We start from the raw sequence: 56,944 nt of genomic DNA on the forward strand, positions 1-56,944 counted from the left end.
AAAGGTGTGTTTTCCCAGGTCGATGGCGGCAATAGCTACTTTGTTCATGGCAACGGTCTCCGGTGAGCCCCCTGTGAAAGCTTAGTGGGCGATCACAGGGGGCGGCGGGGGTAGCCATTTCATTATTTGAATCTCTACAAGTCTGATTCCTTCACCACCCGCACCTTCGCCGCGTCCAGCGCATACGCTGCGTCAGCCAGGTCGTTGTTGACCTTCTCGACCTTCAGCGTGCCGGTCACCCACAGCGGGGTATAGATGTCATTCAGCTTCAAACCTTTCGGATAACGCACCAACACCAATTGATTAGGTGGTGGTGGCGGCACGTGGATGCAGGCGCCCGGATACGGCACAAGGAAGAACAGCGTGCTGCGGCCCTGGGCGTCGGATTCCAGCGGCACCGGATAACCACCGATGCGGATGTTCTTGTCGTTCATCGACGGCACGGTTTTGGTCGAATACATCACCGCCGGCAAGCCCTTGCTCTGCTTCATGCCACCCTTTTGGGTAAAGGTGCCATTGGCTTCGGGAGAGTTGTGGTCGATTTCGGGCATGGCCTCGAGGGCTTTCTGGTCCGACTTGGGCATCAGTTCGAGCCAGTCGGTTTCCGGCAGTTCGCCGGCATGGGCGAGGCCTGAGCCCAATAAAAGGAAAGTCAGTAAAAGACGGCGCATGGAGGTGCTCGGCAAAGGAGAGGACGGTGCAACGCCGAGCATTCTAGCCCTCTCTGCGTGCGGCGCAGAGGGGGCTTTGTCGCTTTGAGTCAGTTCTTTCTGATCAAGCCGTAGATCACCAGCAACACCACCGCGCCGACCAGCGCACCGATGAAGCCAGCGCCTTCGCCCGCGTGGTAGATGCCCAGAGCCTGGCCGCCGTAAGTGGCCGCCAGCGAACCGCCGATACCGAGCAGGATGGTCATGATCCAGCCCATGCTGTCATCGCCCGGTTTCAGGAACCGCGCCAGCAGGCCGACGATCAAGCCGATAAATATGGTTCCGATAATTCCCATGGCATTTCCCTCTGATTGGTTTGGCTATGCGAAAGCCTAGTCAGACTTCTGCATCCTGCCATGAGAGAACGGCGGCCCCTGAATGGTTCCGCCGCTGCCACATGAAACTATTCGGCGATGAGCGCTTCGACCTTGAGGATCTGCTGCTCCAGCGTGGCCTTGTCGGCGCAGCGCAGGTTGGCGTGACCGACCTTGCGACCGACCTTGAACGCCTTGCCATAGTGATGCAGATGGCAATCGGCAATGGCCATGACTTTCTCGGTCTCGGGCACTTTACCGATGAAGTTGAGCATCGCGCTCTCGCCGACCTTGGCCGTCGAACCCAGCGGCAGACCGGCAACGGCCCGCAGGTGGTTTTCGAACTGGCTGCACTCGGCACCTTCAGTGGTCCAGTGACCTGAGTTGTGCACCCGTGGGGCGATTTCGTTGGCCTTGAGGCCACCGTCGACTTCAAAGAACTCGAACGCCATCACGCCAACGTAGTTCAGCTGCTTGAGTACACGGCTGGAATAGTCTTCCGCCAAGGCTTGCAGCGGGTGATCGGTGCTGGCCACGGACAGTTTGAGGATGCCGCTGTCGTGGGTGTTGTGAACCAGCGGATAGAACCTGGTTTCGCCATCGCGAGCGCGCACGGCGATCAACGAGACTTCACCGGTGAACGGCACGAAACCTTCCAGCAGGCAGGCCACGCTGCCCAGTTCGGCGAACGTGCCGGCCACGTCTTCAGGCTTGCGCAGGACCTTCTGGCCCTTGCCGTCGTAACCCAGGGTGCGGGTTTTCAGCACGGCCGGCAGACCGATGGAAGCCACGGCAGCGTCCAGATCGGCTTGCGATTGAATGTCGGCGAACGCCGGGGTGGGAATCCCCAGGTCCTTGAACATGCTCTTCTCGAACCAGCGATCGCGAGCGATGCGCAGGGCTTCGGCGCTCGGGTAGACCGGGACGAATTGCGACAGGAACGCCACGGTTTCGGCCGGGACGCTTTCGAATTCGAAAGTCACCAGATCGACTTCATCGGCCAGCTGACGCAGGTGATCCTGATCGCCGTAATCGGCCCGCAGGTGTTCGCCCAACGCGGCTGCGCAAGCATCCGGCGCGGGGTCCAGGAAAGCGAAGTTCATGCCCAGCGGAGTGCCCGCCAGCGCCAACATGCGACCCAACTGGCCGCCACCGATTACACCGATCTTCATCGTCAACAACCTCAGGCGATGCGTGGGTCTGGATTTTCCAGGACGCTGTCTGTCTGCTCAGCGCGGAATTTTTTCAGCACCGCGTGGAACTGCGGATGCTTGGCGCCGAGGATGCTCGCCGAGAGCAGCGCAGCGTTGATCGCGCCAGCCTTGCCGATGGCCAGGGTGGCGACCGGAATGCCCGCGGGCATCTGCACGATAGACAGCAGCGAATCGACGCCCGAGAGCATCGACGACTGCACCGGCACGCCCAGCACCGGCAGGTGGGTCTTGGCCGCACACATGCCTGGCAAGTGGGCCGCACCGCCGGCACCGGCGATGATCACCTCGATGCCACGCGCCTCAGCCTCTTCGGCGTACTGGAAGAGCAGGTCCGGGGTGCGGTGGGCAGAGACCACTTTCACCTCGTAAGGAATGCCGAGCTTTTCCAGCATATCGGCGGTGTGGCTAAGGGTGGACCAATCGGACTTGGAGCCCATGATCACGCCAACCAGTGCACTCATCGTCGTGCCTCTTCTCTCTGGGCGCCCGCAGACGCGTCAAAAAACAACAAGCCACGCAGGATATCCGGCGTGGCTTGAGTGTACGAATTAAGGCCGGGCGAACCGGCCGAAGGCCGCGCAGTATACCGTAAAGATACCGATAAACAGCCCCTTGGATGACCATCTGTCATTACCTCTCCATTTTTCTCGCTACACCCGGCTTTACTGACTCAACGGTCAACACGCCCCAACCATAAACGCCCCCATCAACGACCTGTCGACAACTTGATGGGAACCTTTCAATAAGCATGGCATTAAAGCCGACTAACATAATTTCATTGAAACAACGCAAACCCCAAACCGAAGAACTAAACAGCATCAACACCAACTGAAACATATCAACTCTGTACATCTAGCCATAAAGCATCAAATAATCCAGACACCTACCATGCAGACACTCAACTTCAAGAACTACAACCTATGAAAACTCAAAGGTCTTTTTAACCCCATGACCCTGTGACAGTTACATGGTCCAAAATCCAACTTTCGGGTACAGCAACTGCGATCGATACACTGACAAAAACAGCAAACGCATCAACAACTTTCCAAGTAACTTCCCCGAAACACCAACAACGCCGGGATTGGTCACTCCCTCTCTCGAACGCACCTACTTAGCCTTAAAACTTACCACTGGAATCTTATATGAACAGTAAGCGCCCTATATTAATAATGGTCTTCCTCCACGAGGACCTGAAGGGTTACGACAAGGACTCTATTTATGACGATTATTTTTCCTGGTTAAAAACCGAGCTTGAGAACATCTCCAGCCGAAACGTCAGTATCATCTTAAGCACTGAGTCAAACACCCCGGAGATGTACCGCTACAGATACAAAAACGAAAATTCTGATGAATCGGTCAATGGCTGGAATCGGATGGTCGACAATTTAATTGCAAAAGTTGCCGACACTTATCCTTACGACCCAAACCTCACCAAATTCCTGCTATTAACCCGTGATCCAATAAACAGTACAACCGGCGGAATGGCCCCTCAACCCGGAAGAGCAGGAATTGCGTCAATCTTGAGTTACAGATTCCCTGCGCACGAAGTAGGCCACATGCTCAACGCAGCGCATGAAGATTCGGAAATAATTTACGACGGTTGGTGGCACGACACGATTATGAAAGTTGATATCGGTTCTTCTTTTCGCGGCAATGCCTACCATTTCAGCGAAAAGAACAGAGCATAAATTCGCGAGTATCTCGATCAATTCGCCTGAAATCTCCCTGTTTTTTTTCAACTCAGGTCAGGGGGTGAAAGCCATCCACCTGTCTTTCACCTCTACCCTGTCAGACCGCAGAATTCGCAGCCCCGCCCTCTAACTTGCGCCACAACAACCGCACGTTCGCCTTGCGCACTAGCGCGCAGCGGTACAGGCGAATCTCCAGCGGCACATGCCATTGCGGGCCGCCGCAAACCACCAGCTCACCGCGAGCCAGTTCGGCGCGCACGCTGAGCCGCGGCACCCAGGCAATGCCCAATCCTTCAAGCGCCATGCTTTTAAGGCTGTCGGCCATAGCGGTTTCGTAAATGGTGCTGAAGCGCAGCGCACGCTGACGCAGCAGCATGTTCACCGAACGCCCGAGAAATGCTCCGGCGCTGTAGGCGAGCAGCGGCACACTGCCTTCGCCTTCCAGATCGAACAGCGGCTTGCCCTCGGCGTCCGCCGCGCATACCGGGAGCATTTCAGTGTCGCCAAGGTGCAGCGACGGGAAGATTTCCGGGTCCATCTGCATCGCGGCATCCGGGTCATAGAACGCCAGCATCAGATCGCAACCGCCTTCACGCAGGGCATGCACGGCATCACCGACGTTGGTTGCCACCAGGCGCGTCGCGATGTTCAGGCCTTCATTACGCAACTGCGCGATCCAGCGCGGGAAGAAACCCAGCGCCAGGGAGTGAGCGGCGGCGACCTGCATCACCTCGCCCTGCCCGCCTTCCAGGTGATGAAGGTGACGCAACACTTCACCGAGCTGCTCGACCACCGTCCGCGCGGTGACCAGAAACAGCTGCCCCGCCGCCGTCAGTTCGATCGGCGTGCGCGAGCGATTGACCAGGGTCAGCCCCAGCGCGGCTTCAAGGCTGCGGATCCGTCGACTGAACGCCGGCTGAGTCACGAAGCGTCGTTCGGCAGCCTGGGAGAAGCTGCGGGTGGCGGCCAGAGCACTAAAGTCCTCAAGCCATTTACTTTCAAGGTTCATCACGCCCTCCCGGACACGCACCAATTTAGGTCACACGCTCGCCGCAGACACGGCGTCACACGGGCATTATGCCGAATGTGCATAGGCTAGTGTTTATCAGCATTGGCCCAAAATTCTCCACAAGCCTAGCATTTGCAGTGTTCCGGCACAGACCGGGTCCTTATCGAGATGATTTCTATCATGTCCTCCGCTGCATCTTTCCGCACAGAAAAAGACCTGCTTGGCGTACTCGAAGTACCCGCTCAAGCGTATTACGGCATCCAGACCCTGCGAGCGGTGAACAACTTCCGTCTCTCCGGCGTTCCGATTTCGCATTACCCGAAGCTGGTTGTCGGCCTGGCCATGGTCAAACAGGCCGCCGCTGACGCCAACCGCGAACTGGGTCACCTGAGCGAAGCCAAGCACGCTGCCATCAGTGAAGCCTGTGCACGCTTGATCCGCGGCGATTTCCACGAAGAGTTCGTGGTGGACATGATTCAAGGCGGCGCTGGCACTTCAACCAACATGAATGCCAACGAAGTCATCGCCAACATCGCGCTGGAGGCCATGGGTCACCAGAAGGGCGAATACCAATACCTGCACCCGAACAACGACGTGAACATGGCGCAGTCGACCAACGACGCCTACCCGACGGCGATCCGCCTGGGTCTGCTGCTGGGTCACGACGCGCTGCTGGCCAGCCTCGACAGCCTGATCCAGGCGTTTGCCGCCAAAGGTGTCGAGTTCAACCACGTATTGAAGATGGGCCGTACCCAACTGCAAGACGCCGTGCCGATGACCCTCGGCCAGGAATTCCGCGCATTCGCCACCACGTTGAGCGAAGACCTGGCGCGCCTGAAAACACTGGCGCCAGAACTGCTGACCGAAGTGAACCTGGGCGGCACCGCGATCGGCACCGGCATCAACGCCGACCCGCGCTACCAGCACCTGGCGGTTCAGCGTCTGGCGCTGATCAGCGGTCAACCGCTGGTTCCGGCCGCCGACTTGATCGAAGCCACCTCCGACATGGGCGCCTTCGTACTGTTCTCCGGCATGCTCAAGCGCACCGCGGTCAAGCTGTCGAAGATCTGCAACGACCTGCGCCTGCTGTCCAGCGGCCCACGCACCGGTATCAACGAAATCAACCTGCCAGCGCGTCAGCCAGGCAGCTCGATCATGCCCGGCAAGGTCAACCCGGTGATTCCGGAAGCGGTTAACCAGGTAGCGTTCCAGATCATCGGTAACGACCTGGCCCTGACCATCGCGGCCGAAGGCGGCCAGTTGCAACTGAACGTGATGGAGCCGCTGATCGCGTTCAAGATCTTCGACTCGATCCGCCTGCTGCAACGCGCCATGGACATGCTGCGCGAGCACTGCATCGTCGGCATCACCGCCAACGAAGAGCGTTGCCGCGAACTGGTCGAGCACTCGATCGGCCTGGTCACTGCGCTGAACCCGTACATCGGCTATGAAAACGCCACCCGCATCGCCCGTATCGCCCTCGAAAGCGGCCGCGGCGTGCTGGAACTGGTGCGCGAAGAAGGCTTGCTCGACGACGAAATGCTCGCCGACATCCTGCGCCCGGAAAACATGATTGCTCCGCGTCTGGTCCCGCTCAAGGCTTGATCAAACGCCGGCTCTTGCTCTCTTAACGAAGAGCATGAGAGCCACGCTCACCAGGTCGAGGGACTAGACACCTCTCACCTTTTGAGGGCTTGGGGATTTATTCCCCAAGCCCTTTTTTTTAACTCGTTTAGCAACACACCGACCCTGTGGGAGTGAGCCTGCTCGCGATAAACGATAACGCGGCCTACCTGAAAAACCGCGGTGCCTGCATCGCGAGCAGACTCGCTCCCACAAGAGCCCGACGCCATCAACGCCGGGTGTTTCAAAGCCTCGTTTCGTCGCTTGCACTACAACCGTGCAGACGGACGGCACGCTCATAGGTATAGTGCCGCCCCTCTTCGCGTGAGCGGTCGTCGGTAACGAGGCCCAAACCCATGCGAAACCCGAACTAATAACAAACCCGCAATATGAAACCGGGACGAACCTTCGCCTCACCTGTTTTGCCACGCGCAATCCGGTGTAACGCGATGTTTCTGCCCGCCCAGCATTTGCATACACAAAAAACAGCGAGGAAAAATCCATGCTCGAAGTTATCAACGACTTCCTCTCAGGGAAAGTACTGATCGTGCTCATTGTCGGGCTCGGTAGCTACTTCACGATCCGCTCGCGTTTCGTTCAACTGCGCCACTTCTTCCATATGTTCGCGGTGTTCCGCGACAGCCTGAAAAGCAGCGCCGGTCAACTCAGCTCGTTCCAGGCCCTGATGCTCAGCCTCGCCGGTCGTGTCGGTGCGGGCAACATCGCCGGTGTCGGTATCGCCGTGACCCTGGGTGGTCCGGGTGCGGTGTTCTGGATGTGGGTGACCGCGTTGGTCGGCATGTCCAGCAGCTTCTTCGAATGCTCCCTCGGCCAGCTCTACAAGCGCTGCGACTCCGACGGCACGTACCGTGGCGGCCCGTCCTATTACATCCAGCACGGCCTGCAGAAACGCTGGCTGGGCATGATCATGGCGTTCCTGTTACTGGTGACCTTCGGGTTTGCCTTCAACGGCCTGCAATCCCATGCCGTGACCCACTCGCTGAAAAACGCTTTCGACCTCGACCCCACTTACACGGGCCTGGCCCTGGCGGTGTTGCTGGGTCTGGTGTTCATCGGTGGTATCAAGCGCATCGCCAAGGTCGCTGACCTGTTGGTGCCGGTGAAAACCCTGGTGTACATCGGCGTGACCATCTACGTGATCGTGCTGCAGTTCGATCACGTACCGACGATGCTGATGACCATCGTCAAAAGCGCCTTCGGTCTGGATCAAGCCTTCGGTGGCCTGATCGGCACCGCCATCGTCATGGGCGTGAAGCGTGGCGTGTTCGCCAACGAAGCGGGCCTGGGCAGTGCGCCAAACGTGGCTGCGGTCGCGTCGGTCGAGCACCCGGTGGCACAAGGTGTGGTTCAGGCGTTCAGCGTGTTCCTCGACACCTTCGTGATCTGCACCTGCACCGCGTTGCTGATTCTGCTCTCGGGCTTCTACACCCCGGGCTTCGAAGGCGACGGCATTGCCCTGACCCAGAACTCGCTCGCTGCCGTAGTCGGTGACTGGGGCCGGAGCTTCATCTCCGTGGCCCTGTCGTTGTTCGTGTTCACCTCGATCCTCTACAACTACTACCTGGGCGAGAGCAACCTGCGCTTCCTGATCGGTGAAAACCGCAAGGCGCTGATCGGCTATCGCGCGCTGGTACTGGTGTTGATCTTCTGGGGTGCAATCGAAAACCTCGGCACGGTGTTCGCCTTCGCTGACATCACCATGACCCTGCTGGCGTTTGTGAACCTGATCGCGCTGTTCCTGCTGTTCAAAGTCGGCATGCGCATCCTGCGTGACTACGATGACCAGCGCGCGGCCGGCATCAAGACGCCCGTGTTCGATTCGAGCAAATTCCCGGATCTGGACCTGGATTTGAAAGCCTGGCCAGCCAATCCGCCAGCGGCCACCAAGCCTGAAGCTGAGCTGCAAGGCGTACCCGCAGCGCAACGCTGATCGGTAAAAAACCGGGCGCATCCCCTGCGCCCGGCGTGACACAGCGTTCGGCCGGCGTCATGCTCGGCCGCATGCTGTCATCGTTCTCGGAGAACCCCCATGAATTCCTCGACCTACCCTGCCGCCCAGCACGTCATGGTGCTCTACACCGGCGGCACCATCGGTATGCAAGCCAGCGCTCATGGCCTGGCCCCGGCGTCCGGTTTCGAAGCCCGGATGCGCGAGTATCTGCACAGCCAGCCTGACCTTGTCGTCCCGCAGTGGCGCTTTCGCGAGATGTCGCCGCTGATCGACAGCGCCAACATGAGCCCGGCTTACTGGCAGCAACTGCGTGAAGCGGTGGTCGACGCAGTCGATGTCCAGGGCTGCGACAGCGTGCTGATCCTGCACGGCACCGACACCCTCGCCTACAGCGCGGCGGCCATGAGCTTTCAGTTGCTCGGTATGCAGGCTCGCGTGGTGTTCACTGGTTCGATGCTGCCGGCTGGTGTGACTGACAGCGACGCCTGGGAAAACCTCAGCGGTGCGCTGGTTGCGCTGGGCCAAGGCCTGGCACCGGGCGTTCATCTGTACTTCCACGGCGAATTGCTGGACCCGACTCGTTGCGCGAAGGTGCGCAGTTTCGGTCGTCATCCGTTCAAGCGACTGGAGCGTCAGGGCGGCGGCGTGAAAGCGCCAGCGCTGCCAGTGGAGTTGCATTACCGCAAGATCAAGCAGTTGGCGAAAGTCGCGGTGCTGCCGTTGTTCCCCGGCATTGGCGCCGAGCAGCTCGATGGCGTGCTGAACAGCGGTATTCAAGGTTTGGTGCTGGAGTGCTACGGCAGCGGCACCGGGCCAAGCGATAACCCCGAGTTTCTCGCCAGCCTGGAACGGGCGCGGGACAAGGGTGTTGTGGTTGTAGCCGTCACCCAATGCCATGAAGGTGGCGTCGAGCTGGATGTTTACGAGGCTGGCAGTCGTCTGCGTGGTGCAGGCGTGCTTTCGGGTGGCGGCATGACCCGTGAAGCGGCGTTTGGCAAGTTGCATGGCTTGCTGGGTGCCGGGCTCGACACCGCTGAAGTGCGGCGTCTTGTAGAACTCGACCTCTGCGGCGAACTGAGCTGACACACCCCAAAACCTTGTGGGAGCGGGCTTGCTCGCGAAGGCGGCGGCACATCCAACATCTATGTGACTGCTACACCGCATTCGCGAGCAAGCCCGCTCCCACAGGTTCATCACTCGGCATACAACTTGCTGTCCTCCAGCCATCCCAAGGCTGGAACCCCCCATGCTCCACTCCCACCTCACCACCCTCAACGCTGTCTCCCTGGTGCTCAACACCTTCAAGGCCGAGGGCTTGTCCAGCGAAGCGCTGCTGGCCGGCAGCGGCATCAGCGCGGCGGATTTGAGCCGGGCGGACACGCGCATCACCACCAATCAGGAGATGCAGGTCTGCGCCAATGCTGTCGCGCTCAAGCGTGACATCGGCCTGGAACTGGGCCGCCGGATGCACGTTTCGTCCTACGGCATGCTCGGGTACGCCTTACTCACCAGCGCCACTTTAGGTGACGCCTTGCGGCTGGCGCTGCACTATCCGGCGCTATTGGGAACACTGTTCGAGTTGAGCCTGGAAGAGGATAACGAGCACATCTGGCTCACCGCTGGCGACTATCGGGAAAACCCAGCGCTGGCACCATTCAATGTCGAGTTTTGCCTGGTTTCGATGAAGGTCACTTGCGAAGACCTGCTCGGCCAACCGTTGCCGCTGCTTGGCGCCCGCTTCGAGTACCCGGCACCGGACTATCAGGCACGCTACACCGAACGTTTCGATTGCCCCTTGCAGTTCGACGCTGCGTCCAACGCCTTTGCCTTCGACAAAGCCTGGCTGGAGCACCCCCTGCCTCTGGCCGACGCCATCACCCATCAGGCCATGGCCGAACGCTGCCGCAAACAAAACACTGAGTTCACCGGACGCCAGGCTTGGCTGGGCCGCATCCGCCAACTCCTCGCCGCACAATTGAGCGCAGCGCCGGGCCTGGATGGGTTGGCTGAACAGCTGAACTGCTCGGCGCGCACCTTGCGCCGACATCTCAAGGACCTGGGGTGCAGCTATCAAGAGTTGCTCGATGAACTGCGGTTCGAGCAGGCCAAACGCATGCTCTGCGAGGACGAACTGCCGATCTATCGGATTGCAGAAGCGCTGGGGTTCAGCGAGACCGCGAGTTTCCGCCATGCCTTTGTACGCTGGAGCGGCGTAGCGCCGAGTCAGTTCAGGCCCTGAGCTGGGGCATCGTCGCGCCAATAAGGGGAGAATTTCGGTCAAATCTTTTGGCCACATTAATCCCCTTTTGGCCTTTCCTGCCGTTCTCTCAAACGCCGCGCACCGCAAGACTGTGTTCAACCGAATCAGCCTGCGGAGAACAAGAAATGCTGACGATCTACTCGGACGATCACCACCTGCACCACGGCCGTTGCGAATTGATGGACGGGCAACTGATGCCCTGCTTCGAAATGCCTTCGCGAGCCGACCATGTTCTGCAGCGTGTGCAGTACCGCGACCTCGGCCCTGTGGAGGCGCCCCAGGATTTCGGCCTCGACCCGATCGCGCGCGTCCACAGCCGCGACTACCTCGACTTCTTCAAAGGTGCCTGGGCGCGCTGGACCGAATTCGGCACCGACGGCGACTTGCTGCCCTACACCTGGCCAGCCCGCACCCTGCGCCGGATCATGCCCACCAGCCTGCACGGCCAACTCGGCTATTACAGCTTCGACGGCGGCGCACCGATTACCGCCGGTACCTGGCAAGCGGCATACAGTGCGGCGCAAGTCGCGGTGACCGCGCAAGCCGTCATTCAGCGCGGCGCCCGCAGTGCCTTCGCCTTATGCCGTCCACCGGGACACCACGCCGCCAGCGATTTGATGGGCGGTTATTGCTACCTCAACAACGCCGCCATCGCCGCGCAGGCCTTTCTCGATCAGGGCCATAAAAAGGTCGCGATCCTCGACGTCGACTACCACCACGGCAACGGCACTCAATCGATTTTCTATGAGCGCAGCGACGTGCTGTTCACCTCGATCCATGGTCATCCGGAAGCCGAGTTCCCGTTCTTCCTTGGCTATGAAGATGAGCTGGGTGAAGGGGCCGGCGAAGGTTTCAACTTCAACTACCCTTTGCCGGCCGGGAGCGGTTGGGACAGTTGGAGCGCCGCGCTGGAACAAGCCTGCAAAGAGATCGAAAAGTACGGCGCCGATATCGTCGTCGTATCCCTGGGCGTCGATACGTTCAAGGACGATCCGATCTCCCAATTCAAGCTCGACAGCCCGGATTACCTGGCCATGGGCGCGCGCATCGCCGGCCTCGGCAAGCCGACGCTGTTCGTGATGGAAGGCGGCTACGCGGTAGAAGAAATCGGCATCAATGCCGTGAACGTTCTCGAAGGTTTTGAAAGCGCCCAATGAGGAATTAGAACAATGATTAGTCTCAAGCGTTTTATCGCGCCAGCACTCTTCCCCACAGTGCTGTGTGCCACGGTACTCAGTGGTGCCGCTCACGCTGAAGAGCGAACGTTGCACGTCTACAACTGGTTCGACTACATCACCCCCAAAGCCCTGGAAGACTTCAAGGCCCAGAACACCCAGACCAAACTGGTCTACGACATCTTCGACACCAACGAAGCACTGGAGGCCAAGCTGCTGACCGGCAACTCCGGTTATGACGTGGTCGTGCCGTCCAACGTATTCCTTGCCAAACAGATCGAGGCCGGCGTTTTCCAGCCGCTGGACCGCAGCAAACTGCCGAACTGGAACCACCTCGATCCCAAGCTGATGAAGCTGATCGAAGCCAACGATCCGGGCAACAAATTTGCCGTGCCGTACATGTACGGGACCATCCTGATCGGCTTCAACCCGGACAAAATCAAGGCTGCACTGGGTGACAACGCCCCGGTGGACAGCTGGGACCTGATCTTCAAGGAAGAGAACATCAGCAAGCTCAAGCAGTGCGGTGTCGCGCTACTCGACTCGCCATCGGAGATCCTGCCGCTGGCCCTGCAACACCTGGGCCTGGACCCCAACAGCAAGAAACCGGCGGACTACGAAAAGGCTGAAGCGCTGCTGATGAAGATCCGTCCGTATGTCACCTACTTCCATTCTTCGAAGTACATGGCCGACATCGCCAACGGTGACATCTGCGTCGCCGTCGGTTACTCCGGCAGCTTCTCCCAGGCAGCGAACCGCGCCAAGGAAGCCAAGAACGGCGTGATCGTCGACATGCGCCTGCCCAAAGAAGGCGCGCCGATCTGGTTCGACATGCTCTCGATCCCCAAAGGCGCGAAGAACCCGGAAGATGCCTACACCTTCATCAACTACTTGTTGCAGCCGCAGGTGATTGCACCGGTCAGCGACTTCGTCGGCTACCCGAACCCGAACAAGGACGCCACAGAAATGGTCGACCCGGCGATCCGCAACAACCCGAATCTGTACCCGACCGAAACGGCGATGAGCACGCTGTACACCTTGCAACCGCTGCCCCGTGATGCCGAACGGGCGCGGACCCGGGCCTGGACCAAGATCAAGTCCGGGACCTGACGGAAGTCCTCGACCTCAGGGACGCCAAACCTTTTGCAATCGCCCGAGCGCTGCGCTGATTGCCGCCTCGGGCACCGCCGCAAAGCCCAGCACCAACCCGGCGCGTTGATCTACAGTGTTTCTCGAATCCGGTAGCCAGTAACTGCTCAGGCCATTGATCTCGACATCAACGCTGGCGGCGGCTTCAATCAGTTCGCGCTCGCGGGCCTGAGTGTCGACCGCCACCGTCAGGTGCAGCCCAGCCGCCACGCTCGGCAGGCTGCCAACCCCGGGAATATCCGAAGGCCAGTTAGCCAGAAGCGTATTGCGGCGACTCAATGCGGCGCGGCGCATGCGGCGGATGTGCCGCTGGAAATGCCCGGCCGCCATGAACTCGGCCATGACGGCCTGGGTGCTCACCTCGGAGTGGCGCACATCGACCGCGCGACGCTGGGCGAAAGCATCTACCAGTGCCGGTGGCAGCACCAGATAGCCCAGGCGCAATGCCGGGAAAGCCACTTTGCCGAAGGTGCCGACGTAGAGCACCCGCCCGTGACGATCAAGTGCAGCCAGCGGGGCCAGTGGCGCGCCGCTGTAACGATACTCGCCATCGTAATCATCCTCGACGATCCACCCATCGGTTCGCTCGGCCCAGGCCAACAACTCCAGCCGCCGCGCCAGACTCATCACCACCCCGGTCGGATATTGATGCGACGGCGTGACATAGGCCAATCGACAATCGATGAGCCCGTTCAATTCAGTGCAGTCGATACCGTCGCTGTCCACCGCCACCCCGTGCAATCGCGCACCGGCCACGGCGAACGCATGACCCGCCGCCCGATACCCCGGATTCTCGATCGCCACGCCATCGCCCGGCTCTACCAGCAGCTGTGCACAAAGGCTAATCCCCTGCTGTGCGCCACTGGTGATCACTATTTGCTCAGCCGTGCACTGCATCCCCCGGGAGCTGCGTAAATACGCGGCAATCAGGCCGCGCAAGCGCGCGTCGCCTGCTGGATCGCCGTAACACAGTTGCTGGAGATCCGGTTTACGCCAGAAAGCCGCATTCAGCTTGGCCCAAACCTCGAAAGGGAACAGATCAAAAGCCGGAACTCCTACGCGAAAGGCACGAGGCGGACCACTCGGCGGCAAGGCCAAATGGTTCTTTTCCACGCGTCCGAGCGCACCGCTGTGGATAACTTTGCTGGATGAAACCACAGGTAAATCCAGCCAATTTGTGGATAAGGCTGTGGGTAACCCTGTTGACAACCCTGTGGATACTTTTGTGGATAGTTTTTTCCCCGGCAGCACGGATTGAGGCAATTGCGCGACATACGTCCCGTCACCCACACGCCCTTCAATAAAGCCCTCGGCGTAGAGCTGATCGTAGGCCCGGACCACGCTGTTTCGGGAAATGGACAACGCCGCCGCCAGATCGCGACTGGCCGGTAATCGCGTTCCACTGGCCAGCCGACCGTCGAGCACTCGCACCCGCAAGGCTTGATAGAGCTGACGGCTCAAACCCTGACGGCGATCGAGTTCGATACCCGCCGGGTTGAATGACAAGGACAGTGGCTCGCTGGTCATGGCAATGGACCTATGAAATTGGTCGTTAATGGCTCTTACAACAGACCAATAGCCTGCCTAGGATGCAGGCATTCGCCAAGGAAAATCTCCATGTACACGCCACGCAGCTTTGCCATAGATGATTTGCATGAACTGCACCAGCAGATACTCGGCACCCGCCTCGCTGTATTGGTCACACACGGGGAACAAGGTCTGCAAGCCAGCCATTTGCCGCTGCTGTTGAGTTCAGACCAGGGCCCGAATGGCACCCTTTATGGACACTTTGCCAAGGCCAATCCGCAATGGAAGGAACTGCAGAACGGCGCCGAAGCCCTGGTGATTTTTGCCGGTGCCGACGCTTACGTCAGCCCGGGGTTTTACCCGAGCAAAGCCGAGCACGGCAAAGTCGTGCCGACCTGGAACTACGTCGCCGTGCATGCGTACGGCACGGCTGAAGTGTTCACCGACGCCGATCGCCTGCGCACTCTGGTCAGCGCGCTGACTGATCGTCATGAAGCGGGTCGTGCCAGTCCATGGAAAGTCGCCGATGCCCCCGCCGACTACATTGATGGGATGCTCAAGGCCATCGTCGGTTTTGCCTTGCCGATCCAGCGCCTGGAAGGCAAACGCAAGCTCAGCCAGAACCGCAACGCTGCAGACATCACCGGTGTGCGCGAGGGGCTTGCCGCCAGCCCTGATGTGCACGACCAGGCCCTCGCCCACTTGATGCGTTAAGGAATGAACATGAGTCAGATCGACATCCGCCAGGTCACCGCCGACGACCACGCCGCCTGGTTACCCTTGTGGCAAGCGTACCTGCGTTTCTACAACACCGAACTGCCTGAGGCCGTCACCCAAAGCACTTGGCAGCGCATGCTCGACCCGAGCGAACCGACCCATGCCGCGCTGGCCTGGGCCGATGGCAAAGCGGTGGGCATGGTGCACTTCATCTACCATCGTTCGAACTGGAGCATCGAAAACTCCTGCTACCTGCAAGACCTGTTGGTAACGCCTGAAACCCGTGGCACTGGCGTCGGCCGGCAGCTGATCGAATTCGTTTACGCCACCGCCAAAGAGGACGGTTGCTGCAAGGTCCACTGGCTGACCCACGAAACCAACGCCACTGCGATCCAGCTCTACGAGCGCATCGCCGAACGCCCCGGTTTTATCCAGTTTCGCAAAACCCTGTAAGGTTCAAGGAGAACAACATGTCGACTTCACTCGCCGACTGGAAAGGCGTTCCGGCGCCATCAGTCCAAACCATTGAAGGGCGTTTCATCCGCCTGGAAAAACTCGACCCGGCGCGTCACGCCGATGGTTTGTGGAAGGCCCTGCAAGGCCCGGGTGCCGACCCGAAACTCTGGGACTATTTGCCTTACGGTCCTTTCCCGGAGCGCAGCGCGTTCAACGATTGGCTGAACAATCATGCGGCCAATAGCGACCCGTACTTCTTCAGCGTGATCGACCGAGCCAGCGGCGATGTGCAGGGCATCCTCAGTTTGATGTCGATTGTTCCTTCACAAGGTCGGATCGAGATCGGCCATGTCACATTTGGCGCGCCGATGCAGCGTTCGCCGAAGAGTACCGAGGCGGTTTATCTGCTCGCCAAAGAGTCGTTTGCCTTGGGTTACCGACGCCTGGAGTGGAAGTGCAACAACGGCAACGCCCGCTCCAAATACGCGGCCGAGCGTCTGGGGTTCAGCTTTGAAGGCGTGTTTCGCCAACACATGGTGGTCAAGGGGCAGAATCGGGACACGGCGTGGTATTCGATTCTGGACTCGGAATGGCCGGCAATCGGGGCAGGGTTTGAGCGCTGGCTGTCCGATGAGAACCAGACGGATTCGGGGCAGGTGAAAACCCTGGCGGAGTGCCGCGGGTAAAACATCGGCGCCTGGACGGACGCCTTCGCGAGCAAGCTCCCACAATTGATCTGCGGCGATCCCCAATATTGCGTTCACCGAAAATCTCTGTGGGAGCGAGCTTGCTCGCGATTGGCTTCACGCCAATTTCTGGGCCAGCACGGCGATGTGCTCCGGCCCAATCCCGCAGCAACCACCCAAATGACTGGCCCCGCGCTTCTGCCAATCAGCCGCCCAGTGCAGATAACCCGGCGGATCGAGATCGTCGCGCAGCGGGTCCAGACCGTCATTGGCCGTGGCCTCTTTCGGTTGCGGCGGGAAGGCATTGGCGTAAGCGCCGATGTGAATCTTCACCCCCAAACGCTCGAAGGTCTCCCGCGCGGCATCAATCGCAGCACCGATCACTTCCGGCTGGCTGCAGTTGAACAGCAACGTCTCGACGCCCAGCTCAGCCGCCACGGCTGCGGCGTCAGCCACCGGCTCACCCGAACGCAAGCGCGGCACTTCGTCCGTGTCCTCATCCTTCAGGGTAAACGACAGCCAGAACGGCTTGCCGTCTGTGGGCAGACCGGCGTGGATCGCTCGCGCTTCAACGATCGAGCTCTGGGTTTCCGCCAGCCATAGATCGACATGAGGTGCCAGACCCTTCACCAGCGGCGCCAACAATTCAGTCGCCCGAGCAGCATCGAAAAGGTCCGGACGATAGGACCCAAACAGCGGCGGCAATGAGCCGGCCACGCGCACCGCTTTGCCCGAAGCCTCTACCGCGCGCCGAGCCAGCTCACCGGCCAACGCCGCGAGCGCCTGCCCTTCGGCTGCAAAACGCTCTTCGCCAATGTGAAACGGCACCACCGCGTAACTGTTGCTGGTAATCACGTTCGCACCGCTTTCGATATAAGCCGAGTGCACCGCCTCTACCGCTTGCGGCGCTTCGCTCAAGGCCAGCGCCGACCACTCGGGCTGTCTGAACGGCGCGCCTCGGCGCTGCAACTCACGACCCATGCCGCCATCCAGAATTACTGTGCTTGCTGCGCCCATATGCTTTTCACTCATAAGCTTATGAAAATAACTCACTATCAGAGTTGTCCTTATAACTATTTAATACGCACCATCCGGTTAATAACAACCTCTTTTTTATCAGGGATCGACTGTGAAACTCCAACCACTCCTGGCCCTGGGCCTGACGATTCTGGCTGCCTCCACCCAAGCCTTTGGCGGCGCCACGCTGGATCGCGTCGAAAAAAAGAAAGAACTGGTGGGCGTGTTGATGGAAAGCTATCCACCCTTCTCGTTCCTCAATGATCAAAACCAGCTCGATGGATTCGACGTCGACGTGGCCAAGGCCGTGGCGAACAAACTGGGCGTCAAACTGCGCCTCGAAACCCCGTCCTGGGACGTGATCGCGGCCGGCCGCTGGAGTGGGCGCTATGACATCTGCATCTGCTCCATGACCCCGAGCAAGGCCCGCGCCGAGGTCTTCGACTTCCCGGTCGAGTACTACGCCTCGCCAGCGGTGATCGTGGTCAACGCCAAGGACGACAGCATCCACAGCGCCAAAGACCTGAGCGGCAAAAAAGTCGGCCTCACCAGTGCCTCCAGCTACGAAAGCTACCTGAACAAAAACCTGGTGATCGAAGGCGCCGAAGACACTCAACTGCAGTACCCTTTCGAAGATGTGCAGATCGCGCCGTATGACACCGACAACGTGGCATTCCAGGACCTCGGCCTGGGCGCTGGCGTTCGACTGGATGCGATCCTCACCAACCTTGTCACCGCCCAACCGCGCCTGACCGAAGACAAACGCTTCAAGCTCGCCGGCGAGCCGCTGTACTCGGAGCCAAACTCGGTGGCCATTGAAAAAGGCGACGCCCAGTGGGACGCCAGAGTGCGTGACGTCTTCGCTCAGCTGAAACAGGACGGCACCCTGAGCAAGCTGTCGCAAAAATGGATCGGCGCCGACATCAGCAAATGACTTCTTTCCCCAAACCTCCCCAGCCGCCGCAACCGGTGGCTGAGTCGCGACTGCAACGGATCTTCGGTTTCCGCACGCGGCTGTACCTGACCTGGGCAGCGATGCTCGGATTGTTCGCCAGCTTCTTCCTGAGCTTCGACCTGAAGTTCTCAATCATCCTCGACAAACTGCCGAACCTGATCGGTCTGCACCTGGCGCCCAACGGCTTTTTGCAGGGCGCGGCGCTGACGCTGTTTCTGTGCCTGTGTTCAATCGTGACGTCCTCGCTGCTGGGCTTCATTACCGCCCTGGCGCGGCTGTCGAAAAGCGCTGTGGCCTTCGGGATTGCGAGCTTCTATGCCTCGTTCTTTCGTGGCACACCGCTACTGATCCAGATCCTGCTGATCTACCTCGGCCTGCCACAACTCGGCATCGTCCCGGGCGCCATCGCCGCCGGCATCATCGCCCTGTCGCTCAACTACGGCGCTTACCTGAGCGAAATCTTCCGCGCCGGCATCCTCGGCGTCCCCCACGGCCAACGCGAAGCGTCCCTGGCGCTGGGCATGCGCGAAACCGTGATCTTCTGGCGCGTCACCCTGCCCCAGGCCATGCGCACCATCATCCCGCCAACCACCAACCAGTTCATCTCGATGCTCAAAGACTCGTCGCTGATCTCGGTGATGGGGGTTTGGGAGGTGATGTTTCTGGCGCAATCGTATGGGCGCTCGAGCTATCGCTACATCGAGATGCTGACGACGGCGGCGGTGATTTATTGGGTGATGTCGATTGGGCTGGAGCTGATTCAGGCGAGGATGGAGCGGCATTATGGGAAGGCTTACTTGAGCCGTAGTTAGCGAAAGACAGATGAGTTTCCGAGTTGCGATAGCCGACCATGTCTCGATTTGTTGTAAGAAAAAGCGTCAGCCCGAACGGGTAAAAACAGCCTTCCTCAAGCAGCTGGCAATTTTCTACACAACCTTCTGACAACCCCCGCAAGCCTGCGGGAAGCAGCTGACATCGGCACCTATAGCCTCCCTCTTAGAGTTTGGCCTCCTTTCAAAAGAGGCCGTACTCGATGCCCGTTCAACACAAATACCGACCACAACACCTGGCGCTGGCCATTGCGCTTGCGCTGGGTTGCGCTGAATTTTCGATGGCTCAGCAGATCTCCGCGGATACCACCGCACCACCGATTGAATCGCCAGAGCAGCTCATGGCGGCGCTGGACGCATTTATAAATGATCCCGCCACCAACAAGACCACCATCAGCAAAGCAGCCGATGGTATTGATCGGACATTCGGCGATGGAGATGATCTGGTCATTGTGTCTGGCCGCGGAGCCGTTGCCGGATTGATTGACGGTGGTGACGGTGTCAACTTCCTGCAACTCGATACCGCGAGCGGTGGCACGTTAGGCGAGAGTCGTCGTTTTGAAGGCCTGGAGCTCAAACGAAGCACTTGGACTATGAATGGTTCCGGTGATTTCAATACCGGTGTCTGGATTCGTCCAAAAGCAACGCTAATAAATAATGGGCATATCCAGGGTGGGGCGTTGACCCAAGGAGCGCTTGTCAACAACGGAACGATTGGCGGCGACGCGACCGTGCAATCAGGAGGTTTCCTGAACAACCCAGGAACTATCGAAGGCAATGTCGTTATCCATGAAAAAGGCGCTTTTGCGGGCAACGGTTTAACGGGTTCCCTGAAGGTAAACGGAAAGTTTTCTGTCGACGGTTTGCACGGCGCACCGAAAGTTAAAGGTGACTTGGACCTCTCAAAAACTGCCGAGCTAACCTACGAGGTCAATGCCGACCGCAAAGGTGAAACGATATTAGTCGGTGGCACCGCCAGCCTCGGCGGCGCCACACTGAACATCGTTGCAGCACCGGGTGACTACCCGCTAATCAGCGAAAACAACATCCTTGCTGCCAGTAAAGTCGAAGGGGAATTTGGGAAAGTCATCAATAACCTTGCCTTTTTAACGCCCACGCTCGACTACGAAGAAAAGAGAGTCAACCTGATCTTCGTCCGTAACGATGTGGCGATCGAGAGTGTCGCAACCACGGATAACGGGAAGGAAGTCGCCCAAAGCATTGAAGAGCCAAAGGACATACCTCAGGCCCCCTCCGTCGCTGAAGCCCCGAATCCACCTGCAAGTACCGACACATCCGTTCCGGTCTCCACACCGACAACTACCGCTGAAAAACCATCGACAGCCGCAACGCCACCTACCACCGACCAGCCCGTCACTGCCGTAACTCCAACCACCACCGACCAGCCCGTCACTGCCGCAACTTCACCCACCACCGACCAGCCCGTCACTGCCGTAACTCCAACCACCACCGACCAGCCCATCACTGCCTCAACTCCACCCCCAGCTACCAACTCCGTCGCCACAGTGCCAAAGGCATCCAACCCCACAAACGCTGCTGTCGCAGCCCTGCTCAGCGCTGACAAACAAACGGCTTCTGTTGCCATCGAACAGCTGGCTGGCGGCAACAACGCCAACCTTGCGAAAGCGACCCTCAACAGTGACAGCCCAATCAGCGCAACCATGCTCTCGGCCATGCGGCAGCTGGATAGTGCCAATGCCTACAGCATGACTGGCAGACGAAACAATGCACCACGCCTGGCTGCCGGCAGCGAAGACAATGGCCGAGTCTGGCTTCAAGCATTGGGTCACGGCGGGACACTGGATCGCGACTATGACGCCCTGAAACACTCCACCCAAGGTCTGGTTTTGGGCGCAGATTGGGGAGTTGATGAGGAATGGCGCATCGGTGTGATGGCTGGCAAATCCGAAACGCGCCTGGACAGCCGCGGACTCGACGGCGATCTCGACAGCTGGCATTTGGGAGCTTATGCCCTACGTCAAAACGGACCAATGTCCCTGCGACTGGGCGCGACCTATAGCAGCCACGACGGCAGCACTAAACGCCGGGTTGCCTTCAAAGGTTTCAGCGACCGCCCCGAAGGCCGTTACGATGCCAACACCCAGCAGGCCTTTGCGGAATTGGGTTACAACCTGGGCCAGGCGAACGTCAGCATCGAACCGTTTGCCAGCCTGGGCTACCAGCGCTATTAGCGCGACACTTACACGGAAAAAGGCGGCGCAGCGGCGCTGAAGGTACACGGTCAAACGCAGAACAATTTGAACAGCACGTTCGGCCTGCGGCTGGCGAAGCTCAACACTCTGGATAACGGAATGCAACTGACGCCACGGTTCAGTGCCGGCTGGAAACACACTTACGGGGACGTCTACAGCGATACCCGCCAACGATTGGTGACGGGCGGAAAAAACTTCACCGTTTCCGGCGCGCCGCTGGATCGTGACAGTCTGCTGGTCGATGCAGGGCTGGACCTTGGATTGTCAGCAAAACACACCTTGGGCGTCGGTCTCACTGGCGAGATCGGCAACGACAGCCGAAACCATGGAGTAACGGGTCAGTGGCGAATGAGCTTCTAACCCCCACAAATCGCGGGCGAAAAAAAGGGGAGCACATGCCCCCCGAGGTTTAAAGCGGTATCTCGAGGCTGTTAACTCAGCCTTCGATCTCGATCAGGATTTCGCCCGGGTTCACCCGGTCGCCCTTGACCACGTGGATGGCGGTGACTTTGCCGGCGATGGCCGCCTGGACTTCGGTTTCCATCTTCATCGCTTCGGTGATCAGCACGGCCTGGCCGGCTTTCACGGTATCGCCTTCCTTGACCAGCACGTCGACGATGTTGCCCGGCATGGTGGTGCTGACGTGGCCCGGTGCAGTGGCTTGCTTGCGCTTGCTGCTGCCGCCGCCGACAAATTCGTTGAGTGGTTCGAACACCACTTCTTCCGGCATGCCGTCTATAGACAGGTAGAAGTGACGCTTGCCTTCAGCCTTGACGCCGACACCGGTGATGTCGACGCGGTAGGTTTCGCCGTGGACGTCGATGACGAACTCGGTCGGCACGCCTTCGCCACCGGCCGAGGTCACGCCGCCGGCTTCAGGAATCGGTAGCAGCACTTCTGGAGTCAGGGTGCCGGCGGCGCGTTCTTCAAGGAACTTGCGCCCGATGTCCGGGAACATGGCGTAGGTCAGCACGTCTTCTTCAGACTTGGCCACCGTACCGATTTCAGCACGCAGCTTGGTCATTTCCGGCTTAAGCAGGTCAGCCGGACGCACGTCGATCACTTCTTCGCTGCCGATGGCCTGGCGACGCAGTTTTTCGTTCACGGTGCCCGGCGCCTTGCCATAGCCGCCTTGCAGGTAAAGCTTCACTTCGTTGGTGATGGTCTTGTAGCGCTCACCGGCCAGCACGTTGAAGAACGCTTGAGTGCCAACGATCTGCGAAGTCGGGGTCACCAGCGGCGGGAAGCCGAGGTCTTCACGAACGCGCGGGATTTCGGCCAGCACTTCGCTCATGCGGTTCAGGGCGCCCTGCTCTTTCAACTGGTTGGCCAGGTTGGAAATCATCCCGCCCGGGACCTGGTTGACTTGAACGCGGGTATCGACGGCGGTGAACTCGCTTTCGAACTGGTGGTACTTCTTGCGCACGGCGTAGAAGTACAAGCCAATCTCTTGCAGCAGTTCCAGGTTCAGGCCGGTGTCGAACTCGCTGCCTTTAAGGGCGGCGACCATCGATTCGGTGCCCGGATGGCTGGTGCCGGAGGCAAAGCTGGAGATCGCGGTGTCGATGTGATCGGCGCCGTTCTCGATGGCCTTCAGTTGGCACATCGTTGCCATGCCAGCGGTATCGTGCGAGTGAATGAACACGGGCAGCGATTGCTCGGATTTCAACGCTTTGACCAACTCGCCAGTGGCGTACGGCGTCAGCAGGCCAGCCATGTCCTTGATCGCCACCGAGTCGCAACCCATGGCTTCCATCTGCTTGGCTTGCGCCACGAACGCCTCGATGGTGTGCACCGGGCTGGTGGTGTAAGCGATGGTGCCTTGAGCGTGTTTGCCAGCAGCTTTCACCGCTTCGATGGCGACTCGCAGGTTACGCACGTCGTTCATCGCGTCGAAGATGCGGAACACGTCGATGCCGTTGACCGCGGCCTTGGCGACGAAGGCTTTGACCACATCGTCGCTGTAGTGGCGGTAGCCCAGCAGGTTCTGACCACGCAGAAGCATTTGCAGGCGAGTGTTAGGCAGCGCCGCGCGCAGTTGGCGCAGGCGCTCCCACGGGTCTTCTTTGAGGAAACGTACGCAGGCGTCGAAGGTCGCGCCGCCCCAGCATTCCAGCGACCAGTAGCCGACTTTGTCGAGCTTGTCGCAGATCGGCAGCATGTCTTCGGTGCGCATGCGAGTCGCGAGCAGCGATTGGTGGGCGTCGCGCAGGATTGTGTCGGTAACGTGGATTTTCTTAGTCATTGGAATATTCCTCACAGGCCTGCGTGGGCGGCGATGGCGGCGGCGATGGCCAGGGCCAGCTCTTCGGGTTTGCGCTTGATCGAGTAGTTGGTCAGTTCAGGGTGGCTTTCAACGAAGCTGGTGTTGAACTGGCCGCTACGGAATTCCGGGTTACGCAGGATTTCCTGGTAGTACGCGGCGGTGGTCTTGACCCCTTGCAGACGCATGTCGTCGAGGGCGCGCAAGCCACGGTCCATCGCCTCTTCCCAGGTCAGCGCCCAGACCACCAGTTTCAGGCACATGGAGTCGTAGAACGGCGGAATGGTGTAGCCGGTGTAGATCGCCGTGTCGGTACGCACGCCGGGACCGCCGGGCGCGTAATAACGGGTGATCTTGCCAAAGCTCGGCAGGAAATTGTTTTTCGGGTCTTCGGCGTTGATCCGGAATTGCAGCGCGAAACCGCGGTGCTGGATGTCTTCCTGTTTCACCGAAAGCGGAAGACCTGAGGCGATGCGAATCTGCTCGCGAACGATGTCGATGCCGGTGATTTCTTCGGTGATGGTGTGTTCCACCTGCACCCGGGTGTTCATCTCCATGAAGTACACCTCGCCCTCGGCGAGCAGGAACTCCACGGTGCCGGCGTTCTCGTAACCCACCGCCTTGGCTGCGCGCACCGACAGGTCGCCGATGTACGCGCGCTGTTCAGGGGTCAGTTGCGGGCTCGGGGCGATCTCGATGAGCTTCTGGTTGCGACGCTGGATCGAGCAGTCACGCTCAAACAGGTGCACCACATTGCCAAAACTGTCGCCGAGGATCTGCGCTTCGATGTGTTTCGGATTGACGATGCATTTTTCCAGGAACACTTCCGCCGAACCGAAGGCCTTGGTGGCTTCGGAAATGACCCGAGGGAATGCTTGTTCAAGTTCTTCCCGGCTGTCGCAGCGACGGATACCACGGCCACCGCCACCGGAAGTCGCCTTGAGCATCACCGGATAACCAATGCGATCGCCTTCGATCAAAGCTTCCGCGATATCCGCGACGTTGCCTTCGGTCCCCGGGGTGACGGGTACGCCAGCCTTGATCATGCTGCGACGGGCCTCAGTCTTGTCGCCCATGCGGCGAATCACTTCAGCCGATGGACCGATGAACTTGATGCCGCGCTCGGCGCAGATATCTGCCAGTTCAGCGTTCTCCGAGAGGAAGCCGTAGCCGGGGTGCAGCGCATCACAACCGGTTTCCACTGCCAGATTCACCAGCTTGCGCGCATTCAGGTAACCGGCCAGTGGCTCGGCACCAATGCTGTGGGCCTCGTCCGCGCGCTTCACATGCAAGGCATGGCGGTCGGCGTCGGAATAGATCGCGACCGAGCGAATGCCCATCTCGGCGCAGGCACGCACGATTCGTACGGCAATCTCACCACGGTTGGCGATCAGGATCTTTTTTATCACTTGGAGGTTCCCTTGAGCCGGTGGTACCCACGACCTGTTAGACCAAGTCGACGCGTGACCAAATGTTTCAATTCAGTCGCAGCCCCACACTAGCCCTCACAAGGGATTAACAAAAATGATTAATTATTGGGTCAGCCATAAGTAAAGACTTATAGTTGACGCATCAGCCTGCGGTGAGAGCGCCCATAAAATGCGTAAGTCCTTGATGCGTATGACATTGCGTCAATTACAGATCTTCAATGAGGTCTGTGATTTGCGGTCCTACAGCCGCGCAGCCGATGAAATGTCTCTCACACAACCTGCCGTGAGCCTACAGATTCGTCAACTTGAGGAGCTGATTGGTCAACCTTTGTTCGATTACGTCGGCAAAAAGCTCTACATGACCGAGGCAGCCGAAGCCCTTCAACGCGCCAGCCGGGACATTTTCGGGCGCCTGGAAAACCTCGACATGCAGCTTTCAGACATGCAGGGATCGCTGCAAGGACAGCTGAAACTGGCGGTGGAATCCAGCGCCAAGTATTTCGTGCCGCACCTGTTTGCCGCGTTCAAGCGCCAGCATCCGGAAGTGAACCTGCACCTGACGGTGGTTAACCGCGGACAAGTGATTCGACGCCTGTCGGACAACCGCGATGATTTGGTGATCATGTCGATGGTGCCGCAAGACATGGGGCTGGAGTTTCTGCCGTTTCTCAACAATCCAATCGTGGCCGTGGCTCCGCCGGATCATCCGCTGTCCCATATGGGGCCGCTGCGCTTGCAGGATCTGGAGCCTTATACGCTGCTGTTGCGCGAACCGGGCTCCGGTACGCGACTGGCCTGCGAGGAGTATTTCAAGGAGAAGCGCGTGCACTTCACGCAGACCCAGGAGGTGGCGTCGGCCGAAGCCCAGCGTGAATGCGTACGGGCGGGTCTAGGCCTGGCGCTATTGACGCGCCACGCCCTGAACCTTGAGTTGGCGACCGGCGCACTCATAGAGCTGCCAGTCGAAGAGCTGCCGTTGTACCGCAGCTGGTGCCTGGTGCAAGCCAAGGCGAAACGGCTGTCACCGGTGGCGCACGCGTTCCTTGCGTTTATTCGCAGCGAGCGGGTGCAGATCAGCGCGCTGGTTGAGCGTTTCGACGGGAAGTTGCCGGTGCCGCCTGCCAGTAGTTGAGCCCCAGCTCAGGGAAATCACCGATCTCGGCCAGCAGTTGGCGACGTTCGCAGCGATCTTCGATAGCGCGGCGAAATTCCATGCGGCGCTGGTCTTCCTGCTGACGACGGGTTCTGGCGGCGCTGTTGCGTTCTTCGTAGGGCTGGGCCATTTCGAGTCTCCCAAGGCGATTACGGGAGTTTCAAGATAGGCGCGAGGGATGACGGTTTGGCGGCGGGCGGGTTACAGGGAGATGAATGTTGTTCTGTGGCGAGGGGATTTATCCCCTCGCCACAGGGTCCGTGTCGTCTTGAATCAATCGTCCAGCGCTTTTACCGACTTGGGTGACAACCGCAAGCTGCGCAGGCTGCGCTTGACGCTCTTGAGGTGATTGACCAGGCTCGGCCCGCGCGCCATGGCCACGCCCATGGCCAACACGTCGATCACCACCAGATGGGCGATGCGCGAGGTCAGCGGCGTATAGATTTCGGTGTCTTCGTGCACATCGATCGCCAGGTTGACGGTCGACAGTTCGGCCAGCGGCGTCTGGCTCGGGCACAAGGTAATCAGCGAAGCGCCGCTTTCACGCACCAGATTGGCGGTGATCAACAAATCTTTGGAACGCCCGGACTGGGAAATACAGATCGCCACGTCGGTCGGTTTCAACGTGACCGCCGACATCGCCTGCATGTGCGGGTCGGAATACGCCGCCGCCGTCAGCAACAAACGGAAGAACTTGTGCTGGGCATCGGCCGCCACTGCACCCGACGCTCCAAAGCCATAGAACTCGACCCGCTGGGCCTGCGACATGAGCGACACAGCCCGCTGCAACTCCACCGGATCAAGCTTCTCGCGAACCTCCATCAGCGTGTGCAGGGTGGTGTCGAAGATTTTCAGGCTGTAGTCAGCGACCGAGTCGTCTTCATGAATCGCGAACTGCCCGAAGCTCGCGCCGGCGGCAAGACTCTGCGCCAGCTTCAGTTTCAAATCCTGGAAACCGGAGCAACCTATGGCGCGACAGAACCGCACGATGGTCGGTTCGCTGATGCCCACGTTGTGGGCCAGGTCGGCCATGGAGCTGTGCATCACCGCCGCAGGATCAAGCAGCACGTGGTCGGCGACCTTGAGCTCCGACTTGCGTAAGAGGTGGCGTGACTGGGCGATGTGTTGCAGCAGATTCAAAGGGCTGGACTCTTTGTTATTGGCAGGTGCCGGGGATGTAGCACGCTTGTAGTTATACTACATGAATCGGCTTTTTGCCTGCTCAATGCGTAACTCGATGTCCCCATTTCACGCCACATGCGCTCCATGTAGCCCCTACAAGGGTTTCGCGTCCGCACGCAACAGCGCCGCCAGTCCATCGGACTCGACAGGGCGGCTGATCAAATACCCCTGCACTTCATCGCAGCTCTCGCCTTTCAAAAACTCCAGCTGCTCTTCCCGCTCCACACCTTCAGCCACTACTTTCAGCGACAAGCCATGCGCCATGGCAATGATTGCCCGGGTGATCGCCGCATCCTCGCTGCCCTCCCCCAGACCGCGGATAAACGCCTGATCGATCTTCACGTAATCCACCGGGATGCGCTTGAGGTAGCTCAGGGACGAGTACCCGGTGCCGAAGTCATCAATCGCCAACTTAACCCCCAAATCACGCAATTGCTGGAAGGTCGCGATGATGTGCTCGACGCTGTCCAGCAACTGACTTTCGGTGAGTTCCAGCTCGAGGTAGTGCGGCGCCAGACCGGTTTCCTCCAGCACCTGACGCACCAGACTGACCAGTTTGCCCTGACGCAATTGATGCACCGACAGATTGACCGACACCCGTATCGGTTCAAGCCCCTGACGCTGCCACTCACAGGCTTGCCAGCACGCCTGACGCAACACGAACTCGCCGATCGGGCCGATCAACCCGGTTTCCTCGGCCAGGCCGATGAAGTCCCCCGGCGGCACACGGCCCATGGTCGGGTGATCCCAGCGCACCAGCGCCTCGGCAGCATTCAGCCGACCCGTGGCGAGGCACAGCTTCGGCTGGTAAAACACCTTCAGCTGTTTCTCTTCGATGGCCTTACGCAGTTGATTTTCCAGCTGCAAGCGCTCCAGCGTGCTGGCTTGCAGGCTGTCGGTGTAGAACTGGAAGTTATTTCCGCCCAAGTGCTTGGCGTGCTGCATGGCCATATTTGACTGATGGACCAGCGCGGAAATTTCTCGCGCGTTGTCCGGCAACATACTGATGCCCATGGACGCGCTAACCACCAGTTCATGGCCCTCGACAGTGATCGGCAAGCGCAGCTTGGTCGACAGTCGGGTCGCCACCCGCGCCAGGCTCGACAGGTTGCCGTAGGCATTGAACAACACGGCAAACTCATCGCCGGATAAACGAGCGATGGTGTCCGCCTCAGGTAGTGCGTTGACCAGTCGCCGGGCCATTTTCTGCAAGAGCTGGTCGGCGACTTCATGGCCAAGGCTGTCGTTGAGCAGCTTGAAACGATCCAGATTGATGTGCAGCAACGCCAGACTGCGGTAGCCGCCCTGGCGCACCCGCTGATGAGCCTCGCTTAGCCGTTCGCGGAACAGAGAACGGTTAGCCAGGCCCGTCAATTCGTCGTAATGGGTCAGGTAACGCATGCGCTCTTCAGATTCGCGCCGAGCCGATAGATCGGCGAAGAAGCCTACGATATGGCTCACATTTCCCCGAGCATCGCGCACAGCATTGAGTTGCAACCATTGCGGGTACACCTCGCCATTCTTGCGGGTTTCTACCAGCTCGCCCTGCCAACTGCCGTGCTGCTCCAGCGCCTGATGAATCGCCGTGTAGTGCCGACGGGCATCGCGACTGCATGGCAACTCGACCACGTTGCGTCCGATCATGTCTTCAATGTCGTAGCCGGTGACTCGGCTGAAGGCCTGATTGACCGCGATTAGCGCGTAATTCGGATCGAAAATCACAATGCCTTCGCTGGCGGCCTCGAATACCGTCGCGGCCAGTTGCCTCTGCGCCTCCAGACCTTTGCTGACACTGATGTCGCGACGGGTGCCGACCATGCGGATCACTCGGCCATTTTCGCCGCGCTCAACGGCTCGGCCACGGTCCTCGATCCAGACCCAATGGCCATCGCCGTGGCGCACGCGGTACTCGATTTGGTAATCCTCGCTGCGCCCCTTCAAATGCTCGACTAGCGCGCGCTTGAGTGACGGCAAATCATCGGGGTGCAGGCGCGGCTTGAGGTGGCGGAGCATCGCCGTCACAAGTTCCGGCTCCAGGCCGAACAGCTCCTGAAGGTGGGTGTGATGGACTTCGTCGGTTTGCAGGTTCCAGTCCCACAAGCCCAACTCACTGGCCTTCAACGCCAGCGCCAGACGCGCTTCGCTCTTGCTCAGGGCCTGATTGGCGGCGTCCAGCTCCAGGCTGCGCTGGGCGACGCGGCTTTCCAGCTCGATCTGAATTTGCCGCAATTCGTCTTCGGCACGACGGCGCTGGTCGATTTCCTTGCCCAGCTTTTGATTGAGCTGATCGCTGCAGCTTTGGGCCTGCTGCAAGTGCTCAATCAGTGCCTGATTCTGGAAGCGCCGCAACAGTCCGCTATCGATGAGCCGATTGACCTGCCAGGCGACCACACTCAACGCGCCGAGCAAAATCAGGCCGAACCAGCCCCAGCCCTGATCTTGTTCATCGCCGCCCCAGAACAGATAGCCGATGGCCGGCAACAGACAGGGCAAGGTAAAAGACAGGAACGCCGGCAGGCTGACCGCGTAGGCAACACTGGCCGAAAGCGCTGCAGCGCCGATCAGGCCGAACACCCAGGCTTGTTGCATGAAGTTATCGGCGGGTACCAGCGCAATGCCGGCGCCGGCCAGGGTCAGGCCGGTCATGGCCGAACCCAGCAAAAACATGCGGCGCCAGATCGGATGGGCCTGACGATTGGGAATCGCCGAATCGAATGCCGCGACTTGAATCACCCGCAACGCCACCAGCGACAACAGCCACACCAGCCAGACGCTGACCAGGAAGTAACGCTGCGGACTCCAAAGCAAGCCAGCGCAGACCAGACCGTTGATCAACATGAATAACGTGGGCAGCAACGAACCCTGATAAAGCAGACGCGTGCGTTCGACCGCCATTTCCATGGCGTACTGTTTGCGGATAACCCGGGGCTCCACAACGGGGCCCGACAGGTCGGTGCTGAGGGTCATAGGCAATGTTCTTGTTCTTATAATGGTGAGCATGAGCCCGAAACGTCGACGGAGCATACACAAGCAAATGCCCGGACCAAACTGCTCCAGATCATAAAATCGACAAAAACTGCAGCCCTCCATACCCGCTGAAAAGCCTCGGAGCGAGCGCCGCCAACGCCTGCAGCCAGTGACCGACCGGTCGTCATCCGTGCTTCTTTCATCGGCTAATGCAAAGCTCGGTTTGCCCGGTGTGACGGCGCACCCTAGAATGCCCCGATGCGCGATGATCTCTCCCTTCTGCTGAACTCCCTCAACGATGCCCAACGCCAGGCCGTAGCTGCCTCCGTGGGTCGTCAGTTGGTCCTGGCCGGTGCTGGTTCCGGTAAAACCCGAGTGCTGGTGCACCGTATCGCCTGGTTGATCCAGGTCGAAAACGCCTCGCCCCACTCCATCCTGTCGGTGACCTTCACCAATAAGGCCGCTGCCGAGATGCGCCATCGCATCGAGCAGCTGATGGGTATCAACCCGGCCGGCATGTGGGTCGGCACCTTCCACGGCCTGGCGCACCGCTTGTTGCGGGCGCACTGGCAGGAAGCCGGCCTGAGCCAGACTTTCCAGATTCTCGACAGCGACGACCAGCAACGACTGGTCAAGCGGGTGATCCGCGAGCTGGGCCTGGACGAACAACGCTGGCCGGCCCGTCAGGCCCAGTGGTTCATCAACGGGCAGAAAGACGAAGGTCTGCGCCCGCAACACATTCAAGCCAGCGGCGATCTGTTCCTGGCGACCATGCGCAGCATTTATGAAGCCTATGAGGCTGCGTGCCTGCGCGCTGGCGTGATCGACTTCTCCGAATTGCTGCTGCGTGCCCTCGATCTGTGGCGCGATCATCCGGGCCTGCTGGCGCACTATCAGAAGCGCTTCCGGCACATTTTGGTGGACGAGTTCCAGGACACCAACGCCGTGCAGTACGCCTGGTTGCGACTGCTGGCCAAGGGCGGCGACAGCCTGATGGTGGTCGGCGACGACGATCAGTCGATCTACGGCTGGCGCGGCGCGAAAATCGAAAACATTTATCAGTATTCCGACGATTTTCCGGATGCTGAAACCATTCGTCTGGAGCAGAACTACCGCTCCACCGCCGGTATCCTTAAAGCAGCCAACGCCCTGATCGCCAACAACACGGGTCGCATGGGCAAAGAGCTGTGGACTGACGGCGGCGAAGGCGAAGCGATCAACCTGTACGCCGCGTTCAACGAACACGATGAAGCACGCTACGTGGTGGAAACCATCGAAAGCGCGCTGAAAACCGGCTTGGCCCGCAGTGATATCGCGATTTTGTACCGCTCCAACGCCCAATCACGCGTTTTGGAAGAAGCCTTGCTGCGTGAGCGCATTCCGTACCGCATCTATGGCGGTCAGCGCTTCTTCGAACGGGCAGAAATCAAAAACGCCATGGCCTACCTGCGCTTGCTGGAGGGTCGCGGCAACGATGCAGCACTGGAGCGGGTGATCAACGTCCCGGCCCGTGGTATCGGTGAGAAAACCGTTGAAGCGATCCGCGACCATGCCCGTCACAGCGATGTGTCGATGTGGGAAGCCATGCGTCTGCTGGTGGCTAATAAAGGCCTGACCGGCCGTGCTGCCGGTGCTCTTGGGGCGTTTATCGAGCTGATCGAGAACCTCGCCGCCAAGTGCATGGAAATGCCGCTGCACCTGATGACCCAGACCGTCATCGAGCAGTCCGGGCTGATCGCCTATCACGAAGCGGAAAAAGGCGAGAAAGGCCAGGCACGGGTAGAAAACCTTGAGGAACTGGTCAGCGCTGCGCGTAACTTCGAAAACGCTGAAGAAGACGAAGACCTGTCGCCACTGGCGGCCTTCCTCGGTCACGCGTCGCTGGAGGCCGGGGACACTCAGGCTGACGAGCACGAAGACAGCATTCAGTTGATGACTTTGCACAGCGCCAAGGGTCTGGAATTCCCTTACGTGTTCCTGGTGGGCATGGAAGAAGGCCTGTTCCCGCACAAGATGAGCCTGGAAGAACCGGGGCGTCTTGAAGAAGAACGCCGTTTGGCCTACGTCGGTATCACCCGGGCGATGCAGAACCTGGTGATGACCTATGCTGAAACCCGACGCCTGTACGGCAGCGAAACTTACAACAAGGTGTCGCGTTTCGTACGTGAAGTGCCGAAAGGCCTGATTCAGGAAGTGCGGCTGTCCAACAGCGTCAGCCGTCCGTTCGGCGGTGGCCAGCAGCAGAGCTCCAGCAGTCTGTTTGGCGGTAGCGAGATCCCGGATACCGGGTTCAGCCTCGGCCAGGCCGTACGGCATTCGGTGTTTGGCGACGGTGTGATCCTGAACTTCGAAGGTGCCGGGGCTCAGGCTCGGGTGCAGGTGAACTTCAGCGAAGGCAGCAAGTGGCTGATGCTGGGTTACGCGAAGCTGGAAGCGATCTAAAAGCTGCCCGAAAAGCTTTTCTGTGGGAGCGAGCTTTCTCGCGATGAACGATAGCGCAGTGTTTCAGACATACCGCTGCGCCCCCAATCGATCACAAGCTCGCTCCCACAGGGTTTTGTGTTGCATCCACTCTGTGTGTTGATACAAGTTGATCTACAAAGGCGCGATAACATGGGCTCTGGTTTCTTTTCTTCCTGGACATTCTGGGCCCTGTTGTCAGCGGCATTTGCTGCCATGACCGCCATCTTCGCGAAGATCGGCATCGAAAACGTCAACTCCGACTTCGCCACCCTACTGCGTACCGTGGTGGTTTTGGTCAGCCTGGCCTTGATTTTGTACGCCACGGGCCAATATCAGTCATTAGGATCGATCTCTGCCAGGAGCTACCTGTTCCTGCTGCTGTCGGGACTTGCCACCGGTGCCTCGTGGATCTGCTACTTCCGCGCACTGAAACTGGGGCCGGCCTCACTGGTCGCTCCGGTGGACAAGCTCAGCGTAGTACTGGTGGCGGTGCTCGGCGTGATCCTGCTGGGCGAAAAACTCGACCTGCGCCAATGGGGTGGAATCGGCCTGATTACAGCCGGTGTGGTCATGCTGGCGCTGCGCCGCTAGGCCCCTTCCTACAGAACTTATCCACCGATCCTACGGACCAAAGTTAACAGGCCTTATTGCGCTGACTGAAGCTGAACGCAACCTGTCAGGCAAAAGCCCGAAACACTCTGCCGCTAGCCAGTAACACTTCAGCTGTGCAACATGGCGCGCGTGCCATCCACAAATGGGAATTCCCTTTATGAAACGTTTTCTTAGCATCGCCATGGCGTTGTGCATCGGCCTGACGATGAGCCTCGACGCCAACGCCAAGCGCTTTGGTGGCGGTAAGAGCTCCGGCGCTGCGCCGACTCACCAGACCAGCCAAATGGCTCCTTCTTCTCCTGGCGTAGGCGGTGCTGCTGCCACTGCCGGTGCGGCCGGTGCCGCGGGCGCTGCTGCCAAGGCCGGTGGTGCTTCGCGTTGGCTCGGCCCTCTGGCCGGTATCGCTGCCGGTGGCCTGCTGGCCTCCATGTTCATGGGCGGCGGCTTCCAGGGCATGCAGATCTTCGACATCCTGATCATGGCCGTCATCGCCTTCCTGATCTTCCGCTTCATCGCCGCTCGTCGTCGCAAGCAGCAGGAGCACATGGCTCCAGCTGGCGCACCGATGCAGCGTGAAGTGTTCGAACAGAAGCCTGCTGGCGGTTCGATCTTCGGCGGTTCGGCAGCACCGGTTGCCGCTCGTCCGGTGATCAACGCTCCGGCCTGGTTCAATGAAAAGAACTTCATTGAAGCGGCCCGCAACCACTTCCAGTCCCTGCAGCAGCACTGGGACGCCAACGAAATGGACAAGATCGCCGAGTTCGTGACCCCGCAGCTGCTGGAGTTCCTCAAGCGCGAACGTGCCGATCTGGGTGACGGTTTCCAGTCCACCTACATTGATAACCTCAATGTTCAACTGGACGGCGTGGATGATCGCGCCGACAAGACCATCGCCACCCTGACCTTCACCGGTGTGTCGAAGACCTCGCGTTTCGACCAGGGCGAAGTGTTCAGCGAAAGCTGGAACATGGAACGTCCGCAGGGCGAGAACCAGCCTTGGCTGGTCGCCGGTATCCGCCAGAACGGCTGATCCCTCCCGCGTTACGCATGCTGTAATAAAACCCCCGGCCTCGGCCGGGGTTTTCTATTTCGCGGTTGCATCTATAGCGAGCTACTGTATAAACCGCCCCAACTAAACCGCGCCATCAAGCAAGAGGATCCTGGACGTGGAAGAAATCATCGAACAACTGCGTGAAGCCAACGAACCGGTACCGGTCCCCTTGGAGTTGCCCGACGAAGATCAACTGGTGGAAATCGAAGAACAGCTGTTCATCGACATTCCATTTGTCTTCAGAGAATTTTTGCTGACCGTCAGCGACGTCGTCTACGGCAGCCTGGAGCCGGTAACCGTTACCGACCCGCAATCCCACACCTACCTGCCGGACGTTGCCGCCAACGCCTGGGATGCGGGTGTTGATCGCAGCATGATTCCGATCTGCCAGGACGGTGACAACTACTACCTGGTCGAAGAAGACGGCACCGTGGTGCTGTGGTTGGCCGAAGAAGAGCTGATCGCCGAAGAAACCTGGGAATCGGTGTGGCACTGGGCGCGGGACGTCTGGCTGGAAAGCTAAGACGCCTGACACGCCACAGGGTTAATACCCAGACGAATCCTTGTGGTTGTCCAATGTTTCGAGCAACGCTACCTGCATCCGCGTGTGCACGCGAATGAACCAGCGCCAGAGCAGCGCCGCTACAGCGGCCGCGACGACGATCAGCACCAGCAACTTGTTGGTCGGCAGAATACTGGCCGACAAGGCTGCCAGCAGCAGCAAAATCACCAGCAGTGAGAGGATCGGGATCACTTCGGCGATCACCCGACGCACTCGCTGCGTGTGGCGGCCGGCCATCTCCGGCTTCACGCCCATCTCCGCCAACAGCATCGAGAGCGCCTTGAGCTTGCGATAGGCGGCGATCAGGAACGGCAGCGACAACAGCAACGCCCCACCCCAGATCAACGCTTTCTGCCAGCTCGGGTCGCTGATCCAGTCTTGCAGGTAAGCGGACATACGCTCGGCGAAAAAAGCACCCGAGAAGAAGATCGCAATCACCAGCGCCAGATTGACTCCCACCTGCAACAGAATCCGCCGAATCATCGACGCCAGCAGCGCGCCCTCGCCCTGAGGCGGGATGCTGCGCAGCCATTCGCCGTACATCCCCAATACCCTGCCCAGTCGCTTCGGCATCACCGCGGCAAGCTTGACCGACAGCGGATCAGCCGCGCGGATCAGGTAGGGCGTCAGCAACGTGGTGATCACCGAGACGGCAACGGCGACCGGGTAAAGGAAGTTGCTGGTGACCTGCAACGTCATGCCCAGCGCCGCGATGATGAAAGAAAATTCGCCAATCTGCGAAAGCCCCGAAGTGAGGTGCGTCCATCATTGCCAGCGATAAAGGCGCCAAGACCGCAAGAAAACATCTTGCCCAGCACCACGGCCACGGTGATCACCGCAATCGGCCACGCGTATTGCAGCAGGATCATCGGATCGAGCATCAGCCCAATGGTGACAAAGAAGATCGCACTGAACAGTTCGCGAACCGGTTCTATCAAGCGCTCGATTTTCAGCAATTGCCGGGATTCAGCCATGATCGCGCCAATCAGGAACGCGCCGAGCACCATGCTGTACTCAAGTTTAACCACCAGCAAACAGAAGCCGAAACACAGGCCCAACACAGTGATCAGCAACATTTCATTGCTTTCGAACTTCGCCACGTAAGCCAGCAATCGCGGCACCAGCAGGATGCCGATGACCAGTGCGACGATCATGAACAGCGAGAGCTTACCAACGGTGGAAAACACTTCGCCGGAACTGACCATGCCGCTGACCGCGATGCTCGATAGCAACGCGATGATGCCGATGCCAAGGATGTCTTCAACGATCAGCACGCCGAAAATCAGCTGCGCGAAGCGCTCGTTCTTCATCTTCAGGTCGTTGAGCGCCTTGACGATGATGGTGGTTGAGGAAATCGCCAGGATCGCGCCAAGGAACAGCGAGTCCATGGTGTTCCAGTCGAACCAGCGGCCGATCTCGTAGCCGATCCAGATCATCAACACGATTTCCAGGAACGCCGCGATAAACGCGGTGGCGCCGACCTTGAACAGCTTGCGCAGGCTGAACTCCAGGCCCAGGCAGAACATCAGGAAAATCACCCCGAGTTCGGCGAGGGTCTTAATGGTTTCTTCATCGTGGATCAGGCTGAACGGCGGGGTGTGCGGGCCGATGATGAACCCGGCGACGATGTAGCCGAGCACCACCGGTTGTTTGAAGCGATGAAACAGCACGGTCACCACACCCGCGATCAACATGATCACTGCCAGATCTTGAATAAAACTGATGGCATGCATGGTGTGGGGCTCCTTAAGGGGGACATTTGGAGGTTAACACCACGACTTCCGCTGCAAAGACGGTGCAATATATGGAAACAGATCGATCCGGGCGTGACGGCAGCCACCTGCCCGGCGTCCCGATAACTGTTGGTTTGAAAAAGCTGACGAGGCACCCGCAGAGGTGCCGCCCTCCCGAAATTCTGCCTTGAACCGTGAGAACGCTATGGAACCCGGAAACGCACAACTGTCGATGACGGTATTGATGACCCCCGACATGGCCAACTTCTCTGGCAATGTCCACGGCGGTACTTTGCTCAAATACCTCGACGAAGTGGCTTACGCGTGCGCCAGCCGTTATGCCGGCCGCTACGTGGTGACCCTGTCGGTGGATCAGGTAATTTTTCGCGAGCCGATTCATGTCGGCGAACTGGTGACCTTTCTGGCCTCGGTCAATTACACCGGCAACACCTCCATGGAGGTGGGCATCAAGGTGGTGACCGAAAACATCCGCGAGCGCTCGGTGCGCCACACCAACAGCTGCTTCTTCACCATGGTCGCAGTGGATGACGACCGCAAACCGACTGCTGTTCCGCCACTGCAACCGCAGAACAGCGAAGACAAGCGCCGCTTCATGCAGGCCCAGCAACGTCGGCAGATTCGTCAGGAGCTGGAAAAGCGCTATCAGGACATCAAGGGCGACGCCTGATATCGACAAAGTCGCAGCCAGCGCAAAGGCTGCGATTTTTTTCCGCGAATGTTGTTACAAACTGATCGCCGTCGCTTCGAACCGCACCCGTGGATGGGCAATCCGGTCCTGAGCCCGCACCAGTTCCAGCTCATAGCTGGAGCAAGCCTGGGTTTCCAGCAGCACTTCCTGTACCGCCGACGCGGCGAATTCAAAAGCGGCCACCAGGCTATCGCCCAACAGTACGCGAGCCAGAAACAACCCGGAAGTCAGGTCGCCGACACCCACGGGCTGACGCGGGAACGCCAGCAGCGGACGGCGCAAATGCCAGCTGTCTTCGGCCGTCACCAGCAACATCTCGAAAACATCCCCCGGTTTACCGGGATAGTCCAGATGCTTGACCAGCACAGCCTTCGGACCACGCGCCAGCAACGCTCGCGCCATGGCCAGGCAATCGAACAACGATTGCGGCTTGCGTCCTGAAAAGCTGTCCAGCTCCAGCTGGTTCGGGCACATGAAGTCCGCCACGGCAGCCGCCTCCTCCAGCAGAAAATCACTGACTTCCGCGGGCACGCTGCAACCCTTCTCCGGATGGCCCATCACCGGGTCACACAGATACAGTGCCTTGGGATTCATCGACTTGATCCGCGCCACCCCCGTCAGGATCGCCCGACCCTGGGCAGCACTGCCGAGATAGCCAGACAGCACGGCGTCGCAGTTGCCCAGTTCGCCGATCGCCGCGATGCCTTCGACCAGGTCGGGAATCTGATGCGGCGCCAGCACTTCACCGGCCCACTGGCCATACTGAGTGTGGTTAGAGAACTGCACCGTATTGAGCGGCCACACATTCACCCCGACCCGCTGCATCGGGAAAACCGCGGCGCTGTTGCCAGCGTGGCCGAACACCACGTGGGACTGGATGGCGAGCAGATGGGGCGTACGTTTCATGCGGTGGGTTTTCCGTCAAACGATTGAAATTCAAGCCGCGCAGTATGCGACTAAACGCAGCCTGTACGACAGACCGGCGACGCAGTTAAGCTGACACTATCTTGTTGGAGCAATGTGTTGATGTTGACCCTTGGAAATATCTTCGTCCTGATGCTGCTTGCCACCGGTGGCGCGTGGTTATGGCACAACCATGGCTTGCGCGAGCGCGCGCTGGAGCGGGTCAAGCTGCATTGCACAAAGCTCGGAATCGCGCTGCTGGACGGCAACGTGGCCTTGAAGAAGATTGCGTTCATTAAAGACGCCAACGGCCGACGGCGCCTCGCCCGTGTGTATAACTTCGAATTCACCGTGACCGGTGAAAGCCGTCACAACGGCACCATCACCCAGTTTGGCGCCCACAGTGCGCAGATTGAGCTGGCGCCCTACCCGATGCCGTTCGACGACACGCCTGCGGTGACCGATGTAGTGAAACCGCGTGCTGAGGTGATCGAGATGAGCCAGTGGCGGCAAGAACACACTAAATGGCGTCCTTGATTCAAGTCTTGCTCGACCGGCAGTCGGCTAGATCTCCTTGCAATGAATCAACATCCTGCGGCTCACTGAAAATCAGCTCGATGCGCGAATCACGCCGCCATTCGCTGGGCAGCCAGTCCAACACCGGGTTTTCCAGTGCATTCGCCGAAACCCAACCGTCGACGCTGTGGATAACCAGCTTCGCCCGCCGCCAGGCAAGGCTTTCAAGCCAACGGCCAACTAGCGTCGCATCGAAAGTCTGACTTGGATGCCAACGCCACCCAACACTCCAGCCGCCCTCCTGTTCCTGGCTCAAGCAAATTGGCAGCGTGGGATCGGTCCAAATGGCTGGCAGCTGTGCCAATCCTTTGGGCGCAACGAAGTTATCCACACCCGCTACAGCCTGAACCCCAAGCCCTGGTAACTCACTCAATGGCAACGCGGCTTGCTGCGTCCAGTACAACGGACGCGCCGGCAACTGTGCGGCGATTCGCTGGCGATCAGCGTCGTCGATATTTTTGGCCTTATTCATCAGCAACAACCCGGCGCTGTTCAGCGCTTCCTGTTGCGCCACCGGCAGCAGTTTACCGTCAGCAAGTGCCTGGGCGTCCAGCACCAGCACGCAGGGTTGAACAGCCAACACGCCTTGCCACGGCGCCTCACTCAACTGCCTGAGCAATTGCGCCGGATGTCCCAGCCCGGAGGGCTCGATGAACAGCCGATCCGGCCGCGCCTTGCGCAGCAAACGCCCGAGGCCGATCTGAAACGGCGCACCATTCACGCAACACAAACAGCCCCCGGCCACTTCACCCAGTGCGATACCATCGGCCTCCCGGGTCAGCAACGCAGCGTCGAGGCCGATCTGGCCGAACTCGTTGATCAGTACCGCCCAACGCTCATTCGCCGGCCGCTGCGTCAGCAGGTGCTTGATCAGGCTGGTCTTGCCGGCACCCAATGGGCCAGCAATGACGTGAGTGGGAATGTTCTGCAACATGGTCGAAGTTTTCTGAGGAGGTAAGGATGCGGTTGATGGGATTGTCGTTGCTCCTGGCGCTCACTTCAGGTGAGGCGCTGGCTCAAGCCTGCGTGGTACATAGCACGGCTGCTCGACTCGACGTGAAAGTCTGCCAGCAGAACCGCAACATCCCGGAAAAACTGTTCGCCGATGGTTTCTGCCAGCCGAACCTTCCTGGCCAGAAAGTCGAGGTGCAGTACGTCGACCAATGCCCCACCGGCGCGTTCGGAGTGTGCAGCAACGCCCAAGTCGCCAATATGCCTTACCGGCAGGATATTCACTATTACGGCGTGGCCACGGATGCAGCGTATTTGAAGCCGTTTTGCGAAGCCCAGAGCCAGGGAACCTGGCTCAAGCCGTGAGCCGCTAGCTCAGCCAGTCGAGCGTCAGGATCAGCCGCCGCTCACCGGACGCAAGCTGTGGCGATCGGTGAATAAGGCCGAAGCCTTCGTTACCATGCCATTTCTCGCCTTTGAGCAGCGCGACTTCGCCGCTGGCGATCTGCTCGATCAGCGAATCGTCCTGCGGTTCGGCATCGGCGTTGCCCAGTTGTCGGCGATCCATCGCACTTTCCTTCAGCCACTGGCTGCCGATCCCGCAATACGTGGTGATCAGCCGCACTGGCACGTGATCGACGTGGAAACGCGGGCACATGGCCTTGTCCAGGACCCGCAGGCGCAGGCCGATACGTTTAGCGCCCAGCAAACAGGCGAAAGCACTGACCAGCCAGGAGACGTCGGCGATGAAACCTTCGTAACCTTCGAGATCGCTAAAACCTGAGGCCAATCCGCGAAGATTGGGTTCGGTGTTATCGCTGGGCAGTTCCAGGACCAGCGACTCGGCCAACGGCTCGTTCAGTGACAGCAGCAAACTCCCGAAATCAGCGATGTGCGCCGGCAATTGGCGCTGCCAAACGGCGAGGTTGATGCCGTCATCCAGTATTCGGGTCAGCGCTTGCGGCGTCTCGCCTTGAACCTGACGAATGATCGGCGGCAGTTTCAGACGGGGTGCCAACATCAGGCTGCCGCCTCTTCATGCCACGGGCCAAATGGGTCTGGCATTAATCGCCAGCCCTCGACACCTAACGCCATTTCATCGTCGGTCAACAGGCAATTGTCGAGTTCAGCGGTGAGCTGCGCGAAGTCGATGTTCTGGCCGATGAACACCAGTTCCTGGCGGCAATCGCCGGTGGATGCGGTCCAGTGTTCCATGATCCCGGCGGTGCTTTCTTCGTCCTGCGGCCACTGGGTTTTCGGCACGAAACGCCACCAGCGCCCGGCGAAACCATGGCGCATCAATCCGCCGGCCTGGGACCAGCTACCGGCGTCCATGTGCTTGCTGGCCAACCAGAAGAAACCCTTGGAGCGCAGCAGTTTGCCGTTCACCCACGGGCGGTCGATGAAGCTGAAAAAGCGCTGCGGATGAAACGGTCGGCGTGCTCGGTAAGCCGTCGAGGCGATGCCGTATTCCTCGGTTTCGGGCACGTGTTCGCCACGCAATTCCTGTAACCAGCCCGGCGCCTGAGCGGCCTTCTCGAAGTCGAAACGACCGGTATTCAGGATCTTCGCCAAGGGAATTTCGCCCATGACCATCGGGATGATTTCCGCCTGAGCGTTAAGCCGCTCGAGGATCGCGATCAGCTCCTGGCGTTCGCTGCTACTGATCAAATCGATCTTGCTGATCAGAATCACGTCGGCGAATTCGATCTGCTCGATCAACAGATCGGTGATCGAGCGTTCGTCGTCCTCACCCAAGGTTTCACCACGGGATGCGAGGCTTTCGGCGGCCTGATAGTCGAGCAGGAAGTTCATGCCATCGACCACGGTGACCATGGTGTCGAGCCGGGCGATGTCGGCCAGGCTCTGCCCTTCTTCATCGCGGAAGGTGAAGGTTTCCGCCACGGGCAGCGGCTCGGAAATGCCGGTGGATTCGATCAATAAATAATCAAAGCGACCCTCCTTGGCGAGTTTGCTCACCTCTTCCAGCAAGTCTTCGCGCAAGGTGCAGCAGATGCAGCCATTACTCATCTCCACGAGTTTTTCTTCCGCACGATTCAGGGTGACATCGCGTTGGACTTCGCCGCCATCGATGTTGATTTCGCTCATATCATTGACGATCACGGCGACGCGCAGGTTGTCGCGATTGCGCAGCACGTAGTTGAGCAGCGTACTTTTGCCAGCGCCGAGAAAGCCCGACAGGACGGTTACGGGGAGACGATTGGGCATCAGGTATTCCTCACAGAGATGCCCGGTCGCAGTGTCGGGCTTAACTTGATGTTATAGTATAACAACACAATCAAGCCACTCTCCTCTTGCCCACGATGACAAAGAGCGCGATGCTCGAGCCCGTTCGGTCCGTGAGAAATCCTATGCGTGTAGCCCTGAAAATAATGCTGATGAGCTTTTCGCTGCTGGTCGCTGTCGACGCCTGGGCGCAAATCCCGAGCCTGGCCAAATGCACCCGAAGCGCCAATCTGCTGGCCTGCGTGGATGGCGACGGCAACGCCTACAGCGTCAACACCGTCGGAAGTACGATCTATCTGCGGGGGTTCGAAGCGACCGGAAAACGCCATTGGGCGCAGACCAACAGTCGCTACGGACAACTCACGTTCTTCACCGGGCTTGCTTCCGATGGCGAGGCCTGGGTCGGCTACAACCGTCGCGTCGGCTGGACCACGATCAATCGGTTTTCCAGTTCCGGTGGCAGCAGTGGCAAGTTCACCTGTAGCCGAATTACAGGATGTTAGGCCTGGGATTTCTTCTGCTCTTGCTGCCAAGCGATGTAACTGTTTACCGGCGGACTTTTCTGGAAGTAGCGCTGTAATCCCTCGAACAAGCCATCGGCTACGGCCTGCTGGTGGCGCGCGGTGACCAGTCGCTGACTGTCACGAGCGTTGGAGATGAAGCCGGTTTCCACCAGGATCGACGGCACATCCGGCGACTTCAGCACCGCAAATCCCGCTTGTTCCACGCGCTTCTGATGCAATGTGGTGATGCCCGCCAGACTGCCGAGCACAGTGCTGCCCAGCTGCAAACTGGCGGCGATGGTCGCGTTCATCGACATGTCGAGAATCACCCCGGCGAGCATCGGGTCCTTGTCCTTGAGATTGAGCAGGCTGGTAGCGCCCAGCAGGTCTGCGCCGTTCTCACGTTGCGCCATGAAGCGCGCCGTCGCCGAGGTTGCTCCACCCTCGGACAAGCAGTAGACCGAAGCGCCTGACGCGGTGAGACGCGGTGCGGCATCGGCATGCACCGAGATGAACATGTCGGCGTTGTGCTTGCGAGCGATCTCCACACGCTTGCGCAACGGGACGAAGAAGTCGTCGTTGCGCACCAGTTTCACGTCGAAGCCCTTCTCGCGTTTCAGCCGTTTGGCCAATAGCTGGGCGATGGACAGCACCACGTCTTTCTCACGCTCACCTTTGGCGCCGACCGCACCGGGGTCTTTGCCGCCGTGACCGGGGTCGACCACGACGATGATGTCGCGCTTGGGGTGTGCCTTGTCGATGGGCGCCTGGGGCGCGGCCGCCATTTGTAACGGCGCAGCCGTCTTCAGATCGAGTACCAGTCGATGGCCCTGACCGTCCTGTGGTGGCAGCAAAAAACTGGCGAGCTGCACCGGACCGTTGAGGTCAAGGACGATACGCGTATCACCCTGACCAAATTGTCCGGAGCGGATCGAGCGAATCACAGTGTTGCTGAGCGCCAACTGACTAAAGTCGCCACTGAGGTTGGCGCCTCTCAGATCGATGATCAGCCGTTCGGGAGCGCTCAGGGAAAACGTCTTGTATTGCACCGGCCCACTCAGATCGAACACCAAACGCAGCTTGTCATCCGAACGCCAGAGCCGCGCATTGCGAATCTGCGTGGCCGAAACGCCAAAGGGTAAAGCAAAGGCCGCGCTGGCCAGGATCAGGTTCAACAAGTGACGTCTGTGCATGATGAAAGCCTGTTCATGAAAAAGGCATGGTTGATTTTAATGTAATAACATAACATACAGAATCGACTCCCACGATGGACCTGCTCATGAATGCGCTGACTCTGCCGGATATCGCCGCGCAGGCCTCACGCCAAGCCCTGCCACTCGACTGGGTGGGCATGTGCGGCATTGCTCTTCCTGTTTTGTTCGATGGTCAACGACTGAGTGCAAAAGCCGACGCCGGCGTTAGCCTCGATGATGGAGAGGCGCGCGGGATTCATATGTCGCGGCTGTACTTGGCGCTGGAAATGCTCGAGCAAGAAAATCTGACACCCGCCTTGTTGCGGAAAGTTTTGCAAAGTTTTCTCGAGACTCATGAAGGTCTGTCCAACAGCGCGTACTTAAAAATTCACACCGATTTACTGCTAAAAAGACCGGCGCTGGTCAGTCCATTGGCCGGCTGGAAAACCTATCCAGTGAGCATCGAAGCACGTTTGAAAAACGCGATGTTCCACGTGGAACTAAAAATCGACGTGCCTTATTCCTCGACCTGTCCGTGTTCGGCCGCACTTTCCCGACAGCTGATTCAGCAGCAATTCGTCGATGACTTCGCCAACAAACCGCTGCAACATGCCGATGTGTTGACTTGGCTCGGCTCCACAAAAGGCATCGTCGCAACGCCTCACAGCCAACGGAGCAATGCAAAAATGCGGCTTCGACTGGACGACTATCTGGATGACTTACCGCTGATCGCGATCATCAACGACGCCGAAGCAGCCCTCGGCACCGCCGTACAAACCGCCGTAAAACGCGCCGACGAACAAGCCTTCGCGTTGGCCAACGGTCAAAACCTGATGTTCTGCGAAGACGCCGCCCGACGTTTGAACCTGGCTCTGAAACGCTCCCCCGGCATCAACGCCTTCCACTTACGAGTCGTCCACGCGGAAAGCCTCCACGCCCACGATGCCGTCGCCGAAAGCCGCTGGAATTGGGAGGCCGCATGATCCGTTGCCAAGCCTTGCGTTGGGGTGCACCCGGCCAGCCACTGACTCCACCCGTGGATTTCGAACTGGCCAAAGGAAGTCTCACCGCCGTCATCGGTGCGAACGGTTCGGGAAAAAGCAGCCTGCTGAAAGTCATCGCTGGTTTGCAAAAACCGCTGACCGGCAAAGTCATCCTGGATGTTCCACGCAAGGGCAGCCTCTCGTTCCTTCCACAGCAACAACACCTGGATCGCCAATTCCCCATCAGCCTGCAAGAGTTAGTGGCCGCCGGTTTCTGGGGTAGCACGCAGTCTCCCGAGATACGCAGACAACGCCTCAAAGCTGTGCTGGAAAACTGGTGTCTGAGCGGACTGGAACAGCGCCCATTGATGGCTTTGTCCGGCGGCGAATTACAGCGTTCCCTGCTCGCCCGTTTGAGCCTCGCCGATGCACCATTGCTATTGCTCGACGAACCCCACGCCGCCCTCGACGAGCTCGGTCAGGCACTGCTCTGGAAACACATCCACGCCTGGCATGCCGAAGGCCGAACCCAGCTGATCGTGTGCCATGACCTGGCCGCCGTTCGCCAACACATTCCTCAAACGTTGCTGATCAAAAGCACCGGCTGCGTCCTCGGGTCGAGCGTTGATCTGATCCATCAACAGCCGCAAGCGCGGGTGGCCTGATGCTCGCTGCCGCTCATCTTTGGCAACCGTTCCACGAGTTCGTGTTCATGCGCCGAGCGCTTCTTGGCGGGTTGGTTCTGGCATGCAGCACCGCACCATTGGGCGTGTTTCTGATCCTGCGCCGCATGAGTTTGATCGGCGACGCGGTGGCTCACGGCATTCTGCCGGGGGCCGCATTGGGCTTCTGGTTCGCCGGATTGAGTCTGCCGGCGCTGACCGTCGGCGGCCTCGGTGCCGGTCTCGGCATGGCCGGACTCGCCGCCTGGATCACCCGTCGCACCGGCCTGCGAGAAGACGCCAGCCTCGCCGCGATCTACCCGATCTCCCTTGCCTGCGGTGTGCTGATCCTCGGCATTGCCGGCAAACGTCTGGACCTGTTGCACCTGTTGTTTGGTTCGGCGCTGGCGGTCGATGGCCCGACGTTGACTGGCATGCTCTGGGTCTCCGGCTTCAGCCTGATCGCCATGGCGTTCATCTACAAACCGCTGTTGCTGGACACCCTCGACCCACTCTTTCTGCAAACCGTCAGCCGACTTGGTCCCTTGGCGCACGGCGTATTTCTAACCCTGGTGGTGCTAAATCTGGTGATCGGTTTTCAAGCCATCGGCGCGCTGATGGTCGTCGGTTTGATGATGTTGCCCGCCGCCGCGTCGCGCTTCTGGAGCCGTCGCTTGCCTGTGTTAATAGCCATCGCCGCCCTGCTCGGCTGCCTCTCGGTGTGGCTCGGATTGTTGCTGTCGTTCTACTACTCGCTGCCCAGTGGCCCGGCGATCGTGCTGGTGGCTGGCGGTTTTTATCTGCTGTCCGTGGTGTTCGGGCCGGTGCATGGTTTGCTGCGCCGCCCGCCTTTGCTCACATCCCAATGAGGTGTTACCCGATGCGCGTTTTACTCGTGCTGTTCAGTTTGCTGCTGTCGATGTCGCTGTCTGCTGCGGAAAAACTTCAGGTAGTCACCAGTTTCAGCATCCTCGCCGACATGACCCATCAAGTCGGCGGCGACCATATCCAGATTACCAACATGGTCGTCGCGGATGCCGATGCTCACACGTACGAGCCGACACCTGACGACGCCAAGGCGTTGCTCAAAGCCAAACTCATCATCAAAAACGGCCTGGGTTTCGAGCCATGGCTGGACCGACTGGTGACCAGCACCGAGACCAAAGCGCCAGTGATCAGCGCGAGCCACGGCATCATTCCGCGCTCCCTGGATGAAGATGGCGAGACGATTCCCGACCCGCACGCTTGGCACAATCTGGCGAACGCTGAGCTGTATATCAGCAACATCACCAAGGCACTGATCGTCGCCGACCCGACGAACAAAGCCGACTACGAACGCAACAGCCAGGCCTACCTAAAACAGATCTACGCGCTGCTCGCCGAAGCCAAGGCAAAACTCGGCTCGCTGCCACCGAGCAATCGCAAAATCGTGACGTCCCATGATGCCTTCGGTTATCTCGGTCAGGCTTACGGTATCGACTTCATGGCCCCTCAAGGCCTGTCCACTGAACGCGAACCGTCAGCCGCTGAAGTCGCTGCACTGATCACCCAGATTCGCCAGGCCAAGGTCAAAGCGGTGTTCATGGAAAACATCAAGGATGCACGCCTGCTCAAGCAGATTGCCGATGAAAGCGGCGCGCACATCGGTGGCACGTTGTACTCCGACGCCCTCGCGGCTACCGGTCCGGCCAGCACCTTCGTCGGGTTGTTCGAGTACAACCTGAACACCCTCTACAACGCGTTGAGCAAGCCATGATCCGCAAGAATCCTTCAGGTGATTTGCCGGTGATAGCGGAATCTGCCTACGTGGATAAAACCGCCATCATCTGCGGCAAAGTAGTGATCGGCGAGAACGTCTTCGTCGGTCCTTACGCGGTGATTCGTGCCGACGAAGTGGATGCCTCAGGCGAGATGGAGCCGATCACCATCGGCGCCAACTCGAACATCCAGGATGGCGTGGTGATCCACTCCAAGTCCGGGGCGGCGGTGACCATCGGCGAGTTCAGTTCGATCGCCCACCGCTCGATCGTTCATGGTCCGTGCACGGTTGGCGACCGGGTGTTTATCGGGTTCAACAGCGTGCTGTTCAACTGCGTAGTCGGTGACGGCTGTGTGGTGCGGCACAACTCGGTGGTCGATGGTCGCGACTTGCCCGAAGACTTCTATGTGCCCTCCACCACCCGCATCGGCCCGAAGACAGATCTGTCGCAATTCCCACCGGTGAGCGTCAGCGCCTCGGAGTTTTCCGAGGACGTGGCGCGTACCAACGTCGATCTGGTACGCGGCTACAAAGCCCTGCAGAACGAGTTCTGACCATGAGCAGCGTGCTGATTCGCAATGCCCGGCTGGTGAACGAAGGTCGGGAGTTTGACGGTGATCTGTTGGTGAGTAACGGGCGAATCGTGAAGATCGCCAGCAGCATCCACGGTGAAAATGCCGACGTGGAAATCGATGCACAAGGGCAATGGCTGCTGCCCGGAATGATCGACGACCAAGTGCACTTCCGCGATCCAGGCTCGCCAGACAAGGGCAGTTTCTACACCGAATCGCGGGCTGCGGTAGTCGGTGGAATCACCAGCTTCATGGACATGCCCAACACCAATCCGGCAACCCTGACCCTCCGCGCACTGGCCGACAAAAAGCGTCGAGCGGCGATCAACTCCGTCGCCAATTACGGCTTTCACTTCGGCGTGAGCAACGACAATCTCGACACCGTCGCCAGGCTAAATCCCTGTGAAGTAGCCGGCGTCAAAGTGTTCATGGGCGCTTCGACCGGCAACATGCTGGTCGATGACCCACAGATTCTGGAGCGGCTATTCGCCGAGGTGCCGACCATTTTGTTGGCCCACTGCGAGCACACGCCCAGCATCGACGCCAATGCTGCGAACCTGCGTGACTTGTTCGGCGAACACCTCACAGCTGCGGCCCACCCGCTGATCCGCAACGCCGAGGCTTGCTTTCGCTCCTCCTCAATGGCCGTGGACCTCGCCAGGCGTCACGGCACCCGTTTGCACGTTCTGCACCTGACCACCGCCCGCGAACTGGCGTTGTTCGAAGACAAGCCGCTCGCCCAGAAACGCATCACCGCCGAAGTCTGCCTGCACCACCTGCTGTTCGATGACCGGGACTACCCGAGCCTCGGCAACCTGATCAAGTGCAACCCGGCGATCAAAACCCAGGCCGACCGCGATGCCTTGCGCGAAGCATTGCTGAGCCATCGGCTCGACGTGATCGGCAGCGATCACGCGCCTCACACCTGGGCTGAAAAACAGCGGCCGTACAGTCAGGCGCCTTCCGGTTTGCCATTGGTGCAACATGCCCTGCCCGCGCTGCTGGAATTGGTCGCGGATGAAGTGTTGCCGATCACTACACTCGTGGCCAAGACCAGTCACCGGGTCGCCGATCTGTTCGCCATTCCCGACCGCGGTTATCTGCGCGAAGGCTATTGGGCAGACCTCGTTCTGATCAAACCCGAACCCGGCGGCGTCGCCGTTTCCCAGCAGCCGATCCTGTCTCAATGCGGCTGGACGCCTTTTGTCCGACAGCGTTTTCGCCACAGCGTCAGCACCACGATCGTGTCGGGGCAAATTGCCTGGTACGACAAACGTCTTAATGACAACTGTCAGGGTTTACCACTACGGTTTATGCGCTAGCACTCGAGAGCACCGACATGATTCACATCACCCTGAACGATGGTTCATTGCGTGAATACGACCAGCCACTGTCGGTGTACGAACTCGCCGCGAGTATCGGACCCGGGCTGGCAAAAGCAGCAGTCGCAGGTCGGGTGGACGGCATCTTGGTGGACTGTGAGTTCATGATCGAGGCCGATGCCCGGGTCAGCATCGTCACGCCTCAAGAGCCCGATGGGCTGGAGATCCTGCGACGCTCCTGTGCACTGATGCTGGCCATGGCCGTGAAAAAACTCCATCCACAGGTGCAACTGCACGCAGGAGCGGCGCTGGGCGACGGGTTCTTTCAGGCGTTTTCTGCCGACCGTCCCCTACTGCAGACAGACTTGCCACTGATCGAGGCTCGCATGCAGGTTCTGGCAGCGACCAATCACTCGATTCGCCGTCAAGGAAAGACGCCGCTGTACCGCCTGGGGAACGTCGAATCTACGACCGCTGGCCCGCATGTCCCCGCGACCAGAGTGCTGCAAGCGTTCACCCTCGACCACATCAGCGGTACGTTGCCGCAACGGATTTACGGTACGTGCTGGTCCTGCCAACAGGAGCTGGAAAACTGGCGGACACCGCCGCACGTCATGATCGTCAGCATGGACGAACGTCAGGCGGATTACGCGCAGTCGGTGACCGAGGCATTGCGTCGAAGCGGCGTGCGCGCCCGTGCGGATCTGCGTCACGAGAAAGTCCGCCAAAAGATTCGCGAGCACAGTCAGCACGTGCCCTATCTGGTGGTGATCGGGGAGAAAGAAAAAGAAGGTGGGTTTGTCAGTGTGCGGAGCCGCACAGGTGAAGACTTCGGGAGGATGGGTGTTGAGACGGTGTGTGAGTGGTTGAATCAGACCCGCTCCCACACAGTCATGTAGGGCGCGGGCCTGCTGGCGGACTTTTAAGCTCTTGGCTTAACGGTCCCGCAATCCTGCCCCAACCACACGGCGCGACTATCGAGGCTGCCCTTCTGCTGAATGCCGGTGGCGTTGAACGTGCCATTAACCTTAGTGGTGAACTCACGATCACTGAGGAAAGTGGCGACACCAGTGCCCTGCGCTTTCGGACAGCTGAAGCGGAATTTCCACTGATTCCCGCTGCGGTCAGTGATTTCCTGCTTGCAGCCCGACTGTGGATCGGTCAGCGGAATGTCGTCAGTCTTCACCTGTTCCGGCGTCAAGCAAGCCCGAATCCCTTTGCCGCCCATGGTGATGCCCTGCTTCTCCAGCTGCGCACGCTGTGCCGGGGTCATCTGGCCCTGCAACTGGCCAAGGATCAGCTGCAAATCCGGGAGATTCTGGTCATCGACCTTCATGTTGCTTGTGGTCAATTCCCACAAGCCGGGCTGCAGCATCTGCGCCTGAGCGGCCACAGGAAGTGACAAACCAATAGCCATGGCCAAACCCAGCAGACGAACGTTCATCGAGTAACTCCTGATCAGTTGTGGCCGTTAGACGTCAGCCAGTGGCTTCGGTTCATGGGCCAATTAAATAGCGACATTCTGCACGGAACATGGTCTGTTAAGCATTGAATCTTCAGGAGCAAGGCTGCCCCATGGATTACTTTGGACCGCATATTTTCGGCTACATGATTGCACTGCTTCATACGTTGGGCCTGATCGCTGCCATCCACGCCGTGCTCACCGTCCGGACCGCCCAGGGATCGATCGCCTGGGCCCTCTCGTTGCTGTTTATTCCCTATCTCACGCTCATCCCCTATCTAGTCTTCGGCCGCAGTACCTTCGATGGCTACATCAACGCTCGGCGCCAGGCCAACGAAGAAATGCGCAAGGCAATCTCCGAGCTCAACTGGCGCCCTTGGGTAGAAGAGGCGCTGACCGCTCGCGCCTCTAGTGCTTACGCGTCCTTGAGGGCCATGCCGAAACTGGGGCGCATGCCGTGCCTGGCGAACAACGAAGTGCGTTTGCTGATCGACGGCCAGGCCACCTTCAACGCCATTTTTGACGCCATCAGCAACGCGAAGGAAGCGGTGCTGATTCAGTTTTTCATCATCCACGACGATCGCCTCGGCCAACGCCTGCAAACCTTGCTGCTGCAGAAAGCCGCCGAAGGCGTGGCGGTTTATTTATTGTACGACCGCATCGGCAGCCATTCCCTGCCTCACAGTTACGTGCAGCCGCTGCGCGATGCCGGCGTCGAGGTCAAAGCCTTTGCATCCCGTAGCGGCTGGCTCAACCGCTTCCAGATCAACTTCCGCAACCACCGCAAGATTGTGGTGGTTGATGGAGTACTGGGCTTCGTCGGTGGACACAACGTCGGCGACGAATATATGGGCGAGAAACCACCCCTGGCGCCGTGGCGCGATACCCATGTGCAAGTACGCGGGCCGGTGGTGGCCTGCATGCAAGAGTCTTTCGCCGAAGACTGGTTCTGGGCAGCGCGGTCGTTACCCCCGCTGATCCTGCCGGACGTTTACCAGGACGACGGCGTGCTCTGCCAATTGCTCGCCAGCGGTCCGGCGGATTCCTACGAAACCTGTTCGTTATTCTTCGTCGAAGCCATCCATGCGGCAACCGAGCGGGTGTGGATCACCAGCCCTTATTTCATCCCCGACGAAGCCGTTTTCGCGGCGTTAAGGCTGGCGGTTCTGCGAGGCGTGGATGTGCGGCTGCTGCTGCCCTCGCGACCGGACCACCGGATCGTCTACGCCGCCTCAAGCCTTTATGCCTTCGAAGCCGTGCGCGCCGGCGTGCGGGTGTTCCGCTACGAGCCGGGATTCCTGCATCAGAAAGTGGTGTTGATCGACAGCGAAATCAGCGCCATTGGCAGTGCCAATCTGGACAACCGTTCGTTCCGGCTGAATTTTGAAGTGATGTTGTTGACGGTCGACAGCGCGTTTGCCGCCGAAGTAGAACAGATGCTCATCGATGACTTCGCCCAAGCGCACGAGATCGCCAAAGAAGAAAGCCGGGAGACCCGCCACCTGCAGCAGGTCGGCATGCGGATCGCCCGGCTTATTTCACCGATTCTTTAAGGTGTATAGATATCGTCGCGAGTCCAGGGCAGTTCATGGCTGCCATCGGGGTGGGCTTTCACCGCGAGAATCTGGTGCAGATTGATCCAGCCCTTGGCGAACGCGTAAGCGCATCCCGCCAGGTACAACCGCCAGATCCGTAAGGCCTGCTCTGGCACCAGCCGGGAAGCCGCTTCCAGATTGTCTTCCAGGCGTTCGCTCCAGTGGTCCAGGGTACGCGCGTAGTGCAGGCGCAGACTCTCGACGTCGACGATCTCCAGCCCTGCTTCGCTGATCTCGGCAGAGATCATCGACAGATGCGGCAGCTCGCCATTGGGGAACACATACTTCTCGATGAATTCACCGACACCGCGCCCCACCGGACGGCCATCGATGTGCTTGGCGGTGATCCCCTGGTTCATCACCAGGCCACCCTCTTTAACCGCACCGAACAAGGTTTTGCAGTACTCGGCCAGATTGGCGTGGCCAACGTGTTCGAACATGCCGACACTGACCACTTTGTCGAAGCGACCGTCCTGAGGCAGGTCGCGGTAGTCGAGCAGTTGCAGTTCGACCAGATCGTCCAGGCCTTCGGCCGTCACCCGTTCACGGGCAAGTTCCAATTGCTCTTTACTGAGTGTGATCCCGAACACCTTCGCGCCAAACTCCCGGGCGGCATAGCGAGCCAATCCGCCCCAACCGCAACCGACATCCAGCAGGTATTCGCCTGGTTGCAACCGCAGCTTGCGGCACAGGTGGCGGAATTTGGCTTGTTGGGCTTGTTCCAGCGTTTCGCTACCGGTCTCGAAATAGGCGCAGGAATACGCCATGTCACTGTCGAGCCACAGCTGATAAAACGCGTTGGAAAGGTCGTAGTGGTAGGAAATCGCTTTGGCGTCGGTCTCCTTGTCGTGAGCGGTGCGCACTGGCTGACTATCCTGGTCTCCAAGCAACGCCTGGCTCCATTCATCACAGACGCGAATCACCTCACTGATGGAACCTTCCAGCTCAAGTTTGCCTTCGACAAACGCCGCTCCGAGCGCGTCCAGGCTTGGATGAGTGAACTGGGTAACCATTTGTGGGTCCTTGACCACAATTGTGACGCTAGGCGTCGGCCCCAGGTTGAATTCATGGCCGTCCCAGAGTCGCAGGCGTAGCGGTAACTGCAGATTCTGTAAGGCCGGAGGAAGATGCGCGAGCATGGATAGACCCTCTTGTTTCAGACGTCTGATGTGAGGGTAGTCCATCCTTGAAAAATAGCTGGCTATCGAACTAATAGCCCATTCTATGATTCGTAACGCTCGAACCAACCGTCGCGAATTCACAAAAGTGATTGCCCTCACCTAGATGACTACGAATTCGTCGCACAGTTCTGAAAACGTGGAATCGCCCGTGATCGCGCTGTTTAGAGCATTCACCAGGCGTACTCAATCCTCATCCTCAAGCTTGAGCAATGGTTCCTGAAAACGCAGTAAACGCCCGGCGTTCCCCAACACCAGCAACGTGCTGAAGTTGTGCAACAGTGCAGCAATCATCGCGCCCGCAGCGCCAAGCCAGCCGAAGGCGGCAAAGGCTACGATCGCCAGCGTCCAGCCCAGACCGATGATCACGTTAACCTGCAACGTGTGCCGGCATTGGCGACTCAAGCGCACACACGTGCCGAGTCGACGCAGGTCGCTGCCGATCAGGACGATGTCGGCCGAGGCCAGCGCGATGTCCGCCCCGCCCGCGCCCATCGCCACGCCGACCACACCGGCCTTGAGCGCCAGCGAATCGTTGATCCCATCTCCCACGACCATCGGCCGGAAGCCGCTGCCGATTTCTTTCAACACACGATTGAGTTTGTCCTCGGGCAAGGCTTGAGCTTCAACGTCGCTAATCCCGACATCTCGCGCCAATGTGTGCGCGACGCTTTGTCGATCACCTGTCAGCAGTAACTGCCGGCCCAACCCCAATTCACGTAGCTCGCTCAAAGCAAATCGAGCTTCAGGTTTGACGCTGTCGGCCAGCAACAGCCAGGCGAGGAACTCACCGTTGAGCGCCAGCCCGGCAATCGGGCCATCGTGGTCGGGGACACTTGAAGTGGCGATGCCCAATTGCGCGAACAGCTCCGGACGACCGAGCGCCGCCTCGCCCTGCTCCGTCATCGCCACCACGCCCAGCCCCTGACGCTCGTGGATGTCGGAGAGCAGCAGAAAATGTTCCTGGGTGACCAACCCGGCGAGCGCGCGGCTGACCGGATGACTGCTGGCAGAACCGAGGCTGGCAGCGAGTTTCAGGACGTGACTGCGATCCTCAAACGGACTATCGATGGATTGCAAACGCAAGGTGCCGAAGGTCAGGGTTCCGGTCTTGTCGACCACCAGTGAAGTCAGGTCTGCCAACTCTTCGAGGAACGCGGAGCTGCGAATCAGAATCCCATGCCGAGCCGCCACCGCCACCCCGGCAATCGCCGTGGCCGGCGCGGACAACACCAATGCACAAGGACAGGCCGCCACCAACACCGCGAGCATTGCCTGAGCATCGTTAGTGACGAACCAGGTCACGGCGGCCAGCAGCAACACCAGCACCATGTAGCTGCCGGCGTAGCGTTCCAGCAAACGCGTGATCGGGGGTTTGGAACGCTCGGCACTTTGCATCAGCGCGATGACTTTGCCGAGGGTCGACTCATTGCCGGTGCGAGTCACTTCGATGCGCAGCAGACCGTCGAGGTTGATCGCGCCGCCGAAGACTTGCATGCCGACGCCCGCCTCCATCGGCACCGATTCGCCAGTAATCGAAGCGGTGTCCAGGCTCGCCTGACCGGACAACACCCGACCATCCGCCGGCACCCGATCACCCGCGCGCACCTCGACGAGGTCGCCGGCCTTGAGTGTGCCGTTATCGACTTCGACGATGGAGCCGTCAGCCTGAACTTTGCGCGCGTGGCTGCGCGTCAGTTTGCCGAGGGCGTGAATCGCCTCCTGGGAACCGATCACGCTGCGCTCTTCCAGCACGTGGCCGAAGATCATGATGATTGGCAGCAACGCCGCAGTCAGCAGATCACCCGTGGCCCACGCCCCGAGCATGGCCAGGGCGATCAATTGATCAGTGATCCCGTGCAGGCTCGGATAACGCAGGCTGTACCAGGCTGAACGCATCACGGGCACGGCCACCAATAACGAAGCAAAGCCCAGCAGCAATTGACTGACGCCCGTCTGCTCCGGCGACAACCAGCGCCAGGTTAGGCCGAGCGCGAGCAGGCCCAATGCGAGCATGGCCAAGGTCAATTGGCGGGCAGCGCTGCGTTGTTCAGCCGAGGACAACATGCTCGGTGCGGCGGCAGTTTGGGTGGTCATTGTGCAGCTCCCTGAATGATCAGGCGGGAATCGTCTTTCGGATTGACCGTGGTTACCGAACCGGCTTGACCGAGAATCTTCGGCATCCGCTCGCGGTAGATGCGCAGCAGCATTTGCGGGTCGGTCCCTTGTTGTTGCGCCTTGGCCAGGCTCAATACCGTGGCCGTGTCCGCCGAGGCTTTGGCCAGCCGTTCGCTCCCTTGGGCGTGAGCGACTTGCAGCGTGCGATCGGCTTGTTCGTTGGCGGTCTGAGTCAGTTTCTCGGCTTCAGTACGAGCATTGGCCACGGCTTTATCGGCTTGCTGACTGGCGGTCAGAACCGCGTTGAAAGCGTTGACCGCTGGGCCAGGCAGACTCGATTGCACGTCGACCCGCGTCACTTCAATGCCTAACCCCAGCCCGGTCGCGGTCAAGTCAGCCAGGCGCTGATTGATGCCTTGCACCAGATCACCGCGCAGGCGTTCGCGGCGTTCGGCAGCCTGACTATCGGCGCCGATCAGCTCCGGTCGAGCGACCAGAATAGTGTCCAGATCTCGTGCCGCCGTGAGCGCCACGGCGCTGCGGGTTACGAGTCGATCGAGTGCCGGCAACACATGTTCGTCTTGAAGGACGAAGGCATACGGCTCGGTGACTTTGTAGAAAACACGCACATCCAGTTGCACCACGCCCGCGTCACCGGTGAGTAAATAACCGGAGCCGGCGAGTGCATCGCTGATCGGTGTAGCGAAACTCGCTACCCGGTCTGCCTGCAACGCAGCATCTGTGCGCAGTAAGCTTTCTACTCGCCGCTCAATCACCCGATCCGCCGCGGGCAACAAAATCACCTGCTCAAACGGACGCGGCCAAGCCAACAGCAGGCCAGCATTCTGGATGCGATCCAGCGCGCCGAAGTGCAAAACCACCGCGCGATTTTGCGGATCGATCTGCCGTACATTGGAGAACGCCCAAGCCAAAGCAGCCAGCACTGTCACGGCGTAAAGGGCCAAAAAAGCCAAGCGCCCCGCCTGAATCCAGGGACTGCTTAACTCATTTGTTCCACGTGGAACTAATTTCATGGCTGCGACCCGGACTTGTTATCAAGGGTCGGCGGACCGTCAACCAACACCCGGAACGGCGCGGCATCGGTGCGCAGAATCAGTTTTGTTCCGGGCGTGACGATCGTGCCTAGTGTGTCGAGGGAACGCAGCAGGTTGTAGAGCTGTGGCGACCCGGCGTAGGCGCGACCGTAAATTTGCGCGGCTTCGACGCGCGATTGCGCTTCGATGTCCGCCGCTTTT

The 56,944-nt window shown here is 59.5% G+C and carries 51 protein-coding genes and 2 pseudogenes (1 of these 53 cut by a window edge); 30 read left to right on the plus strand and 23 right to left on the minus strand.

Annotated features, from left to right (window positions below; all coding sequences use genetic code 11):
• Positions 1-134 precede the first annotated feature (134 nt).
• From FQ187_RS04185 to purE, 4 genes are all read right to left on the minus strand, one after another.
• Positions 135-671 (minus strand): DUF3299 domain-containing protein, encoded by a 537-nt coding sequence (locus FQ187_RS04185; protein ID WP_149628518.1) that lies wholly within the window; start codon positions 669-671, stop codon positions 135-137.
• An 89-nt stretch (positions 672-760) separates the two neighbouring features.
• Positions 761-1,006 carry a GlsB/YeaQ/YmgE family stress response membrane protein gene (locus tag FQ187_RS04190; RefSeq protein ID WP_010465333.1) on the minus strand — a complete coding sequence of 82 codons (246 nt, stop codon included), beginning with the start codon at positions 1,004-1,006 and terminating at the stop codon, positions 761-763.
• Positions 1,007-1,113: 107 nt separating this feature from the next.
• Complete coding sequence (locus FQ187_RS04195) at positions 1,114-2,196, minus strand: 5-(carboxyamino)imidazole ribonucleotide synthase (RefSeq protein ID WP_149628519.1); 1,083 nt, start codon at positions 2,194-2,196, stop codon at positions 1,114-1,116.
• 11 nt (positions 2,197-2,207) lie between these two features.
• Positions 2,208-2,699, minus strand: coding sequence for a 5-(carboxyamino)imidazole ribonucleotide mutase (gene purE / locus FQ187_RS04200; RefSeq protein ID WP_008150032.1), 492 nt, complete (start codon positions 2,697-2,699; stop codon positions 2,208-2,210).
• A 681-nt stretch (positions 2,700-3,380) separates the two neighbouring features.
• Here purE and FQ187_RS04205 point away from each other — a divergent pair.
• Complete coding sequence (locus FQ187_RS04205; RefSeq protein ID WP_149628520.1) at positions 3,381-3,926, plus strand: hypothetical protein; 546 nt, start codon at positions 3,381-3,383, stop codon at positions 3,924-3,926.
• Between the two features lie 100 nt (positions 3,927-4,026).
• On the opposite strand, the gene FQ187_RS04210 is transcribed toward FQ187_RS04205, so the two are convergent.
• Positions 4,027-4,938 (minus strand): LysR substrate-binding domain-containing protein, encoded by a 912-nt coding sequence (locus FQ187_RS04210; protein ID WP_149628521.1) that lies wholly within the window; start codon positions 4,936-4,938, stop codon positions 4,027-4,029.
• Positions 4,939-5,118: 180 nt separating this feature from the next.
• On the opposite strand from FQ187_RS04210, the gene aspA reads away from it, so the two are divergent.
• The 6 genes from aspA (at position 5,119) to FQ187_RS04240 (ending at position 13,078) form a co-directional block, all read left to right on the plus strand.
• Entirely contained in the window at positions 5,119-6,543 is a 1,425-nt protein-coding gene (gene aspA, locus FQ187_RS04215) for an aspartate ammonia-lyase (protein WP_149628522.1), read from the plus strand.
• 520 nt (positions 6,544-7,063) lie between these two features.
• Positions 7,064-8,512, plus strand: a complete 1,449-nt coding sequence (locus tag FQ187_RS04220) for a sodium:alanine symporter family protein (RefSeq protein WP_149628523.1) — start codon at positions 7,064-7,066, stop codon at positions 8,510-8,512.
• A gap of 99 nt (positions 8,513-8,611) precedes the next feature.
• Positions 8,612-9,616 carry an asparaginase gene (locus FQ187_RS04225; protein ID WP_149628524.1) on the plus strand — a complete coding sequence of 335 codons (1,005 nt, stop codon included), beginning with the start codon at positions 8,612-8,614 and terminating at the stop codon, positions 9,614-9,616.
• A gap of 163 nt (positions 9,617-9,779) precedes the next feature.
• Entirely contained in the window at positions 9,780-10,772 is a 993-nt protein-coding gene (locus FQ187_RS04230) for an AraC family transcriptional regulator (RefSeq protein WP_149628525.1), read from the plus strand.
• A gap of 146 nt (positions 10,773-10,918) precedes the next feature.
• A complete protein-coding gene (locus FQ187_RS04235) occupies positions 10,919-11,950 on the plus strand; it encodes a histone deacetylase family protein (RefSeq protein ID WP_149628526.1) in 1,032 nt (343 codons plus the stop codon).
• A gap of 12 nt (positions 11,951-11,962) precedes the next feature.
• Entirely contained in the window at positions 11,963-13,078 is a 1,116-nt protein-coding gene (locus FQ187_RS04240; protein ID WP_149628527.1) for a polyamine ABC transporter substrate-binding protein, read from the plus strand.
• A 15-nt stretch (positions 13,079-13,093) separates the two neighbouring features.
• Here FQ187_RS04240 and FQ187_RS04245 read toward each other — a convergent pair whose 3' ends face one another.
• Positions 13,094-14,644 carry a PLP-dependent aminotransferase family protein gene (locus tag FQ187_RS04245; RefSeq protein WP_149628528.1) on the minus strand — a complete coding sequence of 517 codons (1,551 nt, stop codon included), beginning with the start codon at positions 14,642-14,644 and terminating at the stop codon, positions 13,094-13,096.
• A gap of 90 nt (positions 14,645-14,734) precedes the next feature.
• Here FQ187_RS04245 and FQ187_RS04250 point away from each other — a divergent pair, with 90 nt between their 5' ends.
• From FQ187_RS04250 to FQ187_RS04260, 3 genes are read left to right on the plus strand one after another with little or no spacing between them, the layout of a single operon-like run.
• Positions 14,735-15,358 (plus strand): FMN-binding negative transcriptional regulator, encoded by a 624-nt coding sequence (locus tag FQ187_RS04250; RefSeq protein ID WP_149628529.1) that lies wholly within the window; start codon positions 14,735-14,737, stop codon positions 15,356-15,358.
• A gap of 9 nt (positions 15,359-15,367) precedes the next feature.
• Entirely contained in the window at positions 15,368-15,814 is a 447-nt protein-coding gene (locus FQ187_RS04255; RefSeq protein ID WP_149628530.1) for a GNAT family N-acetyltransferase, read from the plus strand.
• 17 nt (positions 15,815-15,831) lie between these two features.
• Positions 15,832-16,503 carry a GNAT family N-acetyltransferase gene (locus FQ187_RS04260; protein ID WP_046053906.1) on the plus strand — a complete coding sequence of 224 codons (672 nt, stop codon included), beginning with the start codon at positions 15,832-15,834 and terminating at the stop codon, positions 16,501-16,503.
• A 117-nt stretch (positions 16,504-16,620) separates the two neighbouring features.
• Here the strand turns inward: FQ187_RS04260 and FQ187_RS04265 are convergent, their stop codons facing one another.
• Positions 16,621-17,520 (minus strand): homocysteine S-methyltransferase family protein, encoded by a 900-nt coding sequence (locus FQ187_RS04265; RefSeq protein WP_149628531.1) that lies wholly within the window; start codon positions 17,518-17,520, stop codon positions 16,621-16,623.
• A 112-nt stretch (positions 17,521-17,632) separates the two neighbouring features.
• On the opposite strand from FQ187_RS04265, the gene FQ187_RS04270 reads away from it, so the two are divergent.
• The 3 genes and pseudogenes from FQ187_RS04270 (at position 17,633) to FQ187_RS04280 (ending at position 21,899) form a co-directional block, all read left to right on the plus strand.
• On the plus strand, positions 17,633-18,454 hold the full coding sequence (locus FQ187_RS04270; protein WP_149628532.1) for an ABC transporter substrate-binding protein: 822 nt from the start codon (positions 17,633-17,635) through the stop codon (positions 18,452-18,454).
• Positions 18,451-19,287 carry an amino acid ABC transporter permease gene (locus FQ187_RS04275; protein WP_123367500.1) on the plus strand — a complete coding sequence of 279 codons (837 nt, stop codon included), beginning with the start codon at positions 18,451-18,453 and terminating at the stop codon, positions 19,285-19,287. Before FQ187_RS04270 ends, FQ187_RS04275 begins: the two co-directional genes overlap by 4 nt.
• Positions 19,288-19,508: 221 nt before the next feature.
• Positions 19,509-21,899: pseudogene (locus tag FQ187_RS04280) on the plus strand (autotransporter domain-containing protein).
• Positions 21,900-21,975: 76 nt separating this feature from the next.
• On the opposite strand, the gene oadA reads toward FQ187_RS04280, so the two are convergent.
• A complete protein-coding gene (gene oadA, locus FQ187_RS04285) occupies positions 21,976-23,784 on the minus strand; it encodes a sodium-extruding oxaloacetate decarboxylase subunit alpha (RefSeq protein ID WP_149628533.1) in 1,809 nt (602 codons plus the stop codon).
• Between the two features lie 11 nt (positions 23,785-23,795).
• Complete coding sequence (locus tag FQ187_RS04290; protein ID WP_008156643.1) at positions 23,796-25,211, minus strand: acetyl-CoA carboxylase biotin carboxylase subunit; 1,416 nt, start codon at positions 25,209-25,211, stop codon at positions 23,796-23,798.
• A gap of 190 nt (positions 25,212-25,401) precedes the next feature.
• On the opposite strand from FQ187_RS04290, the gene FQ187_RS04295 reads away from it, so the two are divergent.
• Complete coding sequence (locus FQ187_RS04295) at positions 25,402-26,364, plus strand: LysR family transcriptional regulator (RefSeq protein WP_149628534.1); 963 nt, start codon at positions 25,402-25,404, stop codon at positions 26,362-26,364.
• On the opposite strand, the gene FQ187_RS04300 is transcribed toward FQ187_RS04295, so the two are convergent.
• The 3 genes from FQ187_RS04300 to FQ187_RS04310 all read right to left on the minus strand — a co-directional run bounded on the left by FQ187_RS04300 (position 26,306) and on the right by FQ187_RS04310 (position 30,534).
• A complete protein-coding gene (locus FQ187_RS04300) occupies positions 26,306-26,515 on the minus strand; it encodes a PA3496 family putative envelope integrity protein (RefSeq protein WP_149628535.1) in 210 nt (69 codons plus the stop codon). The two genes, FQ187_RS04295 and FQ187_RS04300, sit on opposite strands and share 59 nt — an antisense overlap.
• A gap of 143 nt (positions 26,516-26,658) precedes the next feature.
• On the minus strand, positions 26,659-27,525 hold the full coding sequence (hexR, locus tag FQ187_RS04305; RefSeq protein ID WP_008156648.1) for a transcriptional regulator HexR: 867 nt from the start codon (positions 27,523-27,525) through the stop codon (positions 26,659-26,661).
• 135 nt (positions 27,526-27,660) lie between these two features.
• A complete protein-coding gene (locus FQ187_RS04310) occupies positions 27,661-30,534 on the minus strand; it encodes an EAL domain-containing protein (RefSeq protein ID WP_149628536.1) in 2,874 nt (957 codons plus the stop codon).
• A 258-nt stretch (positions 30,535-30,792) separates the two neighbouring features.
• Between FQ187_RS04310 and uvrD the strand changes: the two genes are divergently transcribed.
• The 4 genes from uvrD to FQ187_RS04330 all read left to right on the plus strand — a co-directional run bounded on the left by uvrD (position 30,793) and on the right by FQ187_RS04330 (position 35,183).
• Positions 30,793-32,976: a DNA helicase II gene (uvrD, locus tag FQ187_RS04315; RefSeq protein WP_149628537.1), complete on the plus strand. Its 2,184-nt coding sequence runs from the start codon at positions 30,793-30,795 to the stop codon at positions 32,974-32,976.
• A 171-nt stretch (positions 32,977-33,147) separates the two neighbouring features.
• A complete protein-coding gene (locus tag FQ187_RS04320; protein WP_046053914.1) occupies positions 33,148-33,588 on the plus strand; it encodes an EamA family transporter in 441 nt (146 codons plus the stop codon).
• Between the two features lie 178 nt (positions 33,589-33,766).
• Entirely contained in the window at positions 33,767-34,639 is an 873-nt protein-coding gene (locus FQ187_RS04325; protein WP_134421022.1) for a Tim44 domain-containing protein, read from the plus strand.
• Positions 34,640-34,775: 136 nt separating this feature from the next.
• The gene (locus tag FQ187_RS04330; protein ID WP_008156656.1) at positions 34,776-35,183 is read left to right on the plus strand and encodes an SMI1/KNR4 family protein; all 408 of its coding nucleotides are present in this window, start codon (positions 34,776-34,778) and stop codon (positions 35,181-35,183) included.
• A 21-nt stretch (positions 35,184-35,204) separates the two neighbouring features.
• Here FQ187_RS04330 and FQ187_RS04335 read toward each other — a convergent pair.
• Positions 35,205-36,955, minus strand: a pseudogene (locus FQ187_RS04335) (cation:proton antiporter).
• 205 nt (positions 36,956-37,160) lie between these two features.
• Between FQ187_RS04335 and FQ187_RS04340 the strand changes: the two are divergent.
• Entirely contained in the window at positions 37,161-37,643 is a 483-nt protein-coding gene (locus FQ187_RS04340) for an acyl-CoA thioesterase (protein ID WP_149628538.1), read from the plus strand.
• Positions 37,644-37,697: 54 nt separating this feature from the next.
• On the opposite strand, the gene pdxY is transcribed toward FQ187_RS04340, so the two are convergent.
• The gene (gene pdxY, locus FQ187_RS04345) at positions 37,698-38,570 is read right to left on the minus strand and encodes a pyridoxal kinase PdxY (protein WP_149628539.1); all 873 of its coding nucleotides are present in this window, start codon (positions 38,568-38,570) and stop codon (positions 37,698-37,700) included.
• A gap of 120 nt (positions 38,571-38,690) precedes the next feature.
• On the opposite strand from pdxY, the gene FQ187_RS04350 reads away from it, so the two are divergent.
• Complete coding sequence (locus FQ187_RS04350; protein WP_149628540.1) at positions 38,691-39,104, plus strand: DUF3301 domain-containing protein; 414 nt, start codon at positions 38,691-38,693, stop codon at positions 39,102-39,104.
• Position 39,105: 1 nt separating this feature from the next.
• Here the strand turns inward: FQ187_RS04350 and FQ187_RS04355 are convergent, their stop codons facing one another.
• Positions 39,106-40,077 (minus strand): GTP-binding protein, encoded by a 972-nt coding sequence (locus FQ187_RS04355; protein ID WP_149628541.1) that lies wholly within the window; start codon positions 40,075-40,077, stop codon positions 39,106-39,108.
• 26 nt (positions 40,078-40,103) lie between these two features.
• Between FQ187_RS04355 and FQ187_RS04360 the strand changes: the two genes are divergently transcribed.
• Positions 40,104-40,460 (plus strand): hypothetical protein, encoded by a 357-nt coding sequence (locus FQ187_RS04360; protein ID WP_008156668.1) that lies wholly within the window; start codon positions 40,104-40,106, stop codon positions 40,458-40,460.
• Between the two features lie 4 nt (positions 40,461-40,464).
• On the opposite strand, the gene FQ187_RS04365 is transcribed toward FQ187_RS04360, so the two are convergent.
• Both FQ187_RS04365 and zigA read right to left on the minus strand, forming a co-directional pair.
• Positions 40,465-41,115 carry a DUF1826 domain-containing protein gene (locus tag FQ187_RS04365; protein WP_149628542.1) on the minus strand — a complete coding sequence of 217 codons (651 nt, stop codon included), beginning with the start codon at positions 41,113-41,115 and terminating at the stop codon, positions 40,465-40,467.
• On the minus strand, positions 41,115-42,323 hold the full coding sequence (zigA, locus tag FQ187_RS04370; protein ID WP_149628543.1) for a zinc metallochaperone GTPase ZigA: 1,209 nt from the start codon (positions 42,321-42,323) through the stop codon (positions 41,115-41,117). The genes FQ187_RS04365 and zigA overlap by 1 nt, the downstream gene beginning before the upstream one ends.
• A gap of 143 nt (positions 42,324-42,466) precedes the next feature.
• Between zigA and FQ187_RS04375 the strand changes: the two genes are divergently transcribed.
• On the plus strand, positions 42,467-42,844 hold the full coding sequence (locus FQ187_RS04375) for a glutamine synthetase (protein WP_149628544.1): 378 nt from the start codon (positions 42,467-42,469) through the stop codon (positions 42,842-42,844).
• Here FQ187_RS04375 and FQ187_RS04380 read toward each other — a convergent pair.
• Positions 42,841-44,037 (minus strand): N-acetylmuramoyl-L-alanine amidase, encoded by a 1,197-nt coding sequence (locus FQ187_RS04380; RefSeq protein WP_149628545.1) that lies wholly within the window; start codon positions 44,035-44,037, stop codon positions 42,841-42,843. The two genes, FQ187_RS04375 and FQ187_RS04380, sit on opposite strands and share 4 nt — an antisense overlap.
• A gap of 86 nt (positions 44,038-44,123) precedes the next feature.
• On the opposite strand from FQ187_RS04380, the gene folE2 reads away from it, so the two are divergent.
• Genes folE2 through FQ187_RS04415 form a run of 7 tightly spaced genes read left to right on the plus strand, consistent with a single transcriptional unit; the run spans position 44,124 to position 50,234 of the window.
• Positions 44,124-45,020, plus strand: a complete 897-nt coding sequence (folE2, locus tag FQ187_RS04385) for a GTP cyclohydrolase FolE2 (protein WP_149628546.1) — start codon at positions 44,124-44,126, stop codon at positions 45,018-45,020.
• The gene (locus tag FQ187_RS04390; RefSeq protein WP_149628547.1) at positions 45,017-45,685 is read left to right on the plus strand and encodes a metal ABC transporter ATP-binding protein; all 669 of its coding nucleotides are present in this window, start codon (positions 45,017-45,019) and stop codon (positions 45,683-45,685) included. The genes folE2 and FQ187_RS04390 overlap by 4 nt, the downstream gene beginning before the upstream one ends.
• Positions 45,685-46,551 carry a metal ABC transporter permease gene (locus tag FQ187_RS04395; RefSeq protein WP_149628548.1) on the plus strand — a complete coding sequence of 289 codons (867 nt, stop codon included), beginning with the start codon at positions 45,685-45,687 and terminating at the stop codon, positions 46,549-46,551. Before FQ187_RS04390 ends, FQ187_RS04395 begins: the two co-directional genes overlap by 1 nt.
• An 11-nt stretch (positions 46,552-46,562) precedes the next feature.
• A complete protein-coding gene (locus FQ187_RS04400) occupies positions 46,563-47,438 on the plus strand; it encodes a metal ABC transporter substrate-binding protein (protein WP_149628549.1) in 876 nt (291 codons plus the stop codon).
• A complete protein-coding gene (locus FQ187_RS04405; protein WP_149628550.1) occupies positions 47,435-47,995 on the plus strand; it encodes a DapH/DapD/GlmU-related protein in 561 nt (186 codons plus the stop codon). Before FQ187_RS04400 ends, FQ187_RS04405 begins: the two co-directional genes overlap by 4 nt.
• Positions 47,996-47,997: 2 nt before the next feature.
• Positions 47,998-49,335: a dihydroorotase gene (locus tag FQ187_RS04410; protein WP_149628551.1), complete on the plus strand. Its 1,338-nt coding sequence runs from the start codon at positions 47,998-48,000 to the stop codon at positions 49,333-49,335.
• A 17-nt stretch (positions 49,336-49,352) separates the two neighbouring features.
• Entirely contained in the window at positions 49,353-50,234 is an 882-nt protein-coding gene (locus tag FQ187_RS04415) for a His/Gly/Thr/Pro-type tRNA ligase C-terminal domain-containing protein (RefSeq protein ID WP_149628552.1), read from the plus strand.
• Between the two features lie 23 nt (positions 50,235-50,257).
• On the opposite strand, the gene FQ187_RS04420 is transcribed toward FQ187_RS04415, so the two are convergent.
• Positions 50,258-50,779: a DUF3617 domain-containing protein gene (locus FQ187_RS04420; protein WP_149628553.1), complete on the minus strand. Its 522-nt coding sequence runs from the start codon at positions 50,777-50,779 to the stop codon at positions 50,258-50,260.
• A 131-nt stretch (positions 50,780-50,910) separates the two neighbouring features.
• Here FQ187_RS04420 and cls point away from each other — a divergent pair, with 131 nt between their 5' ends.
• Positions 50,911-52,350 (plus strand): cardiolipin synthase, encoded by a 1,440-nt coding sequence (gene cls / locus FQ187_RS04425; RefSeq protein WP_149628554.1) that lies wholly within the window; start codon positions 50,911-50,913, stop codon positions 52,348-52,350.
• On the opposite strand, the gene cfaB is transcribed toward cls, so the two are convergent.
• From cfaB to hflC, 4 genes are all read right to left on the minus strand, one after another.
• A complete protein-coding gene (gene cfaB / locus FQ187_RS04430; RefSeq protein WP_149628555.1) occupies positions 52,347-53,531 on the minus strand; it encodes a C17 cyclopropane fatty acid synthase CfaB in 1,185 nt (394 codons plus the stop codon). The genes cls and cfaB overlap by 4 nt on opposite strands.
• 225 nt (positions 53,532-53,756) lie before the next feature.
• Complete coding sequence (locus FQ187_RS04435; protein ID WP_149628556.1) at positions 53,757-55,667, minus strand: cation-translocating P-type ATPase; 1,911 nt, start codon at positions 55,665-55,667, stop codon at positions 53,757-53,759.
• Positions 55,664-56,722, minus strand: coding sequence for a protease modulator HflK (gene hflK, locus FQ187_RS04440; RefSeq protein ID WP_149628557.1), 1,059 nt, complete (start codon positions 56,720-56,722; stop codon positions 55,664-55,666). The genes FQ187_RS04435 and hflK overlap by 4 nt, the downstream gene beginning before the upstream one ends.
• A protein-coding gene (hflC, locus tag FQ187_RS04445) for a protease modulator HflC (RefSeq protein WP_129439821.1) crosses the window boundary here: on the minus strand, positions 56,719-56,944 show its 3' end. 809 nt of this gene lie beyond the right edge of the window; 226 of the gene's 1,035 nt are visible here — the last part of the coding sequence; its start codon lies off the right edge, out of view — the gene reads right to left on this strand; the stop codon is at positions 56,719-56,721. Before hflC ends, hflK begins: the two co-directional genes overlap by 4 nt.

The organism is Pseudomonas sp. ANT_J28 (genome assembly GCF_008370005.1).
In the GTDB taxonomy this organism is placed as follows: domain Bacteria; phylum Pseudomonadota; class Gammaproteobacteria; order Pseudomonadales; family Pseudomonadaceae; genus Aquipseudomonas; species Aquipseudomonas frigoris.

What these genes read in the sequence shown, in the direction of transcription:
- FQ187_RS04185 (WP_149628518.1), bottom strand. Translation starts at nt 671, where the DNA reads ATGCGCCGTCTTTTACTGACTTTCCTTTTATTGGGCTCAGGCCTCGCC.
- FQ187_RS04190 (WP_010465333.1), bottom strand. Translation starts at nt 1,006, where the DNA reads ATGGGAATTATCGGAACCATATTTATCGGCTTGATCGTCGGCCTGCTG.
- FQ187_RS04195 (WP_149628519.1), bottom strand. Translation starts at nt 2,196, where the DNA reads ATGAAGATCGGTGTAATCGGTGGCGGCCAGTTGGGTCGCATGTTGGCG.
- purE (WP_008150032.1), bottom strand. Translation starts at nt 2,699, where the DNA reads ATGAGTGCACTGGTTGGCGTGATCATGGGCTCCAAGTCCGATTGGTCC.
- FQ187_RS04205 (WP_149628520.1), top strand. Translation starts at nt 3,381, where the DNA reads ATGAACAGTAAGCGCCCTATATTAATAATGGTCTTCCTCCACGAGGAC.
- FQ187_RS04210 (WP_149628521.1), bottom strand. Translation starts at nt 4,938, where the DNA reads ATGAACCTTGAAAGTAAATGGCTTGAGGACTTTAGTGCTCTGGCCGCC.
- aspA (WP_149628522.1), top strand. Translation starts at nt 5,119, where the DNA reads ATGTCCTCCGCTGCATCTTTCCGCACAGAAAAAGACCTGCTTGGCGTA.
- FQ187_RS04220 (WP_149628523.1), top strand. Translation starts at nt 7,064, where the DNA reads ATGCTCGAAGTTATCAACGACTTCCTCTCAGGGAAAGTACTGATCGTG.
- FQ187_RS04225 (WP_149628524.1), top strand. Translation starts at nt 8,612, where the DNA reads ATGAATTCCTCGACCTACCCTGCCGCCCAGCACGTCATGGTGCTCTAC.
- FQ187_RS04230 (WP_149628525.1), top strand. Translation starts at nt 9,780, where the DNA reads ATGCTCCACTCCCACCTCACCACCCTCAACGCTGTCTCCCTGGTGCTC.
- FQ187_RS04235 (WP_149628526.1), top strand. Translation starts at nt 10,919, where the DNA reads ATGCTGACGATCTACTCGGACGATCACCACCTGCACCACGGCCGTTGC.
- FQ187_RS04240 (WP_149628527.1), top strand. Translation starts at nt 11,963, where the DNA reads ATGATTAGTCTCAAGCGTTTTATCGCGCCAGCACTCTTCCCCACAGTG.
- FQ187_RS04245 (WP_149628528.1), bottom strand. Translation starts at nt 14,644, where the DNA reads ATGACCAGCGAGCCACTGTCCTTGTCATTCAACCCGGCGGGTATCGAA.
- FQ187_RS04250 (WP_149628529.1), top strand. Translation starts at nt 14,735, where the DNA reads ATGTACACGCCACGCAGCTTTGCCATAGATGATTTGCATGAACTGCAC.
- FQ187_RS04255 (WP_149628530.1), top strand. Translation starts at nt 15,368, where the DNA reads ATGAGTCAGATCGACATCCGCCAGGTCACCGCCGACGACCACGCCGCC.
- FQ187_RS04260 (WP_046053906.1), top strand. Translation starts at nt 15,832, where the DNA reads ATGTCGACTTCACTCGCCGACTGGAAAGGCGTTCCGGCGCCATCAGTC.
- FQ187_RS04265 (WP_149628531.1), bottom strand. Translation starts at nt 17,520, where the DNA reads ATGGGCGCAGCAAGCACAGTAATTCTGGATGGCGGCATGGGTCGTGAG.
- FQ187_RS04275 (WP_123367500.1), top strand. Translation starts at nt 18,451, where the DNA reads ATGACTTCTTTCCCCAAACCTCCCCAGCCGCCGCAACCGGTGGCTGAG.
- oadA (WP_149628533.1), bottom strand. Translation starts at nt 23,784, where the DNA reads ATGACTAAGAAAATCCACGTTACCGACACAATCCTGCGCGACGCCCAC.
- FQ187_RS04295 (WP_149628534.1), top strand. Translation starts at nt 25,402, where the DNA reads ATGCGTAAGTCCTTGATGCGTATGACATTGCGTCAATTACAGATCTTC.
- FQ187_RS04300 (WP_149628535.1), bottom strand. Translation starts at nt 26,515, where the DNA reads ATGGCCCAGCCCTACGAAGAACGCAACAGCGCCGCCAGAACCCGTCGT.
- FQ187_RS04310 (WP_149628536.1), bottom strand. Translation starts at nt 30,534, where the DNA reads ATGACCCTCAGCACCGACCTGTCGGGCCCCGTTGTGGAGCCCCGGGTT.
- uvrD (WP_149628537.1), top strand. Translation starts at nt 30,793, where the DNA reads ATGCGCGATGATCTCTCCCTTCTGCTGAACTCCCTCAACGATGCCCAA.
- FQ187_RS04320 (WP_046053914.1), top strand. Translation starts at nt 33,148, where the DNA reads ATGGGCTCTGGTTTCTTTTCTTCCTGGACATTCTGGGCCCTGTTGTCA.
- FQ187_RS04325 (WP_134421022.1), top strand. Translation starts at nt 33,767, where the DNA reads ATGAAACGTTTTCTTAGCATCGCCATGGCGTTGTGCATCGGCCTGACG.
- FQ187_RS04340 (WP_149628538.1), top strand. Translation starts at nt 37,161, where the DNA reads ATGGAACCCGGAAACGCACAACTGTCGATGACGGTATTGATGACCCCC.
- pdxY (WP_149628539.1), bottom strand. Translation starts at nt 38,570, where the DNA reads ATGAAACGTACGCCCCATCTGCTCGCCATCCAGTCCCACGTGGTGTTC.
- FQ187_RS04350 (WP_149628540.1), top strand. Translation starts at nt 38,691, where the DNA reads ATGTTGACCCTTGGAAATATCTTCGTCCTGATGCTGCTTGCCACCGGT.
- FQ187_RS04355 (WP_149628541.1), bottom strand. Translation starts at nt 40,077, where the DNA reads ATGTTGCAGAACATTCCCACTCACGTCATTGCTGGCCCATTGGGTGCC.
- FQ187_RS04360 (WP_008156668.1), top strand. Translation starts at nt 40,104, where the DNA reads ATGCGGTTGATGGGATTGTCGTTGCTCCTGGCGCTCACTTCAGGTGAG.
- FQ187_RS04365 (WP_149628542.1), bottom strand. Translation starts at nt 41,115, where the DNA reads ATGTTGGCACCCCGTCTGAAACTGCCGCCGATCATTCGTCAGGTTCAA.
- zigA (WP_149628543.1), bottom strand. Translation starts at nt 42,323, where the DNA reads ATGCCCAATCGTCTCCCCGTAACCGTCCTGTCGGGCTTTCTCGGCGCT.
- FQ187_RS04375 (WP_149628544.1), top strand. Translation starts at nt 42,467, where the DNA reads ATGCGTGTAGCCCTGAAAATAATGCTGATGAGCTTTTCGCTGCTGGTC.
- FQ187_RS04380 (WP_149628545.1), bottom strand. Translation starts at nt 44,037, where the DNA reads ATGCACAGACGTCACTTGTTGAACCTGATCCTGGCCAGCGCGGCCTTT.
- folE2 (WP_149628546.1), top strand. Translation starts at nt 44,124, where the DNA reads ATGAATGCGCTGACTCTGCCGGATATCGCCGCGCAGGCCTCACGCCAA.
- FQ187_RS04390 (WP_149628547.1), top strand. Translation starts at nt 45,017, where the DNA reads ATGATCCGTTGCCAAGCCTTGCGTTGGGGTGCACCCGGCCAGCCACTG.
- FQ187_RS04395 (WP_149628548.1), top strand. Translation starts at nt 45,685, where the DNA reads ATGCTCGCTGCCGCTCATCTTTGGCAACCGTTCCACGAGTTCGTGTTC.
- FQ187_RS04400 (WP_149628549.1), top strand. Translation starts at nt 46,563, where the DNA reads ATGCGCGTTTTACTCGTGCTGTTCAGTTTGCTGCTGTCGATGTCGCTG.
- FQ187_RS04405 (WP_149628550.1), top strand. Translation starts at nt 47,435, where the DNA reads ATGATCCGCAAGAATCCTTCAGGTGATTTGCCGGTGATAGCGGAATCT.
- FQ187_RS04410 (WP_149628551.1), top strand. Translation starts at nt 47,998, where the DNA reads ATGAGCAGCGTGCTGATTCGCAATGCCCGGCTGGTGAACGAAGGTCGG.
- FQ187_RS04415 (WP_149628552.1), top strand. Translation starts at nt 49,353, where the DNA reads ATGATTCACATCACCCTGAACGATGGTTCATTGCGTGAATACGACCAG.
- FQ187_RS04420 (WP_149628553.1), bottom strand. Translation starts at nt 50,779, where the DNA reads ATGAACGTTCGTCTGCTGGGTTTGGCCATGGCTATTGGTTTGTCACTT.
- cls (WP_149628554.1), top strand. Translation starts at nt 50,911, where the DNA reads ATGGATTACTTTGGACCGCATATTTTCGGCTACATGATTGCACTGCTT.
- cfaB (WP_149628555.1), bottom strand. Translation starts at nt 53,531, where the DNA reads ATGCTCGCGCATCTTCCTCCGGCCTTACAGAATCTGCAGTTACCGCTA.
- FQ187_RS04435 (WP_149628556.1), bottom strand. Translation starts at nt 55,667, where the DNA reads ATGACCACCCAAACTGCCGCCGCACCGAGCATGTTGTCCTCGGCTGAA.
- hflK (WP_149628557.1), bottom strand. Translation starts at nt 56,722, where the DNA reads ATGAAATTAGTTCCACGTGGAACAAATGAGTTAAGCAGTCCCTGGATT.